Raw genomic sequence first — 57671 nt, 5'->3', positions numbered from 1 at the left:
TCTTCATGCGATCCATGCGTTAATCCTCCCGCTCGCCCTCCAGACGGCGAGACGCAACTTAAGCACCTCGGAGCTGCCGGTCCATGTTCAATCCCGAACAGGATATGTGCAGAAACGTGCCCGCTTGGCTGAGCCAGTTGCCGAAGCATTGCCGCAATCGCTATTCTTGCTCAGGGCTCGAAGTCGCGAAAGCACCTTCGGCCAGATGTCTGGCATGGTCGCGGATATCCTTCGGCCATGGCGCGACCAGATCGGCAAACCGGTCAGCCTGCCCTGCATAGAGCGCTCGAGCCGCCTCTTCGTAGCCCGGCTGATCGCCAGCGAGCGCCTGCATGAAGCGATCGGCAGCCTCCTGAGCCTGTCGCTTGCGATTGTCGGGATCACCGGCAGCCCGCGCAGATTCGACCAGTTTCCGCAATGCGACGGATGCACCTCCCGGTTGCCGGTTAAGCCATTCCCAATGCCGCGGCAACAGCGTCACTTCGCGAGCGACGACACCAAGCTTCGGACGCCCCGGCCGCCGTTCCGTCGGCTCAACGGAACTTTCGGCGCCCGTCGGTAGGCGCGCAAGGCACTCCTCCACATCCCCACGCAGGTCGAGATCGACTGGCCGCCCAGTAGCGTCATCGAAGATCAGAACTCCGCTTGTTTCCTCGGCTTTCAATGCCGTGACGACTTCGACCGGCGAGCCGCCGACGATGCGTTTATCGCCCTGAAAGGCGGTCCAACTGAGCTTCACCCCGCTTCTCCTCATTTCGGAAATGATTTATCCGGGTAAAACTGCAGGGTCAATCGGCTTGGATTGCCCGCTGCCTCAGACGAGAGACGCCATCCTCGAGCCGCCGGGCGAATTGGATGATGACCCGCCGAGCGGCCGGTTCCAACCCCCTGGCGATCAGCCATGACAGGAGGAAGAGGACCGCAACCAACGCGACGCCGACTATCCAACGATCATCTTCCGTGCCGAAATGAGCGAAGACGGAGTAGCCGATGTTTTGATGGAGCAGATAAAGGGGGTAGGTCAGTCCGCCCAGGCCCATAGCCAGGCCAGGAGCAATCCGCAGTGACGGCGAGAGCGCGGCAATGGTCATGACCGCAAGCGCTGCCGGACCTATAATGGCCAGGCCGACAACCTGCCGGCTCAGGCCATAGGTCTCGACGAAATCCGATTCGGTGAGGAAAGGCGTAAACATGGCCCAGATAGCGGCTGCGCCGAGGACGCAAAGATTTCCAGCCGAACGATGCCGCTGGGTTTTGTAGAGCACCAAGCCGAAGGCGAAGTAACCGGAATACTCTGTGATCAGCAGTTTTTGCAGGACGCCGCTTCCGATTGCAATTTCATTGCAAGCGGAAATGCTAAGCCACAGCAGGATGAGCATGCGCCAGCCGCGGTCGAAAAAGCCTGTTGCAATCAGCAGAAATATCCAACCGTAGAAGATGATCTCGTACGCAATCGTCCAATAGGCACCATCGAGGAAAGGCTGGCCTAGCGCTCTTGACAGGATGACAGCATGCGCCATCCACTGCTCAAGCGTCGGGGGCTGGAGGGACGGTACCGGCATGGCTGTCAGAACGATGGCGGTAATCGTCGCGCAGACGATAAAAGTCGGCCAGAGCCTGGCCACCCGCCCGACCGCAAATTCGTAAGCCGAACGTCCTTCTGCCGACATCGTGATGACATAGCCGGAAATGGCAAAGAAGATCAGGAGGCCGGTGTCGAACCACATGGCCAGCGGCGCAAGCTCCGGAAAACCGATGCCGCCGCCCTCCCCGGAAATCTGCATGCGGAATCCGTAGTGGAACAGCAGCACCATCAGTGCCGAAATGAGGCGCAGCAGATCCAGGTTAAGGATACGTGGCGTCTTCCCAATCGTCATCGACACCTCTCACAGGACAATTTGCGGCATCTTATGGAATGAGCCTTTGAAAACCGTGAATCCATCGGAAAGAATATGAATAGATCTGACCGGTGAGATCTTCCCGCACGCAACGTCTTCCCTTTCCGCCGTGAATGGCGTTTCCTCTTGTCTTGCGAGCGGATTCGGTCAGGACATCGAGGAGGATTCCCATGACGATCTTTGTTTGCTCCGCCTGCGGCACATCCTTCGATGACGGCGAGCATCCACCAAGAACATGCCGGATCTGCGCCGACGAGCGCCAATATGTGCCGACCTCCGGACAGGTTTGGACGACGCCGGAAAAACTTGCTCTCGCACACCGGAATACGTGGTTTCAACTCGAGCCGGGATTGATGGCCATCCAGACTGTTCCGGCCTTCGCCATCAACCAGCGTGCGCTGCTTCTGCATACGCCGGCCGGAAACGTGCTCTGGGATTGCATTGCTCTGCTTGACGAAGCAACTAAAGCAATTATCCACGCGCTTGGCGGCCTGAGCGCAATTGCCATCTCGCACCCTCACTACTACACGACGATGCAGGACTGGGCCGCCGCATTCGACGCGCCTATTTATCTTCACGCCGCGGATAAAGAATGGATCTGCCGTTCCTCTGATTACATCCGCCTATGGGAAGAGGATGCTCTCGTCCTTTCCTCCGCCGTCACGCTTGTTCATGGCGGAGGACATTTCGCCGGCGGTACCGTATTGCATTGGGCCGGCGAAGATGGGCAGGGCGTGCTGCTTGCTGGAGACATCGTCCAGGTAACTCCGGGAGCAGATCACGTGTCATTCATGTGGAGTTACCCCAACATGCTGCCGCTCAGTGCCGCGGAGGTAGCGGATGTCGCCGAACGATTGGCGCCATGGCCTTTCGAACGAATCTACGGCGCCTTCTCTCACCAGAATGTGCGACAAGGCGGGCAGGATATCGTGGCGCGCTCTGCGCGCCGCTATATCGATCGGATCAAGAACCCCAACCAGTGATAGGCAATCTGTCGGCCGAGAACACTCGTGTCTGCGACATCTGCGATTGATGCCTTGCCCGACTGACGCCATCACGGCGTGATCGCGCGCTCCCCGGATATCTGTTCATTCATCCATTCGGCGCCGGCACGAATACCACCAAGCGGGAAGACATGGATGCGGTCGATCAGGCTTTCCGGATGAGCCGCTTTGTATTCGGCGATCTCCGTCAGAAAATCGGTGGGCTCATATGGCACCAGCAGCTTGCTGAGATCCATCGCACGCCGCTGCAACACGCTTAACGAGGCACCAACACCGCAGGAGACAGCAAACTTGATCAATGTCTGCAGCTTGGTCGGTCCGGCGACGCCGAGATGGATCGGCAACTTGATGCCGGCCGCAGCAATCCGCTCCGCCCAGGCGATCACGGGTTTGGCATCGAAAGCAAACTGGGTGACGATTGCCATCTCCGCATCGGTGCGCTGGGAAAAAGCCTGCTTGAACTGCAGCGCTTCGTCGACGATCTTCGTACCGCCGCCGGTATCTATGTCCTTGTTGCCTTCCGGATGGCCAGCGACATGCAGGCGTTTGAAGCCATAGCGATCGAATAGACCGGATTCGATCAGCTGGATCGAGCTGTCGAAATCGCCTGCCGGCGTCGTCACCCCACCCCCGAGCAACAACGCCTGATCGACACCGGCTTCGTTTCTGTAACGCTTGATCCAATCTTCAAGCGTTGCGACACTTGGAATGATGCGGGATGGGAAGTGCGGCATCACCGCAAAACCGTCCTTGGCCAGACGCTTGGCCGTTAAAACCATATCTTCGATTGGCGTGCCATCGATATGGGCGATATAGACCCGCGTGCCTTTTGGAAGAAGGACCTTGAAGTCTTCTATTTTAGCCGCTGTGCGCGGCATGACTTCGATGGAGTAGTCAGTGATGAGATCCCTGAAGCCAGCCGGCTCGGTGGATTTCTCCTCCTGCTTTCCCTTGAAAAGATTCAAAAGTGCCATAATCGATCCTCCCCCGTCTAATCCGAATGAACCTCCGGCCAAGATGGACGGAGCGGCGTGCGAGACCCATGTTCTCGCACGCCTGAAGATCAGAGGGCTTTCTTTGTGCGCCAGCTTTCGGCGTAATTTTCACGTGCTTCCTGTGCGTAGGGCACTGCAGCGACGCGAACGCGGATCTCGGCCTGGCCGTGGCCTTGCTCAACAGAGGTCTTGGAGGTCCCGCCGTCGGGCTCGCCCCAGACGAGCGTCAGGATATCGTTTTCCTTGATGTCAGCATCAACGACGCCGAGCGACAGCATTGAACGCTCGTTGTAGCTATAGCCGTTGAACATCGACAGGCCGACGACCTTGCCGTCCTTCAGAACCTTGTCGAAGCTCGAGGAGGCGTAGTTGGAGAGTGGGAAGTCGATCCACTTCTTGGCCTGTTCGCCCGGCTGGAAGGCCGAGGCAATTATTTTGACGACGTCGTCGGAATTCCATTCGAAGGTGACCTTGCGGCGCTGCGGGGTTGCCTTCTGCTTTTCGACGGCGGCGCGGCCGACGAAGTCGTGGTCGAACTTGACGTAGACGCCATAACCCAGCTCGTAGGGGTTCAGGTAATAGTCTTCGATATTGTCGGAAACGTAGCTGCCGCCGATCGAGCCGCTGGCTTCATAGCTTTGGGCAGAAAGCCAGTCGCGATATCCTTGCAGTTCATCACCGGTGTAAATCGCCGGAAGCGGCGACGGAATCCAGCCGGATTCCAGGGTGTTTGTGGCGTAGGCGCGGCTGCCGACCGGGCGCAGGTCGACGCCGGCTTCTTCAGCTGCCTTGATGATGGCGGCGCGGACTTCGTCCTTCTCCGCATAGGGACCCCAGATTTCGAGACCCGGAGCGCCGGCCATGCCGTGGCGCAGAGCCTGAACCTTGCGGCCGCCGACATTGATCCAGTCGACGTGGAAGAACTTGATCTCCGGGATCGGCCCGCCGTTCATCTTTTCGAAGACCTTCGGCGCGTCCGGTCCCTGGATCTGGAACCTATAGTGGATGCGGGTGACCTCTTTGCCGTCCGGACGGGAGGGAGATCGCGGATCGTGTGTCAGCTTGACATTATATTTGCCGAGAGAAGCATTGTAGAGCAGCCAATTGGCAGTCGGCGCGCGACCGACGAGAACGAACTTCTCCTCGGTTTCGCGGAAGATGATCATGTCACCTATGACATGACCGGCCGGCGTGACCGGAACGTAGTGTTTGGCGCGGTCGACACCGAAATTGGCGAAGCTGTTGATCGCCAGGCTCTCCAGGAACCTAGCGGCATCGGGGCCTTCGACGACAAGTTCGTCCATGTGATGGGACTGGTCGAAAAGAACAGCCGTTTGCCGCCAAGCAGCTTGTTCGGAGCGCCAGTTGGAGAATTCTGGAGCAACCACAGGGTATACATAGATCCCTGTTTTGGAATTGCGAAGATGCGTGACCGTGTTGCCCGCATCCTTCAAAACTTGGGTGAGATTGGCCTTGGTCATAGAATTCCTCCCTATGGCTTGAAGTTTAATGTATACATGACGCCATCTGGGAGGAAATTCAAGGGAAAATATTCGAGGTCAGCGCAGCCTCCGGCCTGCGCCGTCGGAAGTGCAAACGTGGTGCTGCATCAGGAGTTGAGCAGAACGAGGCCGGGGACGGTCAGCAGCAGCTCGGGATTCTCATAGACTGCGTATTCGAGGTTCTTGCGGGCAATGCGCGCATGTTCCCGCGCGAGAAATTCTGCTCGCGCTCCCTCCCGCCCGACGATCGCAGCAACCAGAGAACGGTGCTGGTCCTGAGCGATATGCAGAGACTGCCGGAACGCCGCAACATGCGTTCGGCTGGAAAGAAATGCCGATGGCGACGCGAAGGGCAAGCGCGTCGCTCGCTCCACTTCCCGCTGGATGACTGGGCTGTTGGAAAGTGCGACCAGAGCCGCATGGAATTTTGCATTCGCCTCGGAATAGGCTTCCAGGTTCACCTCGTCCGGGCCATCCCCGAAACATGTCTCGAGCCGCGCCAGGATTTCATGAAGCTGATCTATTCCCGCCTGCGACGCCCCGCGCTCAGCGGCAAGCCGCGCTGCCGTTCCCTCCAGGACTCCGCGCAGCTCAATGGCGTCCACGGCGTCCGCGTAGGTGAAGCTGCGTACGACGAAGCCACCGTTCGTGAGCCGATCAAGCAATCCCTCCTCGGCAAGACGCGACATAACCTCGCGGACGGGTGTGCGGGAAATTTGCAGCGTCTCCGCCAGCGGAACCTCGAAAAGCCGGGTGCCTCCGGGATAATCGCCGCTCAATATCTTCTTGCGCAACTCCATCAGAGCCCGCATCGTATGAGTGTTTCTCGAAGTTTCTTCCAAATCAGCACCTGTGCTCTGCGGCGAGGTCGGCACAGCCCCACCCCTCGATCCCGAAATCTTAGCCACATCTGATCAATTGGCCAAGCGCCATGTATACAGCCTGGCTGTGCATGCCCAGCACCGGCAGATCAGAGACAGGGGCTGGAGGATGAGTACGCTATCTCGACTGACGGCGGGCAGCCAGAACGCGCGCGACTGTCTGCCTGAGATTTCCCGCAGTTTTTGGGCCGGTTGCTGCCATCTCGTCCTGCACGGCGGCAATTTCCCGGGCAAGCCCGCCGTTGAGGCCCAGGGCATCAAGCGTCACGCCGCTTTCCCTCATTTCAGCTGCACGACGGCGGCCATGGCGCGTGGTTCGTTCAAACTGGTAGTCGGCGAATCTGGACCAATCGAGGCCAGGGAAGCTCCGAGACAAGGATGACAATATCTCTTCGAAACAGCCAGATGCCTCTGCCGCCAGGAGGGCCTCGACCGTGATCGCTTCCAGTCCTTTGACAAACACGGAACGCACCATCTTGATGGCAGTCGCCGCTCCAGGCGCGTCACCAACCAAATCCGCCTCGAAACCGAGACTGCGAAAGTGCCCCAACAATTTTCCTGCCTCTCTGCCGGCAAGAAGTACCGGGGTCGCGTGCCCCTTCGGATGGACCGGGGCCATGACGGCCATGTCGAGATAACCGGCGCCCGTCTCGTTGATAAGCGTGGCAGTCTCCCGTTTGCGGCCGGGCGAGACAGAATTGATGTCGATCAGTAGCGCGCTTTGACCGAGATACGGCGCGATCGACTGGGCAGCCTTGAGGCTCTGGTCGGCGGTCACGGCGCTGAAGATCCACTCGGCATCCGCAAGTCCCGCAGGTGATGCTTCCGGCCGGACCCCACGGCTCCCCATCGCCATCCGCATCTCGCCCGCCCTCTCGGCATCATCGAGCAGGAGGTCATAAGCGCGGAATTCGCCGTTATCGAGCTTCGGCGCAAGACTGTCGTGAAAGGCGCGTGCCGCTTCGCCAAATCCCAGAAATGCGATCCTCATAGCCGTATCCTACTCTCAATCGCCGAAAACCACGCCGTCGAACAGTTTGCGCGCCGTGCGCAGCACCGCCGCACGATGCACCTCGCCATCCCTCATCGTGGCGATGACGCTCATCTCGCCGGTGGGGTGCTCGATCGACAGCAGCTTCTCGTCACCGTCTGGAATGACGGCTAGTTCCGAAGCCGGCCCTTCCGGCAGGAGGCAGGCCGTCGCCACGCTGACCGCGCCGAGCACGCCGATCGCGTCGTGGCACGTATGCGGGATGAAAGTGCGGGTCGAAATCGCTCCGCCGGCGGTTGGCGCCGAAACCATGGTCATCTTCGGCACCGATTTTTTGGTGACATCGCCGAGGTTCATCATCGGCCCGGCCTTCAGCCGGATCGCCTCCAGCCTGGCGCGAAGCTCCTGGTTGGCTTCCAGCTCCTTCGGGTCTTCGTCGCCTTTTATGCCGAGCACGTCGGCACGCATGACGACACAGGGCATGCCGTTGTCGATCAGCGTGCAGGCGACGCCTTCGATCCCATCGACCGCATTCCCGGTCGGCAGCAGCGCGCCGCAGGAGGAACCGGCCGTATCCGCGAACACGATCGGCACCGGCGCGGAGGTTCCCGGCACGCCGTCGATCCGGGCTTCGCCCTTGTAGGTCACCCGGCCGCCGGGCGTCTCGATCGTCGCAATGGCGATCTGCCCGGTATTTTCCATGAAGATCGAAACTTCGGTCTTCTCGCCCTTCACCGGCACCAGCCCGCGCTCGATGGCGAAAGGCCCGATGCCGGCGAGGATATTGCCGCAGTTCTGCGCATCGGTGACGATCGGCTGGTCGACGAAGACCTGCAGGAAGAGATAGTCGACATCGACCCCTTCCCGTTCCGACTTCTGCACCACGGCCACTTTCGAGGTCAGCGGATGAGCGCCGCCCATTCCGTCGATCTGGCGGGAATCGGGCGAGCCCATCGCCCGCAGCAGGAAACTGTCGCGATCGGCCGGCAGGTCTTCGGCCAGAAAGTATCCGCCTTTGGATGTGCCACCCCGCATCCACATGCATCGGACGCCGGTTTCGGTTTTACTCATGACCGCCTCCGCTCTTTTGCAGCGCTCAGATATACTTCAGGCCCTTTTCAGCCAGCCGGCCCCGCATCTCATAAATGTCGAGCCCGAGTTCGCCGGCGGCGAGCCTTTTGCGCTTGTCGTCCTCGGCCGCAACACGGGCTTCCGCCTTCTTTGCAACCACTTCAGCTTCCTCGCGCAGCACGACACAAACGCCATCATCATCGGCAACGATCACATCACCCGGGCGAACATAGGCGCCAGCGCATACAACCGGTACGTTGACCGAGCCGAGTGTTTCCTTGACTGTGCCCTGTGCGAAGATCGCCTTCGACCACACGGGAAACTTCATCTCCGTCAGATCAGCCACATCCCGAACACCCGCATCGATGATCAATCCCTTGCAACCGCGCGCCTGCGCAGACGTGGCGAGGAGATCACCGAAATAGCCGTCCTCGCAAGGGCTGGTCGGGGCGAGCAGCAGAATGTCGCCGGCCTTCAGCTGTTCGATCGCCACATGCAGCATCCAGTTGTCGCCCGGAGGTGCGGAGATAGTGACGGCACTCGCCGCGAGGCGTGCACCCGGAAAGATCGGCCGCATATAGCTGGCGAGCAGGCCCTTGCGGCCCTGCGCTTCATGCACCGTGGCAACGCCGCAGGCGGCCAGCCGGTCGATGACCGACTGATCAGCACGCTCGATGTTCTGAACGACAACCGACATCAGAGTTCATCCACAGTACGGGGGAAGACGGACTGGAAGCCTTCGGCGTGGGTGGACTTGCGCCCGCCGGACTGCCCGCCCGAATTGCGCATGAAATGGTTTCCGCGGTTTTCCGCGACGTTCTTGTAGTAGTGCCACAGGTGCTCCTGGCCCTCCATGCACTGGATAGCCGCCCACTTCTTTTCCCAGACGGGCGAGATGTCGAGGAAAACATCCGGTTTCCATTCCATCTGTTCGGTCTGGTGCGGCTCGAACAGGTAAAGCTGCGGCGCGCCGAGAACCTTTTCCCCGGGATTGTGGCCCCAGGCCTGGGCAATCATGCGGGCGTCAAGTGCCACCTGTGTCGCGTACATGTGGTCGGTATTGTACGGGTCCCATTTCGAATGAGAGAGCATGAATTCCGGCTGAACCTTGCGGATCACGTCGACCAGCTTGAACTTGGCGTCCTGATCGACGACCAGTGGATAGTCGCCGAGATCGAAAAACTGGATGTCGGTAACATCGAGCGCTTTTGCCGCGTTTTCCGCTTCCCTGCGGCGCTCGGTCTTCACCTTTTCGAGCGTCATGCCCGGGTTTTTCCAGAGCTTGGCACTTTCGCCGCGCTCGCCATAGGACAGGCAGACTACCGTAACGTCATAGCCCTTTTCCTCGTGCAGCGCGATCGCGCCGCCGCAACGCCAGACGAAATCCGCCGAATGGGCGCTGATGACCAATGCTGTCTTTGCCATGGGATGCCTCTTGATTTACTTATGCAGAGCCGGCGGCGTGCCGTGCGTGTGGAAGGTTTCGATCGTCTTCATCCCCCAGGCCTGGCCCTTCTTGCGGTCGGCTTCGGTCCAGACGACCGGCTTCCAGTCGGGCCGCAAGATCAGGCGGGCGCCTGCATTGGCGAGTTCAACGCGATTACCGGCCGGCTCCCAGACATAGAGGAAGAACGTGCCCTGGATCGCATGCTTGTGCGGGCCGGACTCGATGTGAACGCCATTTTCCAGGAAGATGTCGGCGGCGCGCAGGATATCTTCGCGCTGGTCGCAGGCATAGGTGACATGGTGGAAGCGACCATGCGAACCGGTTTGATCCTCGGAGCAGGCGAGGTCATAGGTCTTGTTGTTGATGGTGAACCAGCAGCCGCCGAGACGGCCGTTGTCGAGCTGGATCATTTCCGTCACCCGGCTGCCGAGCGCCGTGATCATGAATTCTCGCATGAGGCTGACATCGGCGGCGAGCAGATTGACGTGGTCAAGGCGCCGAGGACACGTTCCGCGGCCATGGTAACGCTGGGCGATGTTTTTTAGTGCCGGCTTTTCCTCCGGCGGCGCCACATATTCCCTGGTGTCCCAGTAGAGTTCGAACAGGTGACCGTCGGGGCTCTTGAACTGGTAGGCGCGGCCATGGCCAAGATCGCCTTCCATCCAGCCGACGCCCCAGCCCTTTTCCTCAATTACTTTGACGCGCCGCTCAAGCGCTTCCACGGACGATGTGCGATAGCCGATATGACCGACACCCGTGGTATGGTGCTTGGTGAGCTTCAGGGTATGGAATTCGTAGTCGTCGAAAGCTCGCAGATAAACGCTATCGCCTTCACGCCCATTTTCCGTGAGCCCGTAGATGCGGGTGAAGAAATCCAGACTTTCATCGAAACGATCAGTGTAGAGTTCCACGTGACCCAGATGGGCGACATCGTAACAGGGTTCGGTCATTGGGTCTGTCCCGAGCGGTTAGCTCATAGGCGCCAGGCGGAAAGACGCCTTCTCCTCCAAACGAAAGCCGCGTCCTCCACCTCAACGCGGCCGGCGACGAACGCCGCATCATGGTAAAGGCATAAAAGCAGATCGTCGGCATGACGAATAGGTTCTGCTGCAGGGCCATAAGTTTTGATTGAGGAGGGGATAGGCTCGCGAGCAGCGAGCAAGAGTACCGGTCGTGCAAAGGCGGCGCGGTGAAGATCTCACCGCGCCGCGAATAATCAGCCGCCGAGATAGGGCATGACTTCCACCGCGCCGCGCCAGATCATTTCGAGCGCCACGTAGAGGATCACGGCAAGACCGACATAAGCGATCCACCGGTGCTTGTTGAGGAGACGCGCGATAAAGCTTGCGGCGACACCCATGAGAGCGATCGACAGAACCAGACCGAAGATCAGGACTTCAGGGTGCTCGTGGGCTGCGCCGGCGACAGCCAGGACGTTGTCGAGCGACATTGAGACGTCTGCGATAACGATCTGCCAGGCAGCCTGCGAGAAGGTTTTGCGCGGCGCGCCACCGGCAATGGTGCCGTCTTTATTGAGATCCACCCCTTCGAGCGCCTCAGCCGCCTCGTCCTCCTGCTGATGCGGTGTACGCAGTTCTCGCCACATTTTCCAGCAAACCCACAGGAGCAATACGCCCCCTGCAAGCAGCAAGCCGACGATCTGCAGCAACTGCGTGGTAGCAAGCGCAAACCCGATACGAAGAACAGTCGCGGCAATGATACCGACGAGGATTGCCTTGGCCCGCTGTTCCTTCGGCAGTCCAGCTGCAGCAAGACCGATGACGATCGCATTATCGCCGGCAAGGACAAGATCGATCATGATAACTTGCAGGAGGGCAGATAACGCCTCTGCGGTGAAGATTTCCATCATTTGGCACCCAATCTCTTATGGCGTGGAATGCCTCATGTCGCGATGGTAGTTCAGCAGGAGCATACGACTGACATTTTGCCTGCCGTAGGTTCACTGCCGTTTTCGTTGGAGACCGCCACGAACACCAGGCACCTAACTTGGACGATTCCAGTCCGACATCACAGTTCAAGACGAACTGCCAGAGGGGCCCGGTCTGGTGGCGTGAGATTTAACGGCCCGACGACAGAAACTCAAGTGTTGAGTTGAGGTCTCTGTTGCCACTCCCATATTCCCACTGACCGGCCTAAAGCCAGACAAGATCATCCAGGAACTTCCACTGTTGTCGGGCAGAATAAGCGCGGAATCGCAGGCGCTATTTAAGACGTGTCTGGAGACTGTCGCGAATGCGCTTGCCCAGAGCTTGATAGTTTTCATCGAAGTGATGACCACCCTCGATCGGTGCGACTTCGACGCCTCGATCCTTCAACATGGGACAGGGATCGTCATCTTCATCCGTGCCATAGACGCATTGGATGAGTTTGGGATCGATCTTCGCAATGTCATCCACGGGATCTCCACCCTTGCCGGATCCCTCGGCTCCCAGCCAACCGGTCACGGAAATTTCGTAATCAACCTGGTGCGACAAGCCCAAAAGGGTGATCTGTTTCACTCGTTCCCGGTCCGAAGGCGCGAGGCGATTGTAGGTGGCCGGCAACACGTCCGCACCGAAGGAATAGCCGACAAGGAGGACGTTCTGAACATTCCATTGGCGACGATAGTGCTCGATGATCCTTGCAAGATCTTCCGCCGTCCCCTGGGGGGACCGCTCCGACCAGAAATAGCGCAAGGAGTCCACCCCGATGGTTGGTATGCCCTGCGATTGCAGATAGCCGCCAACCTCGCTGTCCAAATCGCGCCACCCGCCATCGCCGGAATAAATCACGGCCATCGTGTTTATTGCTGGTTTGGCTTCCAGCACGGTCAGCGGCAGGTCGAGCGGCAGGTCGTTCATACTTGCTGCTGAGAGGCCGACCGCCAGCGCTTGGGAGAGCGCCGCCTCGGGGGGTGAGGCAGAATCATCAAGCTGCACTTCCGGATGTTCCTGCTTCAGTCGTTGGGCATGCGCCTTTCCGGCAATATCGGCCGCTGCGGTCGAAATGATCGTAACCGCCGTCGGCAAGGAGCCGCCGTCGAAGCCGTAGATCGTGCGATCACCGACTTTCTGTTTCGGAGCTGGAGTGCAAAGCTCCTTGGAGAGCGGTATGCCCGCAACCGGGTCGACTGCAATCGCCTCGCCAATCGTAGCATTGGGACTCTGCGAGACCATGGCCAGCGCCAGCGCTCCTCCCTCACCGAGGCCAGCCACGATCGGATGGCGATAATTCGAATTGCCGATCCGCCGCTGAATCTGCTGGGAGAGGTCTTCGACATCGGAAACCATGTAGACGCAGCCGCCGTCGTCCGCCGCGAGCGATTTGATGTAGGACGGGAAATCGATACCGACCACTGCGGCACCGGCATCCACTGCAGCCTGCGCCTGGACATCCTCGCGAGCGCTCCAACCTTCGCCGCCGGATATCAGAAAGACAATACCGTTGAGATCGGCGCTATTGGTCGGCAACAGGATACGAGGCGCCGGGATCATTCCCGTATTGAAGCCTGGCTGCTGACCGGCAGCCCCCGTGATATACAACCATGCGGCAAGCGAGATGACGAGAAAACGTATAGACATCATTTGCCGACCACTCCTCTCAAGCCGCCGCTGATCAGAAGCGTCGCGTCCATCATCACGATGGCAGGGCTCACGCCACCTGCAACGGCCAGGTACCGTGGCTTCCAGATCGGATGGAACTTCGACTTGAAGGCCTTTAATCCCCTGAAATTGTAAAACCGTTCGCCATGTTCAAACACGATGCCGCCGATCCGGTCCCAGACCGGCGCTGCCTCGCGTGCAGCCATACCCGAGAGCGGCGCCATGCCAAGATTGAACTGCGCATAACCGGCGTCGCGGAGATATTCCATGATCTTCGCAAATAGAAAATCCATAGATCCCCTGGGAGCTTCGGGCGCAAAACGCATCAGATCAACGGTTCCTTCCTGCTTCGTATCAGTGACCGACAGCGTTGCGAAAGCAACGATACGATTTTCTTTTCGCAAAACGGCAACGGCCTGAGAGCTCACATAGTCGTCGCGGAAGGAACCGAGCGAGAAGGTCTTTTCACGGGTATTATGCTCCGCAAGCCATGCATCGGAAACCGCTTTAAGATCCTCGATCGAAGCCATGACCTCCGGCTGGTCGATCACCGAAAATTCCAGTCCTTCCCGCGCTCCCTTGTTAACCGCTTGACGAAGGCTCGCGAGGCGACTGCCTTTGAGATCGAAACGCGTGAGGTCGACGATTGCAAGTTCACCCAGCTTGAAAGCCCTCAGCCCCGCATCTGCACAATGGGAAAGAAGATCTGGCGATATCTGGTAGAAGACGGCCCGCCCGCCTCGGGCACGTGCCTCCTCGATGAAACGCCACACCAGATCGGCGGTTTCCTCTCGGGCTCCTACTGGATCGAAAAGTGCAATCCAGGATCGGCCCTGAATCCCATACATGATGAACGCATGTCCGCTTTCGGAAAACATCAGCCGCTTATCGCCCATTCGGACCAGGTTGGCGTCGGCGTTGTCCTGCGACATCGCAATCCGAATGGCCGCCTCAAGGTCGCCGGTCGTTGACGGTGGCGAGCGAAATGCCGCCGGTCGGAGCAGACTGAAAAGAGAGAGCATTCCCGCAAAGATCGTAAGACCGAGCGCAGCACGCAGGCCACGTGGCGCCTCTTCGGCAAATTCAAACTGCCACCACAGCTCGTGGGTGTATTGCACCTCGCGATATACAAAAAGCAGGACAGTAACGGCTGCGGCAACAATGACCAGCATTGCGGTCATCCAGCTCGGTGTCAGAACCTGACCAAACATCGAAGACCGCCGATTGAATTGTTTGGCGCTGAGAGCTAGCCCCGCAAGAAGAATGATCAAGAACACTGCTTCGAAAAGAGCAACCGCACGTACAAAGGCAAAGACAAGAGCGAACGCGGCACAAACCAGCCCTGTCCACCAGGCTCCGTCGAGCCTCTGCCCAATGCCGCGCGCAGCGACGAACAACACAAGTCCGAAAATGCTTGACAGGAAATGCGCGCCTTCCACCAACGGCAGCGGCAGATAGCTGGAAAGCAGGTTAAGATCGGAATCCGGCGTCGGAGTGACGCTGGAAAAGATCAGCATTGCCCCCGCGATCATCGCAAAAGTGGCAAGCAGGGGCGGTGCCAGCCGGAATTCCAGCTTTCGCAAGGTCGACGTAACCGGATGATGGGCTAACTGCCGAATTTCAAGACCGATCACGACGAGTGTCGCGATCAGCAGAGGCAGAACGTGGTAGATGACACGGTAGAGGACGAGGCTGCCAAGAACCTCGTCGACTCTGACCGTGCTGCCAAGAGCCGCGATGATTACGGTTTCGAAGACACCAAGACCTGCCGGCACGTGGCTGAGTACCCCAATTCCCACGGCGGTAGTATAGATTGCCAGGAATGACGGCCAACCGATTTCGGTCTGCGGCAAGAGGACGTAGAGGACCGACGACGAAGCGGCGATATCGAGCACAGTGACCAGAAACTGCTGCGACGATGTACGGGTGTCCGGCAGCCGGATGTTCACGCGGCCTATCGCTATGGTCCGACCGTTCTTCCCCAATACAACCAATGCAAAAAGAACCGCGATGATCAGAACCGCCACGGCTCGCACCCAGCCTTGGTCTATATGGACGATTGCCGCGATCCGCGGGGCCGTAACGAGCGACGCGAAAGCAGTAACCGCCAACAATCCGATACCGAAAGCAAGTGTAACGAAGGCGATGACCCGGCCGATATCATCGGGAGAAAGCCCCAGACGCGAATAGGCCCGGAATCGAATAGCCCCGCCGCTGAGCGCCCCGAAGCCAGCGGTGTTGCCGACCGCATAGGCGCTGAACGCGGTCATTGCGACCGGCACCGGCGGCAATGACCGACCGATATAGGCAAGCGCGTTCATATCGTAGCCGACGAGCGCCGCAAAGCTCAACGCGGTAAAGAAGATCGCCAACCCGATCGAAGACCAACGGGTATGGCCGAGCGCCTCAATCACGTCGTCATAGCTGACCTCGGTCGTGAGATCGTAGATCGCAAAGGTCGTAAAGGCGAAGACCAGCAGCACCGCGAGCGCTATGAGGTAAGAACGATACGTTTCAATGAGGTCTCGAAAGCGGTTGGGCTGACGATCCGTGGATTCCATTTTGGTTGCCGATACTGAGAAAGATTTCGAGCCCGGATTTTGATCAGACGCGCAGCAAAAGCAACGGGATCGCGGCTATAATGTGTCTGATATCGTTAAAGCGCAGTCCCAGTCTTCAATATGCCGTCGGGCGCACTGATCCCACCGGCGAGAGGGGCGCTCGCAAGACGACCATAGCCAGAGCCGTTCACGAATTATAAGCTTGACGGCCAGATCCGAAGCCATATAGTTTAAACTTAAAATAATTAAGTGGTGAACTGTCAGGAGGACTTGGATATGCGCATCGTCTGTATCGGTGGCGGCCCAGCCGGCCTCTACTTCGCGCTCCTGATGAAGAAGTTTCATCCCGAGCATTCGATCTCGGTGGTCGAGCGCAACAAACCTTACGACACGTTCGGCTGGGGCGTGGTGTTCTCTGACGCCACCATGGTGTCGATGAAGGCCTGGGACCCGGAAAGTGCCGCCGAAATCGAGGATGCATTCAATCACTGGGACGATATCGAACTGCTGTTCAAGGGCACGCGCCAGCGCACGTCAGGCCACGGCTTCGTCGGCATCGGCCGCAAGAAGCTCTTGAACATCCTGCAGCGCCGCTGCGAGGCGCTCGGCGTTGAACTGGTTTTCGAGACGGAGGCCAACGGCGATATCGACTATCCGGATGCGGACCTGATCATCGCTTCCGACGGCTTCAACTCGAAGATCCGCAACCGTTATCCGGAAGTTTTTGAGCCGGATCTCGTTGTGCGCCCGAACCGCTATATCTGGCTCGGCACCAACAAGCTGTTTGACGCCTTCACCTTCGATTTCCGCAAGACGGACCACGGCTGGTTCCAGGCGCATATCTACAAGTTCGACGACAAGACCTCGACCTTCATTGTCGAGACCACCGAAGAGGCCTACGAAAAGCACGGCCTTGGCCAGATGGACCAGCAGGGCTCGATCGACTTCTGCCAGGACCTGTTCTCGGAAGTGCTCGAAGGCTCCGAACTGATGACCAATGCGCGGCATCTGCGCGGATCCGCGTGGCTGAACTTCAACCGCCTCATCTGCGGCAAGTGGAGCCATTTCAACGGCAACTCGCATGTCGTGCTGATGGGCGACGCCGCCCACACCGCCCATTTCGCGATCGGTTCCGGCACCAAGCTCGCCATCGACGACGCGATCGAGCTCACCAACCAGTTCAACAAGCTCGGCCATTCCAAGGACAAGATCCCGGCGGTTCTCGATACCTACGAGGAAATCCGCCGCGTCGATGTCGCCCGCATCCAGAATGCGGCCCGCAACGCCATGGAATGGTTCGAAGTGGTCGGCCAGCGTTATGCCGATACACTGGAGCCGGAACAATTCATGTATTCGATGTTGACCCGCTCCCAGCGCATCAGCCACGAAAACCTTCGCCTGCGCGATCCGAAATGGCTGGAAGGTTACGAGCGCTGGTTCGCCGGGAAAAACGGCATCGACGTCAGCGGCAACGGCCGCACCCTGCCGCCGATGTTCACGCCCTATTCGCTGCGCGAAACACATCTGCCGAACCGCATCGTCATGTCGCCGATGGCGATGTATTCCGCCAAGGACGGCATGCTGGACGATTTCCATCTGGTCCATCTCGGCTCCCGTGCGCTTGGCGGCGCCGGCCTCGTGTTTGGGGAAATGACCTGCGTCTCGCCGGATGCCCGCATCACCCACGGCTGCCTCGGCCTTTGGAACGATGAACAGGCGGCGGCCTGGAAGCGTTTCGTTTCCTTCGTTCATGAGAATTCCGCCGCCAAGGTCGGCATCCAGCTTGGCCATGCGGGCCGCAAGGGCTCGACCAAGGTCGCCTGGGAAGGCATCGACCAGCCGATCGAAGAGGGTGGCTGGCCATTGATCTCGGCTTCGGCACTCCCCTACCTCAAAAGCAGCCAGACCCCGAAAGCGATGGACCGAGACGATATGGATCGCGTCAGGGCGGATTTTGTACGGGCGGCTGGATATGCGGCCGAAGCCGGCGCCGACTGGCTGGAACTGCACTGCGCACACGGTTATCTGCTCTCGAGCTTCCTCTCGCCGCTCACCAACATCCGCACCGACGAATACGGCGGCAGCCACGAAAACCGCGCTCGCTATCCGCTCGAAGTCTTCCGCGCCATCCGAGAAGTCTGGCCAGACGACAAGCCGATTTCCGTCCGACTTTCCTGCCACGACTGGTTCGAGGGTGGAAACACACCCGAAGACGCCGCCATCTTCGCAAAAATGTTCAAGGGAGTGGGAGCCGACCTGATCGACTGCTCCTCCGGTCAGGTCTGGAAGGAAGAAAAGCCGGTCTATGGCCGCCTCTTCCAGACGCCCTTTTCCGACAAGATCCGCAACGAGATCGGCATCCCGACCATCGCCGTCGGCGCGATTTCCGAGGCCGACCACGCCAACTCGATCATCGCCGCCGGCCGTGCCGATCTTTGCGCCGTCGCCCGCCCGCATCTCGCCGACCCCGCCTGGGTTCTGCACGAGGCAGCCAAGATCGGCCTGACCAGCATTCCCTGGCCGAAGCAGTATTATTCCGGCAAGGCGCAATACGAGACCAACCTCGCGCGCGCTGCGGCAGCGGCTGCCCCTCCGGCCGCCGGCCCGACGGCTGCAGCGAAATAAGGATCACGTCATGACCGAAGCGGCCCCGGCCAGGCTTGCCAACCGCCACGCCCTCGTCACCGGCGCGGGTTCGGGCATCGGCGCGGCGATCGCGACGGCGCTGGTGGAAGCCGGCGCGCGGGTGACGCTGGCGGGCCGGCGGACCGAACCACTGGAGGCGCTGGCCGAAAAGCTCGGTAAGAATAAGGTCTGCGTCGCCGACGGTTTCGACGTAACCGACGAAATCGCCATCGACAACGGCCTCAAGACAGCCCGCGCTGCCTTCGGCCCGGTCGATATCCTCGTCAACAATGCGGGAGAAGGCCCGAGCGCGCCCTTCGAAAAGACCTCGCTGGAGATGTGGAACCGGGTGATGACGGTCGACCTCACCGGCGTATTCCTCATGACACAGGCCGTGCTGCCGGATCTCAAGGCTTTTGGGTCAGGCGCCCGCATCATCAACATCGCCTCGACCGCCGGGCTCACCGGTTATGCCTACGTCTCTGCCTACGTGGCCGCCAAACATGGCGTCGTCGGCCTCACCCGTTCCCTGGCGCTGGAGCTTGCCAGGACCGGCATCACCGTCAACGCCGTCTGCCCCGGCTTTACCGACACACCTCTGATCGCCCGTTCGATCGAAACAATCGTCGCCAAGACCGGACGGACGGAGGAGCAGGCGTTGAAGGAATTTACCAAAAGCAATCCGCAGGGGCGGCTGGTGAAGCCGGAGGAGGTCGCGGACACGGTTCTGTGGCTGGCATCGCCCGGAGCTGCATCAATCAACGGACAGGCAATCGCGGTTGCCGGTGGGGAGGTATTGGCAGGATGAGCGAACAGGCTTCGATGGCGGGACATCTCCGCCCCTTCAAGGACTACCAGCCGAAGCACTTTCTCTGGGAAGTGAGCGAAAATGACCGCGTCGCGACCATCCGCCTGAACCGGGCCCAGCGCAAGAACCCGCTGACCTTCGAAAGTTATGCGGAATTGCGCGATCTTTTTCGCGATCTCGTCTACGCCTCCGATATCCGCTCGATAGTCCTGACCGGTGCCGGCGGCAATTTCTCCTCCGGTGGCGACGTCTTCGAGATCATCGAGCCGCTGACCCATATGGCGATGCCGGATCTGCTGGCCTTCACCCGCATGACCGGCGACCTCGTCAAGGCGATGAAGAAGTGCCCGCAGCCGATCGTCGCCGCCGTCGACGGCATCTGCATGGGCGCCGGGGCGATCCTTGCCATGGCCTCCGACATCCGGGTGGCGACGCCGGAAGCCAAGACCGCCTTCCTCTTCACCCGCGTCGGCCTTGCCGGGGCGGACATGGGCGCCTGCGGGATCCTGCCGCGCATCATCGGCCAGGGCCGCGCCGCCGAGCTTCTGTTCACCGGCCGCACGATGAATGCCCGCGAAGGCGAGGCCTGGGGCTTTTTCAACACGATCCATCCGGCCGATGTCTTGGAAGCCGAAGCCGTGAAGCTCGCCCATTCGCTGGCCGACGGCCCGTGGTTCGCCCACACGATGACCAAAACCATGCTGAACCAAGAATGGGCGATGGGCATCGACGAGATGATCGAATCGGAAGCCCAGGCCCAGGCGATCTGCATGGCCACCAAGGATTTTCGCCGCGCCTTCGAGGCCTTCGCCGAAAAGCGCAAGCCGGTCTTCGAGGGCAACTGATGACCGCGCCAACGACGCTCAAAGGGCCGGCACGCGATTTCCTCGACTGGCCGTTCTTCGACGAGAGCCACAAGGTGCTTGCTGAAAAGCTCGACGCCTTTGCGGCGTCAGGCGCGCTGAGCCATATCGACCATTCGAATACCGACGGCGCCTGCCGGGCGATCGTCAAGGCGCTCGGCCAGGCAGGCCTTCTGGATGCCGCGACCGGTGCCGGCGGCAGCCGGCCGATCGACAGCCGCGCCGCCTGCCTGACGCGCGAGACGCTCGCCTGGCACGACGGGCTTGCCGACTTCGCCTTCGCCATGCAGGGCCTCGGCACCGGCGCGATCGGCCTCTCCGGCTCCGAGGAGCTGCGCCGCACGGTTCTGCCGAAAGCACAATCCGGCGAATGGATCTCCGCCTTCGCGCTCTCCGAAAAGGAAGCCGGCTCGGACGTCGCCGCCATGGCCTGCGCGGCCCGCAAGGACGGCGACCATTATATTCTCGACGGCGAAAAGACCTGGATCTCCAACGGCGGCATCGCCGATGTCTACACCGTCTTCGTCCGCACCGGCGAGGCCCCCGGCACGCGCGGCATTTCCGCCTTCGTGGTCTTTGACGACGATCCCGGCTTCTCGATCGCCGAGCGCATCGACGTCATCGCCCCGCATCCGCTGGCAACAATCCGTTTCGAGAACTGCCGCATTCCGGCTTCGCGCCTGCTCGGGGCGCCCGGCGAAGGTTTCAAGATCGCCATGCGGACGCTCGACATCTTTCGCGCCTCCGTCTCTGCCGCGGCGCTCGGTTTTGCCAAGCGGGCGCTCGACGAAGCCGTTGCTTATGCGAAGAACCGACCGATGTTCGGCAACCACCTTTCCGACCTGCAGCTCACTCAGGCCGCTTTCGGCGACATGGCGGCTGAGATCGATGCCGGAGCACTCTTGACCTACCGCGCCGCCTGGCGCCGCGACGTACAGGGCCTGCCGACCACCAAGGAGGCCGCGATGGCCAAGATGGTGGCGACCGAGAATGCACAAAGCGTCATCGACCGCGCCGTGCAGATCTTTGGCGGTCGCGGCGTAAAAAGCGGCGAGATCACCGAAAGCCTCTACCGGGAAATCCGGGCGCTGCGCATCTACGAAGGCGCGACCGAGGTCCAGAAGCTCATCATTGCCCGCGAACTTCTGAAGGCGTGAGGAACGATCATGGCTTACACGACCTCCCGCCGCCTGAACTTCGGAGATTGCGACCCCTCCGGCATCGCCTATTTCCCCTCCTACCTGAACATCCTGGTCGGGGTTTGCGAGGAGTTTTTCGGCTCGCTCGGCGCGCCATGGCCTGACATGATCACCGACCGCAAGATCGGCGTGCCGACCGTAACTCTGGACGTCGCGTTCAGGAGCCCCGGTTACCACGGCGATATGATGGATTTCACCGTTAAGGTCATCCGGATCGGCAACAGCTCCGCCGATCTCGAATACGAAGTACGGGTCGGCGATCGGCTGCTCTGGACGGCGAAGCAGCGGCTCGTCGCCACCTCGCACGAAACCCATAAGGCCCTTCCTTGGCCGCACGATATGCGCGCAGCGCTGACACAGCATTTGGAGAACGATGATGCACACGATTCTGCAGCCTGAAGGCTGGGCAAAACCGATCGGTTACGCCAACGGCGTGGCCGCCAGCGGCCGCCAGATCTTCGTCGGCGGGCAGATCGGCTGGAATGGCCAATGCCAGTTCGAGACCGACGATTTCGTCGGGCAGGTGAAGCAGACGCTGCAGAATGTGGTCGCCGTGCTGGCCGAAGCCGGCGCAGGACCCGAGCACATCACCACCATGACTTGGTATTTTACCGACAAGGCCGAATACCTCGGCAACCTCAAGGGTATCGGCCAGGCCTATCGCGAAATCATCGGCAAGCATTTCCCCGCCATGGCCGCCATGCAGGTCGTGGCGCTGGTGGAAGACCGCGCCAAGATCGAAATCCAGGCGACCGCCGTCATTCCGGCCTGAGGCAATCATGAACGAGACGATCGAATTTTCCGCCACGGTTTCCGCGACGACCCGCAACGGAGTTCTGGTCGTCACGATCGACAACCCGCCGGTCAACGCGACCTCCGTCGATGTCCGCAGCGGGCTTGCGAAAGCACTCGCCCACGCAGAAGCGGTCGCCGAGGTGACCAGCGTCGTGATTACCGGTGCTGGAAAGACATTTGTCGGCGGCGCCGACATCAGGGAATTCGGCACGCCGGTCATGGAGCCGACCCTGCCGGCGGTCATCGAAAAGATCGAGAACCTGTCGAAACCGGTCGTGGCTGCCCTGAATGGCGCAGCACTCGGCGGCGGTCTCGAAGTCGCACTTGCCTGCCACTACCGCGTCGCCGCACCGGCCGCGCAGGTCGGCCTGCCCGAAGTCAAACTCGGCATCGTCCCCGGCGCCGGCGGCACGCAACGCCTGCCGCGCCTGATCGGCATCCCCGCGGCGCTCGACCTGATCACCTCGGGACGCTCGGTGAAGGCCGAGGAGGCCCTGAAACTCGAGATCATCGACGTGGTAGCCGCAGAGGATCTCGTTGAAGCCGCAATATCCGCTGCTTCGGCATTGGGCAGCAAACCACTCCGCCGCACCGGCGAGTTGACCTTAGCCGCCGCCGATCCCGCCGAGATCGAAAAGGTCTCTGCCAAAATTCTCGCCAGGGCACGCGGCCAGAAGGCGCCGGCCGAAGCGGTCCGGCTTGTCACCTCGTCCAATCGTCCCCTTACCGAAGGCCTGGCGGATGAACGCGCCACGTTCCTCGCACTCCGCGACAGCAGCGAGGCAGCCGCCCTTCGTTATGTCTTCTTCGCCGAACGGGAGTCCTCCAAGGTCGAAGATCTGGAAGGCGTCCAACCTCGCCCGGTGAACACAATCGGCATCTGCGGCCTTGGCCTGATGGGCAGCGGCATTGCCGTTGCCGCCCTTGGTGCCGGTTATTCGGTGATCGGCCTCGACCAGACCGCCGAAGCCGCCGAAAAGGGCAAAGAGCGCATCATCGGCCTGCTGGAACGCAACGTCGCCTCGGGCCGCCTCGATCAGACCGGCTTCGAAGCCCAGAAGGCACGGCTTTCCGTGACTGCGACGGACCCCGAGCTTGCTCCCTGCGATCTCGTCGTCGAAGCAGTGTTCGACGATCTCGCCGTCAAGACCGACCTTTTCCGGCGCCTCGACAAGGTCATCCATCCGGATGCGGTGCTGGCAACCAATACCAGCTACCTGAACCCGGACGAGATTGCCGCCGCGACCGCCCATCCGCAGCGGGTGCTCGGCCTGCATTTCTTCTCGCCCGTCCATGTGATGCGGCTCCTGGAGGTCGTTCGCTGCGCCGAAACGGCGCCGAATGTGCTGGCAACGGGGCTGGCGGTTGCCAAGAAACTGCGAAAGCTGCCGGTCGTCACAGGCGTCGCCGAAGGCTTCATCGGCAACCGCATCTTCTCTGCCTATCGCCGCGAAGCCGAATTCTTGCTGGAAGACGGCGCCCTGCCGCACGAGATCGACGCCGCGCTGGAAGACTACGGCTTCCCGATGGGCCTTTTCGCAGTCTACGACATGGCCGGCCTCGAAATCGCCTGGGCCCGCCGCAAGCGGCAGGCGGCGACCCGCGATCCTTCCGCGCGTTATGTCGAAATCGCCGACACGCTCTGCGAAGCGGGCCGCCTGGGCCAGAAGGCCGGCCGTGGCTGGTACGCCTATCCGGATGGCAAGCGCACAATCGATCCGGAGGTCACCGCAATCATAGAAGCCGCTCGGACCAAAAAAGGCATCACACCCCGTACCTTCCCGAGAGAAGAAATCCTTGGTCGCTTGTTGAGCGCTATGGCTGCGGAAGGAAAGGCCCTGCTGGCTGAGGGCATTGCGAACCGTGCCAGCGATATCGATCTCGTAATGATCAACGGCTATGGCTTTCCTGCCCACAGGGGTGGACCAATGTTCCTCAACGGCTGAGGAGTCCAAGGTCACATCTGCCAGAGCGCCTTTTCGCCGCAGAAGGCCGCCGAACCTCATGCATGTTTCGTTGTCACCTCGGCTTCGATCTGTCACATATTTCGACAACAGCATCGCCCGAGTGGGCCACAACGACCTGACAATCCAGGAATTTCATGATGAGGATACCCCCTTCCCGTCAAGCGACCATCGACAAGGCCGTCAGCTATGTGGACGACGGTTCCTTTGAAGCCACGCTGCGTGAGCGGGTCATGATACCCTCGGCAAGTCGCGTTGCCGCCAATCGGCCGGACCTATGGCATTACGTGACAAAGGACATGCAGCCCTTCTTTCAGCGCCTCGGTTTCACCACCAAAATCTATGAAAACGAGATGGCCCCAGGGCCGTTCCTACTCGCTGAACGCATGGAGAATCCGAGCTACACGACGGTCCTGCAGTACGGCCATGGCGACGTGGTCGCCGGACTTGCGGGCCAGTGGGACAATGGCCTCTCGCCCTTCGAGATGACCGAGAGAAATGGTGCCTGGTATGGCCGTGGCACCGCAGACAACAAGGGCCAACATACGGTAAACCTGGCTGCAATCGAGGCGGTGTTGGCAATCAAAGGTGCCCTCGGCTTCAACCTGAAATACCTGATCGAGATGGGCGAAGAGTCCGGCTCGCCCGGCCTGGGGGAGATATGCGCCGCGCATGCCGAGGAGTTGAAGGCTGATGTGTTCATCGCATCCGATGGACCCCGGCTCTCATTTGACCGGCCGACGATATTCCTTGGCGCCCGAGGCGGCATCTCCTTTCATCTGGAAATCAACACGAGAGAGACGTTTCAGCACTCGGGCAATTGGGGCGGTCTTCTTTCCGACCCGGCTATCGAACTTTGCCATGCGATCACAACGCTCGTGGATCGGGCCGGCCGCATCCAGGTGCCCGAGATGACACCGGGAATGATCCCCGAAAACGTCCGGGTAGCCTTAAAGGACTGCCACATCGCACCCGCCGACGGCGACCCGCCAGTCGAACCTTGGTGGGGAGAGCCGGGCCTGACGCCGGAGGAAAAGGTCTTTGCCTGGAGTTCCTTCGATGTCATGGAGATGGAATGCGGCAATCTCGCTCAACCGCTCAATGCCATACCGCCCAGGGCAAGGGCGCGGGTCCAGCTACGTTTTCCGGTAGGCGTTGATCCGGATGCGGTCATCCCCGCCGTCCGCAAGACATTGAAGGCGGCCGGCTATGACCGGGTGGTCGTCAAAGACCCGACAGATGCTACCTTCCGCGCAAGCCGCCTGGACCCGGATCACCCTTGGGTAAAGCGGGTCGCGGCATCCATTGAGAAGACGCTGGGTGCACCACCCGCGATCCTTCCCAACCTGGGAGGCTCGCTGCCCAACAACGTCTTCTCGGACCTGCTCAGACTGCCGACGATCTGGATTCCACATTCTTATCCAGGTTGCTTGCAGCATGCGGCCAATGAGCATCTGCCGATATCCATCGTCAGGGAAGGGTTGGCGATCATGGCGGGACTTTACTGGGATATCGGTTCAGACGCCGTCTGAGCATATAGTTGGATGTATTCCTTCGTTACTTGAAGTAAGTCGCCGACGCTCGTGCAGACCGATGAGTACGGCCGAGCGTGCAACCAAGGGGAATGCACCGCTCCCCATGATCATGGCTGGTCTGGCGGGATGATTTACGCGATAGTCCCGCAGGGCATCAAATGGGCGGAGAGGAATTCAAGTGTCATCCGTACGGTCGAATGGGGGTACCGGCAATCCGGTATCGATTCTGATCGTCGAAGACGACGCGCCGACCCGTTGGCGCATCAGCGATGCACTGTCGCGCGAGAGCGAATTCAGCGTTGCAGAGGCGGCAACCCTCGGCGAGGCCCGTCAGATCGTCAACGCTTCCGTGCCGGACGTATTGCTGACCGATCTCCAGCTTCCTGATGGGAACGGGATGGAGCTGATCCGTGAGGTGAAGCAACGCAACGGCACCACCGAGATTATGGTGATCTCCATACTCGGCGATGAGGAGAGCGTCATTTCCGCAATTCTGGTGGGCGCAAACGGCTATCTGCTGAAGGATGCATTTCCGACGGACATCGCCGATACGGTGCGAAACCTGTTGCGGGGTCATTCGCCGATATCGGCGTCGATCGCCCGCTTCATCGTGAGGCGCACGCAAGGAGGGCCGGGCACCAACTCTCGTGTCTCCGACCTCAACACCGCGAAACTCACCCGCCGCGAGATCGATATCCTCTGGGGCATCGCCAAAGGCTTCAGCTATGCGGACATAGCCGATCATCTTGGGATATCGCGGCAAACCGTTCCGGGTTATATCAAGAACATTTATCGCAAGCTCGAAGTCAACACCCGCGGCGAGGCAGTATTCGAGGCTCTTCAGCAAGGGCTGATCAAATTGTAGAAACAATTTTTAATGACCGATACTTTAACCATTGCTCGCCCGCGGGATCTGAGGCTGCCGACCTATCTCGGTCTGCAGCTCATTATTATGGCTGCGTGTATCTTCCTCCTACAGTTGGATCCACCCAGACCGCCGGCACAATACCAAGTGTTGAGCGCCGAACTTCGCCAGGACGAAGCGGTTTGGCTGGCAATCGCCCTGCCTCACCGGCACCAGCGGACAAGGACCGACGCGCCGCCTTTCATCTACAGAATGAGCTTTGAACGCGCACCCACGGAAGCATCGCAACCTTGGGCGATTTTCCTCCCCAGATTTACCAGTGGGGTGGAGGTGGCGGTCAATGGGGCCACAATCCTGGATAGCCGCCTCAATCCGACCGCTGGACGCGTGGATCGCAACATTCCAGCCATAGCCCCTATTCCATCCGCACTCCTGCGGGACGGGCCGAACGAAATTACACTGCGGCTCTTCGTCTGGGGGCCACTCACGGGATACCTGGACACTATCTATGTCGGCCCGGATACAGAACTGAGGTCTTCGTACGATAAGCGGATGCTCCTGTTCCAGACAATCCCGCTCATCCTGGCTGCCTGGCAGGGAACTGTCGGTGCGATCCTCGGTTTTATATGGCTCAGCAGGCGCCATGAACACGCCTATGGTTGGCTTGCGGCGGCTATGGCGGTGGGGGTTATCCAACAATTCATCCCTTTCCCCACCCATCAGATATTGCATGGCTTTCTCGGCGCATCGGTCCCGCTGGAAAGCGCTCTCGTGCTCCATTTCGCAGCGCGTTTCACTGGCCTTAAGGTCTCGTCGCGGCTGGGATGGTTCGTCTTCCTTCCAAGCCTGATCATCTTGGCAGCCAGCGCGATTGGCGATCCCGAAGTCGTCAGAACAACCTATATGTTGCTGGGACCCGCAAGCATCGGCGTGTTCGTTGTACTGACGGCTGTCATTCTTGGCTGGTCTGCGTTGTTCCGAAGCGAACGAAGCAGCTTTTTCCTCGGATCGACGCTCACTGCAGTCCTGGTTTTCTGGGTCCACGATGCGCTGACCGTGCTCGATGCACTGCCGGGCGAGCGTATATTTCTCGGTCGTCTCTCCTACTCGGTAGTGCTGATTGCAATCGGTATCGGCCTCACCCTGCGCGTGGTCCAGGCCTTGAACCAAGCTGACGATTTTGCGGGCCGCCTGTTCAGGCAGGTCCGGGACGCGGAGGAGAAGCTGCGCGCCAGTTTCGCGCGCGAGGAGGAACGATCCCGCAAGGAAGCATTGGCTGCGGAGCGAACACGCCTGATGCGCGATCTGCACGACGGTTTAGGGGGGCAGCTCGTCAGCATCGTCGCGCTCGCGGAACAGCAACATGGCGGCAGCGCAACAGTGATAGGAGACGCGGCGCGTGCCGCACTGAAAGACCTACGCCTCGTCATCGATGCCATGGAGGAAATCGACGGCGACTTGATGCTGGTACTCGGCTCATGGCGCGAACGCATTTCGGCACAGCTACGCGCACACAGCATTCAACTCGAATGGCAGGTGCTGACGCCGGGTGGTCTGCCTATTTTTCCGGGGTTACGGCCGTGGCACGTGATCCAGGTGATCCGCCTGCTCGATGAAGCGGTCACCAATGCCGTGAAGCACTCAGGGGCCAAGAAGCTCCGGGTTATCATCGAGACCATTCATGATGTCCCTGAGGAGGCAAGCGGGCGGATCAGCGTCGAAGATGATGGCAGCGGGTTCGACCTCTGCATACCGCGCGTCGCTGCCTCACCGGCTCATCCGCGGACAGGGCGGGGACTTCTGAACATGAAGAGGCGCGCCGAGCTGTGCGGCGCACTTCTTACCATATCCTCCGGACAGCAAGGTACGAGGGTAAGCCTGATCCTGCCCAGTCACTTCGGTACGACGCCTTCTGCCGATGACAGGGATGGCGCTGCAGGCGAGCGGCACTGACCGGCATAGGACCTGCCGTCCAAGACGGACAGGTCATACGCCGTCCTATCGTCTGCCTACCCGGTTAACTGGGCCGCCCCGATTCATCGGTGTTCCGACGACGCCCACGCCCGGAGCCCCAACGCGGGGAGCGACAGCAACGGGATGGGGCCGACATCCAACCGGCACGCCGGGTGCAGTGCAATAGATCGCGGTCGCCGTCCTCGGACGAACCACGCAGCCCACGGGAACGCCGGGCGCGGTGCAATAGATCACCGCCGCAGCCGGCGGTCGGACCACGCAACCCTTGGGGATACCTACCGCTTTGCAATAGACCACGGCCGATGCCGGTGCCGGCACCAATCCGGCGATCGACAACGTCGCTAGATAGACGAACGCCAATCCGGCGCGCACGGGACCCGTTTTGCGACCCATCATCTTCCTCCTGTCGAGACCTTCAGAGCCCAAGCCATCCTGAGCGTGAACCTCACCATGCGGAAAACCGTGACGTCGGGACATGCCATGTTCATGGGGTGGCTCGGAAAGTGTTCTCAGGATATTCCGCTCCGGTTCAAACTCGATCACCGCGCATTGGAGAACCTGAAATCGCCGCGGCTGGTTGGAGGAGTCGGGGGTGATATGCAATCGACTGGAGTATCGAGAGGGGGATCGCTCCCGTGAGCGCACCGCCTCAACTGGTGGCGTCAGAATTCGGCTCTCCGCTGCAATTGATTCAAGCCTTTGCCGATCGGCTGGAAGCTGAACTCGTTGCGGCCATACTGGCGTTTCCCCGCCTGCCCGAAGACATTCTCCGGACATTCCAGTCGAACGCCGGGCATGTTTCCGCTCATCTAACCGCAACGGCGACAATCAGTTGTGCGGCGATATTGGCCTTTGCAACGGTTGCCCATCTGCTTCGCGACAGAAGACAGGCTGCGGCACGCGAACGGCTGCCCTTCATCGGCATGCTCAAGCTCATGGGATGGGATCTGCTGCCGCTGATTGCCGCTATCGTCGTCGCACGCCTCTTGCTCGTGCGCTGGTTTGGCTTTGCCCCGGGCGAAGCGACGTTTCCCGTGGATCTTGCCGGGGGAATGATCAGATGGTTGGCAACCCTGACGTTGATGGGCGTGATATTTCGGCCGAATATCTCGTCGCTCAGGCTCATAGCGCTCGATGACGAGGGCGCCCAGAAGGCCGTCTGGTATGGCAGCGCCATCCTCGCCGTCGGGCATCTGCATGCCGTTGTGCTCGAGGCCGCCGGCCGCAACGGATTGCCTCTTGATTCCGTCAAGCTCCTGACCTTCACGATTTCTTCCGCAATGCTGGCCGGCACTTTCCGGCTGTTCCATGTCCTGCGACAGCATGGGCTTCGGCCGGAACTCTATCTGTTCGGCATTTGGCTTGCCCTCCTCACCCTCCTGTTGTGGACATGGGGCTGGATTGCCGACGACTTCGATCTCTATCGAGGCATCAAGGGCACAATTGCCGCCACCTTTGTTACGCTTGTTTTTGATCGAACGCTGGCGCTCAGCATTGCGTTGTCGCGCCGCCCCGCAACCATGCGCCTGCTATTTGTCCTGCGCGTAGCGATCGACAGCATCGCCATCGCGGTAATGTTGCGCGTCATCGCAGAATATTGGCTCGTAGGGACCTTCGGCTTCGTCGCACCAGCAGACTGGCCGCATTTTTCGCGACGCCTGACATTCGCTTCCGTCGTGCTGGTGGTCGCTGCCTGGCTTGGGGCTGCCACGCATGTCTGGATCGAAGCACAGATGACGCCACCAGAAGCCCTAGAAGCCGCAGCGGCGAGGGAAACACGACAGGCGCGGCTTTCGACAGTTCTGCCTGTGGTTCGGTTCACGGTCCTCGCATTGATTGCATGCGTATTCTCTTTGATCGCACTCTCCGCCCTTGGCATCGATATCACGCCGGTTATGGCTGGCGCGGGCATCCTCGGGCTTGCGATCAGCCTTGGCTCGCAGGCCCTGGTCAAGGATATCATCAACGGCATTTTCTGCATGCTGGATGACGTATTCCGGCTCGGAGAGATGATCGAAATCGGCGATGTCCGAGGCAGAGTTGAGCAGATCAAGCTCCGGAGCCTCCGGCTGCGCGATGACGATGACCGGTTGCATACGATACCGTTCGGAGAAATTGCGACGGTGGCCAGCTACAGCCGCCGCCTGTCGAGCGTCACCGCGACCGTTCCGGTCGCGAGGCTCCCGAACAGAGCGGACCAGGAGCGATTTTCCCGGCTCGCTGCGGCAACAATCCGTAGCGAACCGGTCATTCAAGCCGCGCTAATCGGCAAGATCAGCACCACCGCGATGAATGATGAACAGGAGCCTGGCGGGCGGCTCCTGTTGTCCTTCCACATGTCCCGCCCTGTTGCGCTGCATTCGGAAGCGTTGATCGCCAGCCTCGTCGAAGAGGCGATCGGCGACGCGGGCTTGGATAAGCTGCTGACCGGGAAGGTGAATGTCTTTGTTTCCGATGTGCGGGAGGCAAATGGCTCAGTCCCCGTCCCCTCGCCACGAGCGTCTACACCATGAACATGGGATAGCCTGAGCGGCAAGCCTTGATAAACCTTCAGCCGCCTGAAGTTCCGTATTCGCGGACGTTCGGCCACTGAATATGGGGGAAGCCAACATGCTGAAGAGGGCCCGTCTTGCGACGGCAGGGCGACGGGGCGCCATAGCGGATCGCCTTTTGAAGAGACCCGACCCAAGGCTCTCGGCTCGGGCGATCAACGGCAGACGCCGGCGCCAGCATGGAGCCGCCGCCATCGTGCCAATGCTTGTCATTGCAGCGATGAGCAGTTGCAGCACGCCGGACGCCGGCGTGCTGATTCCGCTGAAGAGTGGGGCTGATGTAAGTTGGACAAAAACGATTTTGGCGGTCACGACGCGCCGGGCTGCAGAAAAAAGCTCACCCGGTTTCCTCTTCAGCGGAGAGCGCGACAATCGCGTCCATTTCCTGAGCCTGACCATCTCAATGCCACCCCAGCGGGAACCAGGCACCCTGCCTGTGGCTGATGATCACCCGGATCCGAAAAAGGACATCGCTCTCGTCTCCTCAGAAGAGCTGAGCTATTCCGATTTTATCGCGCAAGCGAAAGCGTGGCCCTCCGCTGATCCAGTAGCCAAGCCCCGAGCTCTCGTCTTCACACACGGATACAGTACCCGCTTCGATTCCTCGGTCGTGCGCTTTGCCCAGATCGTCGAGGATACCGGCTTCCAGGGCGTCCCCATCCTCTTCAGCTGGCCTTCACGCGGGCTGACCGCCGCTTACGGATATGACAAAGATTCCGTCAACTTCAGCCGCGACACCATGCAGCAGCTTCTCGAGACGCTGACGTATGAGCCCGCACTGGGTGGCGTGGATATGGTCGCCCATTCAATGGGCGGCTGGCTCACGATGGAAACGCTCCGCCAGATCGCCTTATCGAAAGGGGCGAAGACCCTGGACCGGATCGGAACCGTCGTCCTCGCCGCGCCCGACGTAGACATGGATGTTTTCAGGACACAGGTCAGCCAGCTTGGACCGCTTCGTTCCCGCATTCAGATCTACGTATCCCAGGACGACCGTGCGCTCAGGATCTCCAGACGCCTGTTTGGCGGCAAGATCCGTGCCGGTGAGAATACCGATATCGTGCAGTTTGAAGAGCTCGGCATAACGGCCCACGACATTTCCGGCGTGAAGGGTGGCATCGGCAAGAACCACGGCAAGGCATTCGGTGACGATGCCACCATTGCCGGCATCGGACGAACGCTCGCCGATGGAACCCGCAGCAGCCCGCTTCTCAATGGCTTGGAAACGATCGTGCTCTCCGTTCCCAGACTCGACAATGCCCTGCTCTCCGCTTCCGCGGCGGCGGGACACCGCTGAACGCCGCCCAATCTCGGGTGACGAACGATCAACCGCAAACGACACCAGGAGAAATGCAATGTCTGTAATCAGAACTCTTTCGCCGGCTTTTGCCCTTGCCGCTGCTCTTGTTACCGCACTTCCGGCGGCCGCTCAGGAGCAGGCTTTCCTTACCGCAGATAAAAGCGGTGACGGCTCGCTTACGCAGACCGAATTCAAAACGTTCGTGGATACGATCGCCCAATCAGGAAAGCCGATTGCAGCCAAAATCAAGGCCTCCGGCCGCTATGGGCTCGCCTTCGGCCGCATTGACAAGAACAAGGATGGCCTCGTCTCGGTGGACGAACTCTCATCGCTCAAGTGATCGGCTGACGTAACTGCATCGGGAATCGAAACCATGTGCCGGTCGACAACTGTATTTGCGATCCTGCCTCTCCTTTGCATGCTCAACGGCATCGCCGCCGCACAGGAGGTTCAGAGGAAAGTCGTCGCGCAATCGCCGACGCGCCAACAGGTGACGCGATATCTTCATTCGACCGGCACATTGAAGGCGGTCAACGCCGTCGATCTTGTCGCCAGGGTGTCGGGAACGCTTGAAAAAATCAACTTCGAGGATGGCGCACGCGTGCGCAAGAACGACATCGTCTTCGTGGTCGAACAGGAGCCTTACCGGATCGGTCTGGCGTCAGCCGAAGCGGAACTTGCCCAAGCGCAAGCCAATCTGCAGCAGTCGGATGCCAATCTGATCCGGCAGGAGGCGTTGTCCAAACAGCAGGTGACCGCCCAGGCGGCGCGCGAATCTGCTGTCGCGCAGAATGAGATTGCCAAAGCCCAGGTAGCCGCTGCCGAAGCGAAGGTCCGCAGCGCACAGCTCAACCTCAGCTACACCGAGATCCAGGCCCCGTTTGACGGAATTCTTGCAGCTCGCGCAACCGACATCGGAGCGTATGTCAACGCGGCATCGGCTCCGAAACTAGCTGCCCTCGTCCAGCCCGATCCAATGCATGTGCTTTTCTCTGCCAACGAACGGCAGGTCATCGAAATTCGCAAGGCGCTGGCAGAACGGAATATGACGATCGGCGATCTTAGCAAGATCAGAGTGGAATTTGGCCTCCAGGCCGAGGAAGGATACCCCCACTCCGGCAAGCTCGACTACATCTCTCCCGAGATAGACCCCGCTTCGGGAACTATGACCGTGAGGGGCATCATCGATAATCGTGACTACCTTTTTTCCTCGGGCATGTTCGCAAAGGTTCGCATTCCGCTTGCGACCCATACGGCGTCTGTCGTCCCGGAAACCGCCGTCGGTAATTCGCAGCAGGGGCGGACCGTTCTTGTCGTGAATGCGGATAATCGGGTTGAACTGCGCAAAGTGGTCGTCGGCGAAAATGCAGGAGCCGGTTCCCGGGAGATTGTGGAAGGGCTCTCCGACAAAGACCGCGTTATCGTCCAGGGAGCTGCAGGTGTGCGGCCCGGCGAGACGGTCACGGTGGTCGAGAAACTCCAGTAATTCCACCCTACAGGCTTGCTATGATCGCCAAGTTCTTCATCGATCGACCGATTCTTGCCAACGTCATCGCCATTCTGACGATGATTCTCGGCATCGTGGCGCTAACGCGGCTGCCTGTATCCCAGTATCCCGATGTGGTGCCGCCATCGGTCCAGGTCACCGCTCGTTATCCCGGCGCCAATGCCGAGACCATTGTTCGCGACGTGGCCCTGCCCATCGAACAAAAAGTCAATGGTGTCGAAGGCATGCTCTATATGCAGTCAACCGCGACGAGCGATGGGTCCTATACGCTCACCGTCACCTTCGCGATCGGCACCGATCCGGACCAAGCGCAGATCCTGGTGCAGAACCGGGTGGCAGGGGCCGTTCCCTCGCTACCCGACGCAGTGCAGGCTCAAGGAGTGCAGACCGCCAAACGTTCGACGGCAATCCTTGCGATTGTCGCCCTCTCGTCCTCCGATCCAAGCCATGACAGTCTGTTCATGGCAAACTACGCGACGATCAACGTTATCGACCAGATTTCGCGCATCCCGGGCATTGGCAACGTGGTTGTCTTCGGCGCCGGACAATACGCGGTCCGCATCTGGATGGATCCGGAACTTCTCGCCGCCCGAAGCCTCGTTCCGGCCGACATCATCAACGCGATCAACAGGCAGAGCCGCTCCACGTCGGCGGGACAACTCGGTCTTCCGCCGGTGCCGCAGGGTCAGAGTTTTCAATATACCCTCAGGCTCGATTCCAGGCTGACCGATGTACCCGCGTTCGAAGACATCATCGTCCGCGTGTCGGATGGCGGGCAAGTGATAAGGCTGCGCGATGTGGCGCGTGTGGAGCTGGGTGCCCAGCAATACAACCAGGACTTCTCGATGGACGGCCGGCCGGCCGCAGGGCTCGCGCTCTTCCTGTTGCCGGAAGCTAACGCCCTTGACGTCATGGAGCGCGTCAACATGAAGATGGCGGAACTGTCTGGCGATTTTCCGCAAGGCATGACCCATTCCATTCCCTTCGATACCACCCGTTTCGTCTCCGCCGCGATCGACGATGTCTATCATACGCTGGCGGAAGCGGCGGTATTGGTGCTCGTGGTCATCCTGATTTTTCTTCAAGACTGGCGAGCGACCTTGGTACCGGCAACAACCGTCCCGGTCACCATTATCGGTGCCTTCGCTGCGCTCGCGATATTCGGCTTCACCGTCAATCTCTCCACCCTCTTCGCGATTATTCTTGCCATCGGCATTGTGGTCGATGACGCCATTGTGGTTGTCGAAGCGGCGGCGAAGCACATCCGAGAGGGTCATTCCCCGCGCGACGCAGCCGTTCTCGCGATGCGGGAGCTGACAGGCCCCATTCTCGGCATCACGCTTGTTCTGCTGGCCGTATTTCTGCCAGCTTCCTTTCTGCCCGGCCTCAGCGGCGAAATGTACAAGCAATTCTCGCTTGTGATAGCGGCAACAGCGCTCATTAGCGCGGTCAACGCGATGTCGCTGAAACCTGCCCAATGCGCCCTCTGGCTGAAGGCACGCCCACCCGGATACCGCAAGAACATCCTCTCTCGTGGCTTCAACAGGGTCTACGACGCGAGCGAACGCCTCTATGCCGCTATGGTGGCGCGGATGATCCGTGTCAGCACAGCGCTGACACTCGTCACCGCCCTACTGGTAGCCTTTTCAGTCTATCTTCTGTCCCGCGTGCCGACGGCTTTCCTGCCCGTCGAGGACCAGGGTTATTTTCTGGTATCGGTGCAGCTTCCGGAAGGAGCCTCTTTGGAACGGACCCGCGCCGCGCTCGAAACCGTCCGCAAGCGGATCGAGACCGCGGAAGCCGTTGAGACGGTCATCGCCATCAGTGGACTATCCGCCCTCAACAACAATGCAGGCCTCGCCAACGCCGGAATCCTCTATGTCATTCTCACGGACTGGAGCGCTCGGAAAGACGGAGAAGATCTGCTTTCTCTCTACACGAAACTCCACCAGTTGACCGCCGATCTGCCGGATGGTCAGGCGCTGGTCCTTCCGCCGCCTCCGATCCAGGGCATAGGCAACGCGGCCGGCTTTTCACTGCAGATCGAAGCGCGCGACGGCAATTTCAACTACGCGGCTCTGCAGGAGGTCGCCGCTTCGATTACCGAAGCGGCGCGGATCAACCCGGTCTTTCGCCAGGCATTCAGTCCCTTTAGGGCCGATGCCCCCCAATTCGCCGTATCCATCGACCGAACCAAGGCCGAAACGGCGGGCGTCGACATCGGCAACGCCTATGACACGGTCAGTCAGTTCATCGGCTCTTCCTACGCCGGCCAAGTCAATCTTTTCGGGCGGGTTTTCCAGGTCTACGTTCAGGCAGAGGCGGGCAAGCGGATCGAACTTGCCGACCTCCAGCAATTGAGGCTCCGGAGCGCGACCGGCCAAATGGTGCCTCTCGGCTCATTGGCGGAGGTAAAAGCCGTAAGCGGACCTTCACTGATCAGCCTTTACAATCTTTATCCCTCTGCACAAATCATCGGCACGCAGGCCCAGGGCTACAGCACGGGTCAAGCGCTGGATGAACTGGAAAGGATGACCAGCGATCTACTGCCTGGTGACTTCTCGACCGAATGGACTGCCGTCTCCTATCAGGAGCGCGAACTCGGCGGGCAGATTTACCTGGTCTACGCCCTCAGCCTCATCCTCGTCTATTTCGTGCTGGCCGGCCAATACGAGAGCTGGTACGCACCCGTTTCGGTGATCGCCACGGTCCCTCTTGCGCTGATCGGCACAGCGGCCACGCTTCTGGCCGCCAACGCTGCCGTCAATCTCTATACCCAAATTGGTCTCGTGTTGCTGATCGCACTTTCTGCGAAAAACGCGATTCTCATCGTCGAAACGGCGCGGCATATAAGGCTGACTAGAGGCAGAACGATCCTCGAGGCCGCAGTGGATGCCGCTCGCAGCCGCTTCCGTCCGATCCTGATGACGTCAATTGCCTTCATTCTCGGGGTGGTGCCCTTGGTGCTTCAGACCGGCGCAGGTGCCAGTGCCCAGAAGTCCATCGGCATCGCCGTGCTGACCGGCATGCTTGGTTCCACATGCTTGACGGTTGTCTTCGTACCGTCCTTGTTTGTGGTGATGCAGCGCCTGGAAGAAAAATTCAGTCGAAAGCGCCATTTCCTTGCAAACGACTCTGACACCGGGGGCAGCCGACCAATCGCCGGCAAAGTCTCGACGCAACATGAAAACTGCGTCGAAACTCGCAAAGGCGGTATCTAGTTTCTTTCCGGCTGGTAGCCGAGCCCGGTGGAGGCAGCAAGCCCCGCCGCGCGCAAGAGCTCGACATATTCGGATTTCCGGCTTTCATCGAACCGGAACATCGGAAAGGAAATCGACATCGCCGCGACCGGTTTTCCCAAGTAGTTGAAGATCGGCGCCGCCATGCACCGCACGCCCGCCTCGCTCTCTTCCACCTCCTCGGCAAAGCCGCGGCTGCGGGTTATATGCAGTTGTTCAAATAGTTCCTGCGGATCGGTGATGGTGCGCGGCGCGAGCTTCGTCAGTTCCATCTTGTTGATCCGCTCACGGATCTCCTCGTCGTCCCGCCAGGCAAGAAGGGCTTTTCCCAGAGAGGTGCTGTGCAACGGGTTGCGTAGCCCCAGTGTCGATTTCATCGAGAGACTGTAGGCGGAATCGTATTTGTGAATATAAACCACCTTTTGATCGCGGTCGTCGAGAATGCCGAGATTGATGGATTCGCCGGTTGCTCGGGAAAGTTTTCCCATCGCCGGGTCCGCCACACGCAGCAGGTCGGTCTGCTCGGTCAGCGAACGGGCCCCGAGGCTGAAGAGTTTCAGCGTTAAGCCGTATTTTTCCGTCTCCGCATCCTGCTCCACATAGCCGAGATCGACCATGGTCTGCAGCAGGCGATGCGCCGTGGTTTTCGAGGTCATGGCTCGTTGGGCGAGATCCGCAAGGCTCACCTTTTTCCCCTCGACCAAGGCCTCCATCACGGCAAAGACCTTAAGGACGGCAGCGACATTTTCGGTTTTCGAGTGCAGCTCTGACATCGCTTGTTCTATTTTTTTCGAAATCTCATTCTGGAATTTAGAGAAACCGATGTCAAGATAGACAGGCGGCACCCGGAGGCTCCGTCAGGAAGCAGACTGCAGCAGAAAAACATGGTTGAAAAGCCAGCAGGAGTGTGATTTCCTAAAATCCGGAATAACGTTCCGAATATTTTAAAGGAGGCTTCCGGATGCATCCGCTGCTGCGGCAGAAGCAACACCTGATCCAGCGCAGTGATGTGTGCAGCCTTATCGATCGGCTAATTGACAACCTTGTCCATATCGAGGATCGCACCGGCGAATTTCTCCTGCGTCTCGATGACGGCCGCGTTATCGACACCAAGGGCTGGGCGGGTTGGGAATGGACCCATGGCGTCGCCCTTTTTGGACTTCTCAAATATTGGCAGCTGACCGGCAACCAGAAAGTGATGGATATCATCGTCGATTGGTTTGAAGCTCGGCTTGCTGAAGGAACGCCCACGAAGAACATTAATACCGTCGCACCGTTCCTGACGCTTGCCTATCTCTACGAGATGACGGGGGATTCCCGGTGGCGGCCATACCTGGAAACCTGGGCCGAATGGGTGATGTACGAGATGCCGCGTACCCGCGAAGGCGGGCTGCAGCATATCGTCTATAACAGCGTCAACGATCAGCAGATGTGGGATGACACGCTGATGATGAGCGTGCTGCCGCTTGCCAAGATCGGCCTTGTGCTCAAGCGGCCGGAATTCGTGGAAGAGGCAAAATACCAGTTCCTGGTCCACGCCCAATATCTCTCCGATACGGAGACCGGCCTCTGGTTCCACGGCTGGACGTTCGACGGCAATCATAATTTCGCCCGGGCTCGCTGGGCACGCGGCAATAGCTGGATCACGATCGCCATTCCGGAATTCATCGAGCTCCTGGATCTTTCCGAAAACGACCCCGTCCGCCGTCACCTGGTGTCCTTGCTCGGCCGGCAGGCAGCCGCGCTGAAACTGCACCAGCATCCATCGGGCCTGTGGCACACGCTGATCGATGATCCGTCGAGCTATCTGGAAGCCTCGGCGACTGCCGGCTTCGCCTATGGCCTGATGAAGGGCGTGCGCAAGCGGTATTTGGGCATCGAATATCTGGAGACCGCCGAGCAGGCAATGAAGGGCGTGATCGATAACATCAGCCCCGACGGAGAACTTCAGCAGGTATCTTTCGGTACGGCGATGGGCGGCGATCTCGATTTCTATCGGCAGATCAAGCTGACATCCATGCCCTACGGTCAAGCGATGGCCATGCTCTGCCTGACCGAACTTTTGCGCAGCTTCATCTAGCAAGCTGTGCGGACAAGAATGAAGCGTATCCGGCAGGAGGAGCCGTCACGCAAACATGAACGACCGCAACGAATCCGGTGCCGAAAAGGCGCTCCGGATTAGAAGGAGGAGGATGAAATGACCAAACTGACAAGACGTGCCGTGCTGAGCACCATCGGAGCGGCGGCCGCTGCTTCTGCACTTCCAGCCACGCCGCTTTTTGCTGCCGATCGCACGATCCGGCACTATTGGTGGGGCAATCCGGAGCGAGACAAGCGCACCTTTGCAGTCATCGACACGTTCCAGAAGAAGAACGCCGGAATAAAGGTTTCGGGCGAAACGATCGGCTGGGGCGACTATTGGACCAAGATGGCGACTCAGACCGCAGGCCGGAACATGGCCGACCTCGTGCAGATGGACTATCGGTTCCTGTTCGAATACGTCCATCGCGGTGCGCTGAAGCCTCTCGATGAATTCGTCGGCAAGAGCCTGATGATCGCCGATTTCGACAAAGGCCCGCTTGACGGCGGCAAGGTCGATGGAAAGCTCTACGCCCTCAACATCGGGTCGAACAGCCAGGTGATGGTCCATAATACACGCGCCTTCAAGGAGGCCGGTATCGATGCCGACCTGATCAACTGGACCTGGGACGACTTCGGCAAGGTTTGCGAAAAGATCACCGCCAAGTCCGGAGGCAAGATGAAGGGGTCGGACGATCTGTCCCTGATGATCGAGACCTTCGAATCCTGGGTTCGCCAGAATGGCCGGGAATTTTATGGCCCGGAGGGCAAGGTCACGGCGACGGCTGAGGACGTGGCCGGTTGGTGGCAGATGTGGGCCGACCTGCGCAAGGCCGGGGTCGTCCGCGACAAGAACAAGACCGTCATTCTCGACCCGCCGATTGCGGAGTCCGGCATTGCCGTTGGCGACACTGCCATGTCCCACTACTGGTCCAACCAGATGGTCGGCATCCAGGCTGTCGCAAAGGACAAGATCGGCGCCGCCATGGTGCCCCACAAGGCTGGCGGCAAGCCTGGGCAGTTCATCAAGCCCTCGATGTTCCTGTCGCTCAGCCGCGACGCAAAGGACACGGAAGCCGCAATCGCCTACATGAATGCCTGGGTTAACGATCCCGAGATCACCGGTATTCTCGGCCTGGAACGCGGAATCCCTTGTTCGCCCAAGGTCCGCGCAGCGCTGACCCCGAAGCTGACCGAGGTGGAGAAGCTCTCCGTCGACTACTTCACCGCGATTCAGAGCAAGGTAGGCCCGCTGCCGCTGCCCGCCCCCAAGGGAGCCGGAGAGGTACGAGACGCCTTCATGCGTATCGGCACTGATGTCGTGCTGGGCAAGGCGGAAGTTGCGGAAGCCGCGGGCATGTTCATCGAGGACGCCCAGGCAATCGTCGAGCGCGCCCAGTAAGAGGCGCCGGGATATCAAGGCCCCGGTCATTCCTGCCGCCGGGGCCTCTCTTCCGACAACAAGGTCGTTTCGATGAAACGTTTTTTTGCCCGCAATGCACCGGCCTATGTGTTTCTTCTTCCATGGTTGATCGGATTTTTCCTGCTCGCTTTGGGGCCGATCCTGGCATCGCTTTATCTTTCCTTCACCCGCTATGACATGGTGAGCGCGCCCCGATGGATCGGTTGGGGCAATTACGAATATATGTTCACGCGCGACCGGCGGTTCTGGAAAGCGCTGGAGGTGACGTTTACCTACGTTGCGCTGGCTGTGCCCGCTCGCCTGATCATGGCGCTGGGTGTCGCCATGCTGCTCGACAAGGGTCTGCGGACGATCGGCCTTTACCGAGCCATATTCTACCTGCCGTCGCTGCTCGGCGCTTCCATTGCCATCGCCATCCTATGGCGCCAACTTTTCGCTGCCGATGGTGTGGTCAATCAGGTTCTGGCGATGGTGGGAATTCAGGGAGCGTCGTGGATCACCGATCCCGACACCTCGCTTTATACGCTGGTGGTGCTCGCTATGTGGCAATTCGGCTCGCCGATGCTGATCTTTCTGGCGGGCCTGCGCGGCATACCGCGCGATCTTTACGAGGCGGCGGAAATCGATGGCACACCTCGCTGGCGGCAATTCACCCGCATCACTCTGCCGCTTCTTGCCCCGGTGATCTTCTTCAATCTGGTGCTGCAGACCATCGATTCCTTCAAGACCTTTTCGAGCGCCTTCATCATCTCCAACGGCACCGGCGCTCCCGCAGACAGCCTCCTGTTTTATACGGTCTACCTGTTCAACGAGGCCTTCAAGTTCTTCCGCATGGGCTACGCATCGGCGCTAGCCTGGTTCCTGCTGGTCATCATCGCGACCTTCACCGCGATTGCGTTTTTCACGTCTAAATATTGGGTGCACTATGAAAACGAGCGCGACTGATCTGGAACTCGCCATCCAGATGGATGAGGCCGCGCGGGTGGCTCACGAGCTGCGGCTGAAACGCGACCGGCAAGAACGCAACGGTCGGATCCTGAAGCATATCTTCCTGATCATCGTCTCATGTGTCATGCTCTACCCGCTGTTCTGGCTGCTCGCTTCCTCCTTCAAGCCGGAGAACGAGATCTTCGGCAGCCTGACGCTTTGGCCTTCCGAGTTTCAGTTCGAGAATTACACCAAGGGCTGGTATGCCCTGCCCATGTCATTCACGGTCTTCTACGTGAACTCGGCAATCGTCACCGGCCTGTCGGTGATCGGCAATCTGGTCTCATGTTCGTTCGCGGCCTATGCCTTCGCTCGGCTGAACTTCACCGGGCGCAGCTTCTTCTTCGCACTGATGATGATGACCCTGATGATCCCCTATCACGTGGTTCTCATCCCCCAATATGTTCAGTTCCTGAATCTTGGCTGGGTCGATACCTATCTGCCTCTGGTCGTGCCGCGCTTCCTCGCCTCCGATGCCTTCTTCATCTTCCTGATGGTGCAGTTCTTTCGCCAACTGCCGCGGGAGCTGGACGAAGCTGCGATGATCGACGGCTGTTCGCCCTTCAAGATCTATTGGGCGATCATATTGCCGCTTTCGCTGCCGGCCATGGGTACCGCGGCGATCTTTTCTCTGATCTGGGTTTGGGAGGATTTCCTGGCCCCGCTCATCTACCTCAACGACATCAAGAGCTACACAGTGCCCTTGGCGCTTCGACTGTTCCTCGATCAGGAAGGACAGTCCGCCTATGGCCAGATGTTTGCGATGTCGGTCCTTTCACTGGTCCCGGTCGTCATCTTCTTCGTCCTGTTCCAGAAACTCATCGTGCGCGGCATCGCCACCTCCGGAATGAAATAGGGAACAAGACGCATGGCAGGATTGACGCTTCGAAACGTCGGCAAGCGCTATGGAGCGCTGTCCATCATCCAGGGGCTGAACCTGGGCATCCACGATGGTGAGTTTCTTGTTCTCGTCGGTCCATCGGGCTGCGGAAAGTCGACGCTCCTGCGCATGATCGCGGGCCTCGAAGACATCAGCGAGGGAACGATCTCGATCGGTGGAAAGGTCGTTAACGACTTGCCCGCCTCGAAGCGTGAGCTCTCCATGGTCTTTCAAAGCTACGCCCTCTATCCGCATATGAGCGTGCGAAAAAACCTGGCTTTTGGCCTTCAGAATTTCAAAGTGTCGCGCAGCGAGGTGGAACGCCGGGTGGCGGAGGCGGCCCGTATCTTGCAAATCGAGCAGCTTATGGACCGCAAGCCGCGCCAGCTTTCTGGCGGACAGAAGCAGCGTGTGGCGATCGGCAGGTCGATCGTGCGCGAGCCGCAGCTTTTCCTGTTCGACGAGCCGCTTTCCAATCTGGACGCGGAACTGCGCGTCCAGATGCGGGCGGAACTTGCCTCGCTCTACGCACGCCTTGGCACTACCATGATCTACGTGACCCATGACCAGGTGGAAGCGATGACCATGGCGAGCCGGATCGTTGTTTTGCGCGGTGGCAAGATCGAGCAGCTAGGGACGCCCCAGGATCTCTATACCCGACCGCAGAACCTCTTTGTCGCGGGCTTCATCGGCTCTCCGAAGATCAATATGCTGCAGGCGAAAGCGACACGCGAAGCGGGCAGGACCGTGGTGTCAGTGGCCGGCATGCCTGATTTTGCGATTGCCGAGCTTCCAACCGGTGATCAGGCGCTGACTTTATGCGTGCGGCCTTCGTCTCTGCGCGTCGGCAGCGGCGATGTCACGGGCGAAGGCACGATTCGGCTGGTGGAATATCTGGGCAGCGAGACCCTGCTGCATATCGCCCTGTCTTCAGGCCAGGTGCTGCTGGTCAGCGACAATGGGCGCACGTCCTACCGAATGGGTGATCCGGTCACGATCGGATTCGACCTCCCCGACCTCCACTATTTCGATAGCACAGGCCAACGCATCGAACCCATCCAGAAAGAAAGCCAAGCCCAGTGAAGATCGCCATTGTTGGATGCGGCTCGCGGCATCAGATGTTCCGCAATTCCGTTGTTGAAGATTATGCTGACAAACATGAGATCGTCGCGCTCTGCGACAGCAATGCTCATCGTCTTGGAGAGGCAGCGCAGGCGGCCTCGAAGCCCGGGACGAACGGTGTCGCGACTTACCTCGCCGCCGATTTCGACCGGCTGATCGCGGAGCAGAGGCCGGATACGGTTGTCGTCGCCACGCCGGATTTCCTGCACGCCGATTACATTGTTCGTGCCTTCGAAGCCGGCTGCGACGTCATTTGTGAAAAGCCGCTGACGATCGATCTCAGCCGTCTGAAGCAGATCGTCGACGCTCAGGCGCGCACGGGCCGAAAGGTCACCGTGACCTTCAACTACCGCTATTCGCCGGCACGCACCCAGATCAAGGAACTGATTTCATCGGGAGCGATCGGCACCGTCACGGCGGTGGATTTCCGTTGGCACCTCGACCGGGTTCACGGCGCTGATTACTTCCGTCGCTGGCACCGCCAGAAGGAGAATTCCGGCGGGCTGCTGGTTCACAAATCCACCCACCATTTTGATCTTCTCAATTGGTGGCTGGGGACCGTGCCGACGGAAGTCCTGGCTTCCGGGCGCCGCGTTTTTTATCGTCCGGAAATGGCGACGGAACTTTGTCTCGCAGGCCGTGGACCACGCTGCAGCGACTGTCCCGTCGCCTATAAATGCGATTTCCGGCTCGACCTTGCAGCCGACGAAAACCTGCGCAACCTCTATGCCGAGGCTGAGCACGAAGACGGCTATTTCCGCGATCTTTGCGTGTTCGACGAAGAGATTGGCATCGAAGATACGATGCAGGCGCATATCCGCTACGCCTCGGGCGTCACCGCCAATTACACTCTGACGGCCTATTCGCCCTGGGAAGGGTTGGAGATCAAGTTCCAGGGCACCAAAGGCGACATCACCCATCGCCATGTCGAGGTCCATGGGGTGTTCGGTGGCAAACGCGCCCATGCGGATGAAGATGCGATCACCACGGAACTTCACTTGGCCGGCGAGCCTCCGCGCCAGCTTGCCGTCCCGAAGGCTGCGGGGGATCACGGCGGCGCGGATCCGGTCATGCTGGGTTATATCTTTGATCCGGAAAGCATGCAGCCCGACCTCTACGGCCGCGCCTCCGATCATGTCGCCGGCGCCTGGTCCATCCTCACCGGCATCGCCGCCAATGCTTCCATAGAGACGGGTTCGTTGGTCAATATCCAAACCATGCTCCGCGCGCGCGGCATTCAGCTGAACAGGTAAGCTCCATGGCCTTCAACCTTCGCATCGGCGTCATCGGCATAGACCATGGACATATCTACGGCATGATCAACGGCATGCTGGATGCCGGGGCCACGCTCGTTGCGTGGACGACGGGCGAGGAGACCCCGGAGGCGGCTCGCAAGACATTCCAGGAAACCTATCCGGATCTGCCGGCCCGTCCGATGCAGGCCATCCTCGAGGATAAGAGTATAACCCTTGTGCTTTCGGCCGGGATTAACAGCGAACGCGCCGAAATCGCGGTGGCGGCGATGTCGCACGGCAAGGACGTTCTGGTCGACAAACCCGGCTGCACCAGCCTGGATCAGCTGGCAGACATCCAGCGCGCCGTCGGAGAGACCGGTCGGCGCTGGGTCGTATCCTTTTCCGAACGCATCTCCGTCGAGAGCGCTACCCTGGCGGATCAGCTGATTGCCGAGGGCCGCATCGGCAAGGTGGTTCAAACGGTTGGCCTCGGGCCGCACCGCTTGAATGCGCATCTCCGGCCGGACTGGTTCTGGGACAGAGCCCGCTGCGGCGGGATTCTCGCTGATATCTGCGCCCATCAGTTCGACCAGTTCCTGCATTTCACCGGATCGACAGAGGCACGTGTGGTTTCTGCCCATGTGACCAATGTCGCAAATCCGGATCGGCCAACATTTCAGGATTTCGGCGAGGTGCTGCTCGAAGGCAATGGCGGGCGCGGCTATGCCCGGGTGGATTGGCTGACGCCGGACGGTCTTCCAGTCTGGGGCGACGGCAGGATGACCATTCTGGGAGCGGAAGGTTATATCGAGCTTCGTAAATACATTGATATCGCCGGCCATGACGGCCAGGACCACGTTTTCCTTGTCGATAAGTCGGGCGTGCTGCGGTTCGAGGCGAGAGGCGCCGGAAAACCATTCTTCGCCCATTTGGTTGCCGACGTGGAAAGGCGAACCGAGACCGCCATGGCACAGTCTCACGCGTTTCTGGCCACCCGACTGGCATTGGAGGCGCAACTTATCGCGGAAGAGAAAGCAATTCGATGACAGAGCGTATCCGTGTCGCCGTCATCGGCGCGGGAATTGGCAAGGCTCATATCGCCGCTTACGCCGAATTGGCCGATCTGTTCGATGTCCGGTACGTCTGCGACCTTAACCTTCCCCGCGCCGAGGAAGCAGCGCAACAAGCTCCGGGCAGCCGGGCAGTTCCCGATATCAGCGAGGTCTTCGCCGACCCCAAAGTGGATCTGGTCGACATCTGCCTGCCGCCTCAATTGCATGCGCCAATGACGCTCACCGCGCTTGAAGCAGGCAAGCATGTCGTCTGCGAAAAACCCCTTGCCGGTTCAATAACCGAAGTGCGCCGGATCGCCGAGCTTTCCACACGAACGGGACGCCAGGTCTTTCCGGTATTTCAGTATCGTTATGGCGCCGGCTACCGCGCCGCGCATGAACTGAAGGTCCGCGGTCTCCTGGGCCGGCCTTACGTGGTAGCGCTGGAGACGCATTGGCAACGCGGATCTGATTATTACGCGGAACGCTGGCGGGGCACCTGGAAAGGCGAACTCGGCGGCGTGCTCGTCAGCCATGCCTGTCATATCCACAATCTGACGACTCATCTCGTAGGAGATGTGGTGGAGGTTGCCGCCTTCCTTGATACCCGCGTCAATCCGATCGAGACGGAAGATTGCGCTGTGCTTTCGATGCGCACTGCAACAGGTGCGCTGATCACGTCCTCAGTCACTTTGGGTGCGGCTGGAAACAGCTCGCGGCTGCGGATGTGTTTCGAGCATGTCACAGTTACCTCGGGCACCGAGCCTTATCAGATCGGGGCCGGGCCGTGGACGTTCGAAGCCACCGATTCTTCGCGGCAGGCGGAGATCGACGCGGCAACTCGTCAAGTACCCGAGGTCCGTCCACGATTTCCCGGACTATTCGCGGATGTCCATGCAAGACTGACCGGAGAACCGGACCTATATCTGCCATCGATTCAGGAAAGTTATCACTCGATCGAGCTTGTGACAGCAATCTATGCGTCGGCCAGAGAGCGCCAGATCGTGCGCCTGCCGCTTTCCGTGGATCACGCGTTGGCAGCAGGCTGGCTGCCAAAATAAGCAAGGCAATGCCTGCATCGGTTTCCCGCCGATGATCCTTCCAAGACCGAACTATTGTTTCAAGCCGAATTGAAGGTTGCGGCATTTTGTAAGATTGTGCCCCGCCAAAGAAAGTGCGTCGCGTTGCTCAAGCGGGATTTCCGCATCGCCAAGCACGCAATTCTCCGATTTCGGATTGAGAATCCATACCTCTGGGGAAACGGCAATTATGTCCTGCGCCACATAGGGATAGACGTGCCGCTTGCCCACCACGGCATGGTCCGCCTTGCCGAACAACCCGAGGCTTGCGGCTCCGAAGCCATCCAGCTTCTCCCTGAGGCGCAACATGCCATCCCGCACGGGCGGCTGGATCTCAAGTGCGCTGACCCTTCCCGTACCGTCGCCCAGGTAACGCAGAACAGCCCAGAATTCAGAGGGGCCATTGGTCATGATGATGGCATCCTCTGCCGACCGGGCTTCCCAGGCTACGACGACCTCGCGGTACCCCCGTTTTTCGAAGGTCATCGTGTAGTTGACGCCGCCGAAAAGCATCAGGAGGACGATGACCGAAGCCGCCACACGATGAGCAACTATCCTCTCCTTGAAAGCGGTATCCGCATAAAGCGCAAGCGAGATCGCTAAAAACGGGAGGAAGAGGCCAAGCGTCCGGTAGATGAAGACCGGTTTCGCCAACAGAGATATAGCAAGCAACACGCCGATCGGAACGACAACCAGGAAGATTCCGATCCAGCGGTCGCGGGTTTTGGTCAAAGGCAATAGAACCATCAGCGGCAGAGCGAGCAGTCCCGCGATCGTCGGCCATGGAAACTCCAGTCCCAGCAAGGTCAGCGTCAGATGGATGCCAATCGCTGGAAGATCAAATCCTGAAACGCCTTCGGTCTGCCGGACGGCACCAATCGCCAGAGGATAAAGGGCAGCCAGGGCAACGACCACATAGGTGGCTAGCAAGAGACGGAAGTCTCGTGCCGGCGTGGCTTTGAAGAGGCGTAAACCGGCATGAAGGAACAGGAAGAATGTAACAAAGAAGCCGAGGCCATGCGTAAAGGTCACAGCAAGACCGAGGCACAGCGCCACGAACAACTGCCGCATCGTCGCCCGCTTTTCCACAATCATCTGCTGAAGCACATACCAAAGCCCGATCTGCAGCAGGGCAAGCATCGGATACATCCGTACGTTTTCCGCAAAGAAGAGCTGTAGCGGCATCAATGCGAAGATCGCAGCGGCCCAAAGGCCGACAGTCCAGCCATAGATCCGCCGGCACGTCTCGAAAAGCGCTATGATGGCTATGATGCTGAACAGCGTCGAGTTGAGAATATACCAGCGATCACTGTCATCCAGCGCCGCCCACAGGTGCAACTGAACATAATAGAGAGGTGGATGCGTGTCGAAACGTAGCGCCGCCAGAAGCAGATCGGTTACCGGACTTTCGGCCATAGCCACCGAAAATATCTCGTCTTCCCAAAGCGACGCTTCGAAAAGCAGGTTGATGACCCTCAGCGTTATGCCCATAACCACGAGGGCGATGAGGGTGATCGGAAGAACATGTCCCCACGCCAACTCGCGGAAGTTCGGCGACACGGGAACAGCGCGCCAGGAACTTTGGCTCGCAGGCAGCTGATCAGTTGGGGGAAAGCTCACCGCGATGCCCTCCGCTAAATTCGATTTTCATACGGATCTGGTGGACCGGCGGCGGCGCGTGCGCTGGCCTATCGAAACAAGATTGTCTTGCGGCTGTGGGCTGATTTCCCGCCGGACGATATAAATCGGCCGCTGTTTGATCTCGGCGTAAACGCGGCCTAGATATTGACCAAGAATACCGATCCCAATCAGTTGAACGCCGCCAAGAAACAGCATGCTCACCAGCAGCGAAGCATAACCAGGCACTTCCACGCCGAAGTAGAGTGTCTTTATGATCGTCAGGAGCCCGTAGCCGAACGAGAGGGCAGAGATCGATGCTCCGACATAGGTCCAGATTTCAAGAGGCACGCTGGAGAACGAGGTGATCCCTTCGAGCGCCAGATTCCACAGGCGCCAACCGGAAAACTTCGATTGTCCCGCCACACGCGGCTCACGCGCATATTCGACAACAGCCGTCCGGAAGCCCACCCAGGCAAATAGCCCTTTCATGAAACGGCGCCGTTCGGGAAGCTGCCGCAGCGCATCGATCACCTGACGATCCATCAACCGGAAATCACCCACGTCCGGCGGTATCTCCTGGGAAGCGATCAGGTTGTGCAGGCGGTAGAACATCGAAGCGGTGCTGCGCTTGAGAAAGCTGTCGCTCGACCGGTCTGAGCGTTTGGCCACGACCACTTCGTAGCCCTCACGCCATTTGTCCAGCAGCAGCGGGATGACATTGGGAGGATCCTGCAGATCGACATCGATAGGAATGGCGGCATCGCTTCGGCAGGCATCAAGCCCGGCCGTCATCGCGGCCTCCTTGCCGAAATTGCGAGACAGATCGATGATCCGGATGCGAGGCTCGGAGCGCTGAGCCTCGATCAGGCGATCGGCGGTCCTGTCCCGGCTACCATCGTTGATAAAGATGAACTCGAACTCGATGCCTTCGGCATGTAAGGGATCGAGTTCCGCCCTGGTCGCATCCAGGAATGGGCCGATTGCCGCCTCCTCGTTATGGACGGGAATGATCAGGCTAATGACGGAGGTCGATCTGCCGTTGATAGGATTTGTGGACATCGGGGTTCTCGCGGTTCCAGCTCGATATCCTAGGCTGCTGCGCCGAACCTTGCCCACTTATGCTTTGGATGGAGGTGCCGCAGCACCTCGGCCGCTTCTCCCCCAAAAGGGGTAGGAATACAATTGCACCTCTTGGACAGGGTGAAGAGGCGCTTGGCTCCAGTATATGCTGCCACCAGCCACACGTCCCGGCTCTCCTTCTTCCGGCAATTTACGCAAGTCTATGCAATGGAGCGGACGAAGCATGGCAGCCGGGTGGACTAAACCCTGAAACCTTAGGAAAGGCGAAAGCTGGTGATTGCTCCCAAGAAGCCTCTATTTGCCGTTGCCTCTGCCCTTGCATTGCTGCTGGCAATCGACGCGCGACCGCAGGATGGAGGATCACTCGCGGACCGGCGGGATTCCGCCCAGATTTTCTTTACCGGTCACAGCCTCATCGACAATCCGTTGCCGGACTGGGTCGAACTGATCGCGAAGAGCAAAGGCAACAAGATCGCCTGGGAACAGCAGAATATCCCCGGCGCTCCTCTGCGGCTTCGCACCTGGGGCGGCGAGAACGATAAGCCCTGGGCCGGCTACGGCTATGGGAAAAACCGCGACGGCGAAGGCTTGAATGTCGCTGACGAATTGCGTCACGCACGCCATATCAAGACGGGACGACCTTATGACACGCTGGTCATTGCGGAGAATCACGGCGTTCTCGGCAATGTCATTTGGGAAAACGCGATCGGATATCTCCGCCATATCCACGACCGCCTGATGGAAGGCAATCCTCAAGGAAGAACACTCTATGTCCATACATGGCTCGCCGTTGATGAGAACAAGCTGCCGATATGGCTCGAACATGAGAAGAACGTATCCGTCGCGTGGCAATGTGTCGCCGAGAAGGTGAGGCTGACGTTACGGTCGGAAAACCGACCGGCCAATCTATCGGTCGTGCCGGGCGGTACCGCCCTGATTGAGCTCGTGGATCAGGCGCTTCAGGGAAAAATCCCCGGTATACAGGGAAACACCAAGGAAGTCCTCGGCCAGATCTTTCGGGATGACGTGCATCTGACTGATGCAGGCATCTACTTCATGGCAGCTGTTCATTATGCCGCGATCTATCACCAGTCGCCGGAAGGAGCAAAGGCGCCTGCGACAGTTTCGCCTGCCCTGGTGGCCGACTTGCAGAGGATCGCGTGGGAATCGGTGCAGGACTTCCTCAAACGGGAACAGAGACATTCACCAAGCATGGAAGAATGTCGCCAGGTGATCGTCGAAAAAGTATGCCACACCTATTGGACTCTTGCTCGAGAGCCCGATGAGGTCGGCCGCTGCCGGAGCTATTTCGCCGAGACCCGGCCACAAGCGGACGGCAATCCCTTCATCTGGCCGGACCCAAACTGGAAACCTCTCCCGAAACCCTCGCTTTGATTTTGATCCCGCAACGATATCGGCCCGAAAATCGGAATGGATTTTCGGGCCGATGCCGTAGATTCTGTTGAGATAGAGCATCCTTTGTACGTCCGCCTGGACGCACAAAGGACACTCTAAGCGGATTGCTGTGCAATGGCAGCCAATCCTTTCCCCGAACAATTGCCGGCCCCACATGAGCCCGGCGGAGACTTCGATACCACAACTGCGAACCCGCCGTTCGCAGCTGGAATATTCAAGGATAAGCCCAACGGGCAGCGGCTAGTTTACCTGTCCGTACGGAAACATATCATTGAGTTTATAGGCGACTTCCGTTCGGTTTGTAGCCTTCAACTTCTTCATGATGTTCCGGATATGAACCTTGACTGTGCTTTCGCGCAGATTGAGTTCATAGGCGATAATCTTGTTAGCCTTGCCCTTGCGAAGCGCCTCGACCACCGCTTCCTGACGCGTCGTGAACATCCCCGAAAGAGATCGCTGTTCGCTTGTCGGCGAAGTGTTCACCAAATGCCGCATGGATAGGATGCTGCTGGCAGGAATGAAGACACCGCCGGCAACAGCCAAGCTGATGGCTTCAACACAGACACCGATACCGACGCAGGACGGGATGAAACCGCGGATGCCGTATTCCAGCATTTTCACGATTTGCCCGAGATCATCGGAGTCCGAAAGGACGATGATCGGCGGAGATCTAAACTCTGCCATCAATTTGGAAATGTCGTTTGCAAGTGCGGGATCGTCTGCCTTCCGGCTGCCAATGTTGAACAAGACGGCCTGAACCGGAGGATAAAGATCCTTTTCCCTTCTCCATTCTTCGATGGAGCCGACGGCGCAGACCTCCATCTGCAGACCCCGCCCGACAAGCGCTTTTGCGAGGCATTCACGATCAAGAGCTCTCGCATCGATGATGACGAGCGACTCGTTATGACTGAGATCGGCCTTGCTTGCGTTCTCTTTTTCCGCAAGCTTCGGCATTTCACTCATAATTCGAAAGGTTTCAGACACGGCAGGAGAGCGGCCATAGCCGCTTGTCGTTGAACTCATGCTACCCCCTCCCCAGGCAAGGGCGCACCCCCCTGGGAACTGCAGTTACAACTACCCCAAACAGACTGCCATTTTTTTCTTCGACTATTTATGGAGCTTAATATACGACTAAAACGTACTTTAGTCTATATTCAATTACCATTTCCTTTACCAAGAGATCAAAATAAAGTTCTGATAAAGTATTGGTTTCGCTTTACGTAGGGTCATCTACATCCAGAGTTGGCTTGGGAGCACTCTCCACAACCCATTTGTAGATCTGCAACATTTCATTCGCCTTTACATCCCAAGTGTATCGTTGTCGTACACGCAGCGCCGCGCCGTTGCTCAAAAGAGCGACGAGCTCTGGGCTGGCTTCTATCCTCTGGAATGCAGCCAGGAAGCCGGTGGTCAACGTCTGTCGGTCGCTGAAATCTATCGATATTCCAGACTGTTCATCAAGCAACTCCGGCGGCCCGCCGTAGTTGGCAACGATCGGAACGAGCCCCATCGACATTGCTTCCAGGACGACGCCGCCTCCGAATTCGCGGACACTTGGCAGTGCCAGAACGTGAGATTCCGACAGCACCGCAGCCAAATCCTTGTGATGAACCCAGCCTGCAAAACGAACCCTGTCGCCAAGCCCCTTCCGCCGAACGGCGTCCTCCAATTCGCTCCTTTGAGGACCATCACCGATTATCAGCACATCGATCTTCAGGCCGCCGGGATAGGCGGCGACTGCCTCGATCAGGATGTCGGCCCCCTTATACGGAACCAGCCGGCCAACAAAGGCGACAGTCAGCCTGTCGCCAGAAAGCTGACGCAACCGGAACGGAAACAGTTCCGGATTGACCGCGTTTTCAGGAATCAGAAAGGCTCGTTTCTTGCAGCTTTCCGGAAGCTCACTGAACGTGTGACGGGATCCGGCAACAAGCGCTGCGGCGTGCATCCTGGTCGCCCGATAGAAAGGCATTAGCCGATAGAGCCTCCTGAATAGCGACAACCATTCGCGTTCACGGCTGCGCACCTCTGTAAAACCCTTCGGCCAGGGCAAGCCTCCATTGAGAGGCCCTAAAATGAAGGGTATTTTGTGTTTGCTCAGTCGGATAGCAATTGGGCTTTGGCTGGTCGGGCTAAGCGGCGTAATCCTATGTACGAGATCGAACTCGCCCGCTTTCAGTCGGCTGCCGAGCAACCGCCAGACCTCTCGCTCAAAGCTGTAGTAGGAGAAGGAAGAAAGCGCCGTGACGACCGTCCAACCTTTGTTCTCCCCTCCTCTCAGATATTTACTGAGCCAATGGAGAAGACGAGCAACCCCTTCGTTGTCGATGGTCAGGAAATCGCGGCCTTCAACGAGACCGGCCCGGAGGAAAGCCTCACGATTTCTGATCTGAGTCACTATAAGGCCGTTGGTCCTTTCCATGATCGACCTTGCGAGGTTCCAGCCGACCAAGGGCACGCTCGTCCATTCCGGGTTGGCTGCCTCTGCAATCAACAGAGGCCGAAGCATCCTGGCGGATGATCTCGAAATGTTATCAGGAAAGCCGCCGTCACAGTCATCGCGGGTAGGGCCACCTATGTCCGGCTCCCGCGATCCGCTTGCCCAAACCCTTTCCACATGCCCCCCTTCCGCGGTCATCTCATGACAGTCCTATCGGTGAGCACGATTGGGCACTGGAACGCTTTCGCTTCTCAGGCACGAATAGCCGGGAGGACATATGCTTCATGCAAGGAGCCTCGATTTGAAAGACGAGCTTGTTCGAATGCGGATAGATAAGCTTGTTCGGCGGCGCTATTGTTACGAGAATAATATTTTCCCTTTATCCGCCAGCAATATACAGGAATGAGAAGTACACTACGTCTTTGGCGGTAGAATTTTACTATCCCTCTCCGCACTCACTAAAAGCTGATCCCGATCATCTCGACCGCCGTCACCGCCAAATGTCCGGCAAGATATCCGACGGGCCAAACAAACAGCACGCTGATCTCATAAAGAGGATTGTTAAGCCGATTGCGTCTGTTGAAGTAAAAGACGAAGGGCAGGATCGGCAGGCTGTGAAGAGCGATTGCCCACAGAGCTCCTTCGAATCCAAATCCATAATAAGCGACAGGCAGGCACACGAAAATCGAGATCGCACGGACAAGATTGAGGACGCTTTGGTTTCGGGGTTCGTTGACGGCTTGGTAGACTGCCGACAACATAAGAAACCGCCCAGCAATTAGACTGAAAGAGAGGATTTCGATAATCAGAGCGGCATCGACATAACGATCGTCATACAGGAACTCGATGAGCATTCGTCCGCCCGAATAGACCGCGCCAGCACTGCCTATAAAAACGAGATCGAAAGGCAGGCGCATTTTCAGGAAGACGGCAGGCAAATCTTCCGGCCGCTCCCTGGCAATTTTGCTCAAGGCAGGCATAGCCACGCTGGAAAAAAGGCGCCCTCCGGCCCCCTCGAGCATCGCAATAAGATTGAGGGCGAGGATATAGAGCCCCAGCATCGTGGGACTGGTCCAACCTGCTAGCAGAATGCGGTCACCATTGGCAGCTATGACCGTTAATATCGACGATAGCAGGATCCAGCGGCCGAAGCGGAGCAGATCGCTCAAAGCTTCCCGCTGCACACGGAAACGGTTCGAAACTCCAGGCAGCCAGACATGACTTAGGATGGTCGTAACCAAGGATGAGACCAGGGCAGAGATCACAAAAGACCAGATTGAGCCGGTGTAGAATGCCAGCAAGACGGCGGTAGCCAGGCTTATGATTTGAGCCACAATCTCGATGACGGTCAGGCGTCCGAGATTGAGATTCCGGTAGGCCGTGATGATCTTTGTGGATTGCAGGCCCATGATGATGGTGCCGAATGATGCGGCGATGATGACTGTCGGAAGTTCGGGCGCAGTATAGACCGATCCTTCAGGAAACCATTCGTATCGGGCTCCATATCCCACGATGATGGCGACCAGGATGCAGGCAAACCAGATCAGGCACCCATGCAGGAACTGGAGCACCCAAGCCGTATCGAGATAGGATTGCTCGTCCCCCATCCTACTCTGGATCGCAGCCGGCCTCAGCCCCAGATCCGACAGCATGGCTATCGAGACCTGCACCATGATGGCGACGCCCATTATTCCGAACATTTCCGGGACCAGCAGACGGGTGAGGATCAGGCTGCTTGCAATCCTGAGAAATTGCGGAAGGACATACCCAATCACCGTCCATCCCGCGGCACGCATGATGAGATTGCGAAAGCCGCGAGACCCCGGATCCGATACCGTCGGAACCGGCTGAATTCCGGATCCCTGATCGTCTCCGGGTCCGGAAGGCTCCGGTTGCCAGTCACGGGAAGTCACTGCTTCGGCCAAAGGAATCTCCTCGCTCCTTGCACCTGCGGATGCAAAATAGGAGCACTATGCAAGTTCGATGACCTGTTGCGGTTCGACCCGTTCTCCATCGCGGGCGTGTGAGGCATCCGTTCTTATCCCAGAGTTTGCCGCAGCGTCGGCCACGACCGCACGCATCCGCTCCGCGAGGACGCGGACATAGGGATCCAGGACCATGCTGTCGTGATCGCCCGGCACCTCCGAAACCCTCAAGGCGCCGACATGCTCGCTCCAGCCGTTGTCCGGCAGCAGAATGGCGCGGTTCTCCCTGAGACAACGTCCTCCGCTGAGGCGATAGAAGACGGCCGGCTTGGGACGGAAGAGCGTGACAGAACCCGCATACGGCTTTACCTGATACTGGAAGGCAGCTCGTCGGAACGCCATCTCGATCTTCTCGTTGTTGAAATGCTCCGTTGTGCCGACCTGCCGTTCGGCCTCTTGCCTGGCAAGGTTTTCAGCCCGGGAGCGCCGGCGGTCGCGGAGATATTTTCCGAGATAATTCCTCTTGTGGCGGCGGATATCCTGCATTTTCATCACCACCCGGTCTAGGAAGGCCAGTTCCGGCTCCCTCGGCTGGGGCGTATCCAGCATGACCACATGCGCAACCTGTTCGCCCGCCTCCACCAGCTGACGGGCAATCTCATAGGCGGCTATGCCGCCGCCCGAATATCCGGCGAGCAGATACGGCCCATGCGGCTGTACCGTTTTAATCTCGGCGATGTAGTCGGCGGCCATTTCCTCGAAAGTGAGATGCGGCTCGTTGTCCCCGTAGAGCCCGCGTGCCTGGAGTCCGTAGACAGGCCTGTCCGCGCCCATGCACATCGCCAGATGGCGCAGGTTCAAGATGTTGCCGAACATGCCCGCGCAGATGAACAAGGGAGCCGCTTCGGCATTGCGGCCAGGATTCATCAAGACCAGGTGAAGTGGTTTACTCCTCGAAACTTCTGCTGCCTTCGTTTCTGGCCGGACTGTCTCGTTTCCTTGCGGTCGCTCGGCAGCAATGCGTTCGGCACATTGGGCAATGGTAGGCGCTTCGAACAACATCGAGATCGGCAGGTCCAACCCGTATTCCTTCTTGATCATGCGGAAGAGTCGAACTGCGATCAGCGAGTGCCCTCCCACATCGAAGAAGCCGTCGTGAATGCCGATCCTGGCAATGCCGAGAAGTTCGCGCCAATATCCGGCCAGTGTCTCCTCGATCGGATTGCGCGGCGCTACAAATTCACTGTCGAGGTCAGGTCTTTCGAAATTGTCGCCGGTCGGCGCTGCCGGCTCGGCGGTTGCAGCAACCCAGTTCCGCAACAATTCAAGATCGATCGAACTGATGATCGGCTGCGGTTCTGACGTCCCCAGCGCACGCAGAAGTGCTGTGAAGCCCTCTTCGGGGAGGATGCCGTTTCTGACCTGTGTGCCGAGCTTCAACAGAGCCGGGGACGGCGTTGCATGTTTTTTATGAGAAGCCGTTGGCACCTCTGGATGAGATATTCCAAGCGCAACATCGCTTTCCAGCCGACGCATGACGAATCGCTCAGCTTCGAAGACAAGATTGCCCAGCCGATCCATGATCATCACATCGAAGGCGGCATATCCCTCGCCGAGATCGCTGCTGTCGGAGAGGCGGACATGGCTGATGATTTCAGTCGGAAGCCGCTTGTGGAGCACTATTCGTCCATAGGCGGCAGGTGCCCAGAGGCCAGCTGCGGCGGCATAGCCCGCCGCGAGTTCCAACGCGAAACCGGTTGCGATATCCAGGAGCGCCGGATGCAGGACCATGCCTTTCGTTAGATCTTCCGCGAAGCAGGAATCCAAACGCAATTCGGCAAGGGCTTCGCGCTTGTGGATCGCCACCGAGTGAAGAACTGCCCAACGGGGACCAAACCGGATGTGGTTCTCCTGCACGGCCCGCAACGTCTCGTCGCCAACCGCCACGCGCCTTTCCCCAAATGAAAGAGCCAACGCCGGAACATCGACAACGCGAGATTCTTGCACTTCTCGGGGCGTGAGCGTTGCTTCGGCATGCTTGACGAAAAGAGCCGTTTCGCCGCCTTCTGCCGGCCCGGCGACAATGGCGACACGAAAACGCTCCCCGACCGATTCAAGCCGAACCCGCAGGGTCTTGGTGTCTCCGTCGGCGAAG

The 57671-nt window shown here is 59.2% G+C and carries 47 protein-coding genes (2 of these 47 cut by a window edge); 25 read left to right on the top strand and 22 right to left on the bottom strand.

Going from position 1 to position 57671, the window contains the following annotated elements; all coding sequences use genetic code 11:
* The 3 genes from EDE05_RS16425 to EDE05_RS16415 all read right to left on the bottom strand — a co-directional run.
* On the bottom strand, positions 1 to 16 hold the beginning of the coding sequence (locus EDE05_RS16425) for an SDR family NAD(P)-dependent oxidoreductase (protein WP_132411312.1). 788 nt of this gene lie to the left of the window's left edge; the window shows 16 of its 804 coding nt (coding positions 1-16); it begins with the start codon at positions 14 to 16; its stop codon lies beyond the left edge, outside the window.
* 144 nt (positions 17 to 160) lie between these two features.
* Positions 161 to 739, bottom strand: coding sequence for a DUF2239 family protein (locus EDE05_RS16420; protein WP_245505147.1), 579 nt, complete (start codon positions 737 to 739; stop codon positions 161 to 163).
* A 49-nt stretch (positions 740 to 788) separates the two neighbouring features.
* On the bottom strand, positions 789 to 1877 hold the full coding sequence (locus EDE05_RS16415; protein ID WP_132411308.1) for an acyltransferase: 1089 nt from the start codon (positions 1875 to 1877) through the stop codon (positions 789 to 791).
* A 191-nt stretch (positions 1878 to 2068) separates the two neighbouring features.
* Here EDE05_RS16415 and EDE05_RS16410 point away from each other — a divergent pair, with 191 nt between their 5' ends.
* Complete coding sequence (locus tag EDE05_RS16410; protein WP_105373097.1) at positions 2069 to 2881, top strand: MBL fold metallo-hydrolase; 813 nt, start codon at positions 2069 to 2071, stop codon at positions 2879 to 2881.
* A gap of 71 nt (positions 2882 to 2952) precedes the next feature.
* Here the strand turns inward: EDE05_RS16410 and EDE05_RS16405 are convergent, their stop codons facing one another.
* From EDE05_RS16405 to mprF, 11 genes are all read right to left on the bottom strand, one after another.
* The gene (locus tag EDE05_RS16405; RefSeq protein WP_132411306.1) at positions 2953 to 3876 is read right to left on the bottom strand and encodes a methylenetetrahydrofolate reductase; all 924 of its coding nucleotides are present in this window, start codon (positions 3874 to 3876) and stop codon (positions 2953 to 2955) included.
* A gap of 89 nt (positions 3877 to 3965) precedes the next feature.
* Complete coding sequence (locus EDE05_RS16400) at positions 3966 to 5378, bottom strand: aminomethyltransferase family protein (protein WP_105373099.1); 1413 nt, start codon at positions 5376 to 5378, stop codon at positions 3966 to 3968.
* Between the two features lie 128 nt (positions 5379 to 5506).
* Positions 5507 to 6211, bottom strand: a complete 705-nt coding sequence (locus tag EDE05_RS16395; RefSeq protein WP_112800583.1) for a GntR family transcriptional regulator — start codon at positions 6209 to 6211, stop codon at positions 5507 to 5509.
* Positions 6212 to 6398: 187 nt separating this feature from the next.
* On the bottom strand, positions 6399 to 7271 hold the full coding sequence (locus EDE05_RS16390; protein WP_132411304.1) for an NAD(P)-dependent oxidoreductase: 873 nt from the start codon (positions 7269 to 7271) through the stop codon (positions 6399 to 6401).
* Positions 7272 to 7286: 15 nt separating this feature from the next.
* Positions 7287 to 8342, bottom strand: a complete 1056-nt coding sequence (locus EDE05_RS16385) for a 4-oxalomesaconate tautomerase (protein ID WP_132411302.1) — start codon at positions 8340 to 8342, stop codon at positions 7287 to 7289.
* 25 nt (positions 8343 to 8367) lie between these two features.
* On the bottom strand, positions 8368 to 9039 hold the full coding sequence (locus EDE05_RS16380; protein WP_207914848.1) for a 4-carboxy-4-hydroxy-2-oxoadipate aldolase/oxaloacetate decarboxylase: 672 nt from the start codon (positions 9037 to 9039) through the stop codon (positions 8368 to 8370).
* Entirely contained in the window at positions 9039 to 9767 is a 729-nt protein-coding gene (locus EDE05_RS16375; protein ID WP_105373104.1) for a PIG-L deacetylase family protein, read from the bottom strand. Before EDE05_RS16375 ends, EDE05_RS16380 begins: the two co-directional genes overlap by 1 nt.
* Before the next feature lie 15 nt (positions 9768 to 9782).
* Complete coding sequence (locus EDE05_RS16370) at positions 9783 to 10739, bottom strand: VOC family protein (RefSeq protein WP_132411298.1); 957 nt, start codon at positions 10737 to 10739, stop codon at positions 9783 to 9785.
* 266 nt (positions 10740 to 11005) lie between these two features.
* Entirely contained in the window at positions 11006 to 11659 is a 654-nt protein-coding gene (locus tag EDE05_RS16365) for a TerC family protein (RefSeq protein ID WP_105373106.1), read from the bottom strand.
* Positions 11660 to 12011: 352 nt separating this feature from the next.
* A complete protein-coding gene (locus EDE05_RS16360; protein WP_132411296.1) occupies positions 12012 to 13373 on the bottom strand; it encodes an AcvB/VirJ family lysyl-phosphatidylglycerol hydrolase in 1362 nt (453 codons plus the stop codon).
* Positions 13370 to 15952, bottom strand: coding sequence for a bifunctional lysylphosphatidylglycerol flippase/synthetase MprF (mprF, locus tag EDE05_RS16355; protein WP_132411294.1), 2583 nt, complete (start codon positions 15950 to 15952; stop codon positions 13370 to 13372). Before mprF ends, EDE05_RS16360 begins: the two co-directional genes overlap by 4 nt.
* Positions 15953 to 16228: 276 nt before the next feature.
* Here mprF and EDE05_RS16350 point away from each other — a divergent pair, with 276 nt between their 5' ends.
* The 10 genes from EDE05_RS16350 (at position 16229) to EDE05_RS16305 (ending at position 28559) form a co-directional block, all read left to right on the top strand.
* On the top strand, positions 16229 to 18577 hold the full coding sequence (locus EDE05_RS16350) for a bifunctional salicylyl-CoA 5-hydroxylase/oxidoreductase (protein WP_112800600.1): 2349 nt from the start codon (positions 16229 to 16231) through the stop codon (positions 18575 to 18577).
* 10 nt (positions 18578 to 18587) lie between these two features.
* A complete protein-coding gene (locus EDE05_RS16345) occupies positions 18588 to 19385 on the top strand; it encodes an SDR family NAD(P)-dependent oxidoreductase (RefSeq protein WP_132411292.1) in 798 nt (265 codons plus the stop codon).
* Positions 19382 to 20230 carry an enoyl-CoA hydratase family protein gene (locus EDE05_RS16340; protein ID WP_112800605.1) on the top strand — a complete coding sequence of 283 codons (849 nt, stop codon included), beginning with the start codon at positions 19382 to 19384 and terminating at the stop codon, positions 20228 to 20230. The genes EDE05_RS16345 and EDE05_RS16340 overlap by 4 nt, the downstream gene beginning before the upstream one ends.
* Positions 20230 to 21405, top strand: a complete 1176-nt coding sequence (locus EDE05_RS16335; RefSeq protein ID WP_112800607.1) for an acyl-CoA dehydrogenase family protein — start codon at positions 20230 to 20232, stop codon at positions 21403 to 21405. The genes EDE05_RS16340 and EDE05_RS16335 overlap by 1 nt, the downstream gene beginning before the upstream one ends.
* Positions 21406 to 21414: 9 nt before the next feature.
* Positions 21415 to 21846 carry a thioesterase family protein gene (locus tag EDE05_RS16330; protein ID WP_132411290.1) on the top strand — a complete coding sequence of 144 codons (432 nt, stop codon included), beginning with the start codon at positions 21415 to 21417 and terminating at the stop codon, positions 21844 to 21846.
* Entirely contained in the window at positions 21824 to 22219 is a 396-nt protein-coding gene (locus EDE05_RS16325; RefSeq protein WP_112740622.1) for a RidA family protein, read from the top strand. The genes EDE05_RS16330 and EDE05_RS16325 overlap by 23 nt, the downstream gene beginning before the upstream one ends.
* 7 nt (positions 22220 to 22226) lie before the next feature.
* Positions 22227 to 24188 carry a 3-hydroxyacyl-CoA dehydrogenase NAD-binding domain-containing protein gene (locus EDE05_RS16320; RefSeq protein WP_134101951.1) on the top strand — a complete coding sequence of 654 codons (1962 nt, stop codon included), beginning with the start codon at positions 22227 to 22229 and terminating at the stop codon, positions 24186 to 24188.
* A gap of 155 nt (positions 24189 to 24343) precedes the next feature.
* Positions 24344 to 25738, top strand: coding sequence for a M20 family metallopeptidase (locus EDE05_RS16315; protein WP_132411286.1), 1395 nt, complete (start codon positions 24344 to 24346; stop codon positions 25736 to 25738).
* 181 nt (positions 25739 to 25919) lie between these two features.
* Complete coding sequence (locus EDE05_RS16310; protein ID WP_105373116.1) at positions 25920 to 26606, top strand: response regulator transcription factor; 687 nt, start codon at positions 25920 to 25922, stop codon at positions 26604 to 26606.
* 552 nt (positions 26607 to 27158) lie between these two features.
* Positions 27159 to 28559, top strand: coding sequence for an ATP-binding protein (locus EDE05_RS16305; protein ID WP_245519924.1), 1401 nt, complete (start codon positions 27159 to 27161; stop codon positions 28557 to 28559).
* Between the two features lie 45 nt (positions 28560 to 28604).
* On the opposite strand, the gene EDE05_RS16300 is transcribed toward EDE05_RS16305, so the two are convergent.
* Positions 28605 to 28973, bottom strand: a complete 369-nt coding sequence (locus EDE05_RS16300) for a hypothetical protein (RefSeq protein ID WP_105373118.1) — start codon at positions 28971 to 28973, stop codon at positions 28605 to 28607.
* A 242-nt stretch (positions 28974 to 29215) separates the two neighbouring features.
* Here EDE05_RS16300 and EDE05_RS16295 point away from each other — a divergent pair, with 242 nt between their 5' ends.
* The 5 genes from EDE05_RS16295 (at position 29216) to EDE05_RS16275 (ending at position 37160) form a co-directional block, all read left to right on the top strand.
* A complete protein-coding gene (locus EDE05_RS16295) occupies positions 29216 to 31093 on the top strand; it encodes a mechanosensitive ion channel domain-containing protein (RefSeq protein ID WP_134101949.1) in 1878 nt (625 codons plus the stop codon).
* 241 nt (positions 31094 to 31334) lie between these two features.
* A complete protein-coding gene (locus tag EDE05_RS16290) occupies positions 31335 to 32429 on the top strand; it encodes an alpha/beta fold hydrolase (RefSeq protein WP_166675473.1) in 1095 nt (364 codons plus the stop codon).
* Between the two features lie 58 nt (positions 32430 to 32487).
* Positions 32488 to 32772: an EF-hand domain-containing protein gene (locus EDE05_RS26885; RefSeq protein WP_157949063.1), complete on the top strand. Its 285-nt coding sequence runs from the start codon at positions 32488 to 32490 to the stop codon at positions 32770 to 32772.
* Between the two features lie 33 nt (positions 32773 to 32805).
* Positions 32806 to 33918 carry an efflux RND transporter periplasmic adaptor subunit gene (locus tag EDE05_RS16280; RefSeq protein WP_132411278.1) on the top strand — a complete coding sequence of 371 codons (1113 nt, stop codon included), beginning with the start codon at positions 32806 to 32808 and terminating at the stop codon, positions 33916 to 33918.
* 20 nt (positions 33919 to 33938) lie between these two features.
* Entirely contained in the window at positions 33939 to 37160 is a 3222-nt protein-coding gene (locus tag EDE05_RS16275; protein ID WP_105373123.1) for an efflux RND transporter permease subunit, read from the top strand.
* Here the strand turns inward: EDE05_RS16275 and kdgR are convergent.
* On the bottom strand, positions 37157 to 37951 hold the full coding sequence (gene kdgR, locus EDE05_RS16270; protein WP_105373183.1) for a DNA-binding transcriptional regulator KdgR: 795 nt from the start codon (positions 37949 to 37951) through the stop codon (positions 37157 to 37159). The two genes, EDE05_RS16275 and kdgR, sit on opposite strands and share 4 nt — an antisense overlap.
* Positions 37952 to 38139: 188 nt before the next feature.
* Here kdgR and EDE05_RS16265 point away from each other — a divergent pair, with 188 nt between their 5' ends.
* The 8 genes from EDE05_RS16265 (at position 38140) to EDE05_RS16230 (ending at position 47017) form a co-directional block, all read left to right on the top strand.
* A complete protein-coding gene (locus tag EDE05_RS16265; RefSeq protein ID WP_105373124.1) occupies positions 38140 to 39258 on the top strand; it encodes a glycoside hydrolase family 88 protein in 1119 nt (372 codons plus the stop codon).
* 117 nt (positions 39259 to 39375) lie between these two features.
* Positions 39376 to 40659 (top strand): extracellular solute-binding protein, encoded by a 1284-nt coding sequence (locus EDE05_RS16260; RefSeq protein WP_105373125.1) that lies wholly within the window; start codon positions 39376 to 39378, stop codon positions 40657 to 40659.
* 72 nt (positions 40660 to 40731) lie between these two features.
* On the top strand, positions 40732 to 41625 hold the full coding sequence (locus EDE05_RS16255) for a sugar ABC transporter permease (protein ID WP_105373126.1): 894 nt from the start codon (positions 40732 to 40734) through the stop codon (positions 41623 to 41625).
* A 127-nt stretch (positions 41626 to 41752) separates the two neighbouring features.
* Positions 41753 to 42523 (top strand): carbohydrate ABC transporter permease, encoded by a 771-nt coding sequence (locus tag EDE05_RS16250; RefSeq protein WP_245422947.1) that lies wholly within the window; start codon positions 41753 to 41755, stop codon positions 42521 to 42523.
* Positions 42524 to 42535: 12 nt separating this feature from the next.
* Positions 42536 to 43630: a sn-glycerol-3-phosphate ABC transporter ATP-binding protein UgpC gene (gene ugpC, locus EDE05_RS16245; protein WP_105373128.1), complete on the top strand. Its 1095-nt coding sequence runs from the start codon at positions 42536 to 42538 to the stop codon at positions 43628 to 43630.
* Entirely contained in the window at positions 43627 to 44922 is a 1296-nt protein-coding gene (locus tag EDE05_RS16240; protein WP_134101946.1) for a Gfo/Idh/MocA family oxidoreductase, read from the top strand. The genes ugpC and EDE05_RS16240 overlap by 4 nt, the downstream gene beginning before the upstream one ends.
* Before the next feature lie 5 nt (positions 44923 to 44927).
* Positions 44928 to 45950, top strand: coding sequence for a Gfo/Idh/MocA family oxidoreductase (locus EDE05_RS16235; protein WP_105373130.1), 1023 nt, complete (start codon positions 44928 to 44930; stop codon positions 45948 to 45950).
* Entirely contained in the window at positions 45947 to 47017 is a 1071-nt protein-coding gene (locus tag EDE05_RS16230; RefSeq protein WP_132411274.1) for a Gfo/Idh/MocA family oxidoreductase, read from the top strand. The genes EDE05_RS16235 and EDE05_RS16230 overlap by 4 nt, the downstream gene beginning before the upstream one ends.
* A 51-nt stretch (positions 47018 to 47068) precedes the next feature.
* On the opposite strand, the gene EDE05_RS16225 is transcribed toward EDE05_RS16230, so the two are convergent.
* Positions 47069 to 48655: a glycosyltransferase family 39 protein gene (locus EDE05_RS16225; protein ID WP_105373132.1), complete on the bottom strand. Its 1587-nt coding sequence runs from the start codon at positions 48653 to 48655 to the stop codon at positions 47069 to 47071.
* A 27-nt stretch (positions 48656 to 48682) separates the two neighbouring features.
* On the bottom strand, positions 48683 to 49714 hold the full coding sequence (locus tag EDE05_RS16220; protein WP_105373133.1) for a glycosyltransferase family 2 protein: 1032 nt from the start codon (positions 49712 to 49714) through the stop codon (positions 48683 to 48685).
* 294 nt (positions 49715 to 50008) lie between these two features.
* Here EDE05_RS16220 and EDE05_RS16215 point away from each other — a divergent pair, with 294 nt between their 5' ends.
* Entirely contained in the window at positions 50009 to 51130 is a 1122-nt protein-coding gene (locus EDE05_RS16215; RefSeq protein WP_245422938.1) for a hypothetical protein, read from the top strand.
* 261 nt (positions 51131 to 51391) lie between these two features.
* On the opposite strand, the gene EDE05_RS16210 is transcribed toward EDE05_RS16215, so the two are convergent.
* The 4 genes from EDE05_RS16210 to EDE05_RS16195 form a co-directional block, all read right to left on the bottom strand.
* Entirely contained in the window at positions 51392 to 52105 is a 714-nt protein-coding gene (locus EDE05_RS16210; protein WP_245422948.1) for a response regulator transcription factor, read from the bottom strand.
* Positions 52106 to 52367: 262 nt separating this feature from the next.
* A complete protein-coding gene (locus EDE05_RS16205) occupies positions 52368 to 53645 on the bottom strand; it encodes a glycosyltransferase family 4 protein (protein ID WP_157949064.1) in 1278 nt (425 codons plus the stop codon).
* A 404-nt stretch (positions 53646 to 54049) separates the two neighbouring features.
* Positions 54050 to 55387 (bottom strand): oligosaccharide flippase family protein, encoded by a 1338-nt coding sequence (locus EDE05_RS16200; RefSeq protein WP_245422939.1) that lies wholly within the window; start codon positions 55385 to 55387, stop codon positions 54050 to 54052.
* 174 nt (positions 55388 to 55561) lie between these two features.
* A protein-coding gene (locus EDE05_RS16195; protein WP_132411268.1) for a type I polyketide synthase crosses the window boundary here: on the bottom strand, positions 55562 to 57671 show its final stretch. The gene runs 4436 nt beyond the window's last position; the window shows 2110 of its 6546 coding nt (coding positions 4437-6546); the start codon falls outside the window, past its right edge; it ends in the stop codon at positions 55562 to 55564.

Origin of the sequence: Neorhizobium sp. R1-B (genome assembly GCF_004368875.1) — a bacterium.
Classification (GTDB): Bacteria; Pseudomonadota; Alphaproteobacteria; order Rhizobiales; family Rhizobiaceae; genus Neorhizobium; species Neorhizobium huautlense.
This window is presented reverse-complemented; position numbering and strand designations above follow the sequence as displayed.

Bases quoted from the DNA above. Each gene is read 5' to 3' on its own strand.
- EDE05_RS16375 (WP_105373104.1), bottom strand. From the start codon at position 9,767: ATGGCAAAGACAGCATTGGTCATCAGCGCCCATTCGGCGGATTTCGTC.
- EDE05_RS16340 (WP_112800605.1), top strand. From the start codon at position 19,382: ATGAGCGAACAGGCTTCGATGGCGGGACATCTCCGCCCCTTCAAGGAC.
- EDE05_RS16255 (WP_105373126.1), top strand. From the start codon at position 40,732: ATGAAACGTTTTTTTGCCCGCAATGCACCGGCCTATGTGTTTCTTCTT.
- EDE05_RS16315 (WP_132411286.1), top strand. From the start codon at position 24,344: ATGATGAGGATACCCCCTTCCCGTCAAGCGACCATCGACAAGGCCGTC.
- kdgR (WP_105373183.1), bottom strand. From the start codon at position 37,951: ATGTCAGAGCTGCACTCGAAAACCGAAAATGTCGCTGCCGTCCTTAAG.
- EDE05_RS16210 (WP_245422948.1), bottom strand. From the start codon at position 52,105: ATGCCGAAGCTTGCGGAAAAAGAGAACGCAAGCAAGGCCGATCTCAGT.
- EDE05_RS16385 (WP_132411302.1), bottom strand. From the start codon at position 8,342: ATGAGTAAAACCGAAACCGGCGTCCGATGCATGTGGATGCGGGGTGGC.
- EDE05_RS16400 (WP_105373099.1), bottom strand. From the start codon at position 5,378: ATGACCAAGGCCAATCTCACCCAAGTTTTGAAGGATGCGGGCAACACG.
- EDE05_RS16365 (WP_105373106.1), bottom strand. From the start codon at position 11,659: ATGATGGAAATCTTCACCGCAGAGGCGTTATCTGCCCTCCTGCAAGTT.
- EDE05_RS16290 (WP_166675473.1), top strand. From the start codon at position 31,335: ATGCTTGTCATTGCAGCGATGAGCAGTTGCAGCACGCCGGACGCCGGC.
- EDE05_RS16335 (WP_112800607.1), top strand. From the start codon at position 20,230: ATGACCGCGCCAACGACGCTCAAAGGGCCGGCACGCGATTTCCTCGAC.
- EDE05_RS16305 (WP_245519924.1), top strand. From the start codon at position 27,159: ATGCTCCTGTTCCAGACAATCCCGCTCATCCTGGCTGCCTGGCAGGGA.
- EDE05_RS16250 (WP_245422947.1), top strand. From the start codon at position 41,753: ATGCTCTACCCGCTGTTCTGGCTGCTCGCTTCCTCCTTCAAGCCGGAG.
- EDE05_RS16325 (WP_112740622.1), top strand. From the start codon at position 21,824: ATGCACACGATTCTGCAGCCTGAAGGCTGGGCAAAACCGATCGGTTAC.
- EDE05_RS16235 (WP_105373130.1), top strand. From the start codon at position 44,928: ATGGCCTTCAACCTTCGCATCGGCGTCATCGGCATAGACCATGGACAT.
- EDE05_RS16265 (WP_105373124.1), top strand. From the start codon at position 38,140: ATGCATCCGCTGCTGCGGCAGAAGCAACACCTGATCCAGCGCAGTGAT.
- EDE05_RS16220 (WP_105373133.1), bottom strand. From the start codon at position 49,714: ATGTCCACAAATCCTATCAACGGCAGATCGACCTCCGTCATTAGCCTG.
- EDE05_RS16275 (WP_105373123.1), top strand. From the start codon at position 33,939: ATGATCGCCAAGTTCTTCATCGATCGACCGATTCTTGCCAACGTCATC.
- EDE05_RS16200 (WP_245422939.1), bottom strand. From the start codon at position 55,387: ATGCGTGCCGCGGGATGGACGGTGATTGGGTATGTCCTTCCGCAATTT.
- EDE05_RS26885 (WP_157949063.1), top strand. From the start codon at position 32,488: ATGTCTGTAATCAGAACTCTTTCGCCGGCTTTTGCCCTTGCCGCTGCT.
- EDE05_RS16330 (WP_132411290.1), top strand. From the start codon at position 21,415: ATGGCTTACACGACCTCCCGCCGCCTGAACTTCGGAGATTGCGACCCC.
- mprF (WP_132411294.1), bottom strand. From the start codon at position 15,952: ATGGAATCCACGGATCGTCAGCCCAACCGCTTTCGAGACCTCATTGAA.
- ugpC (WP_105373128.1), top strand. From the start codon at position 42,536: ATGGCAGGATTGACGCTTCGAAACGTCGGCAAGCGCTATGGAGCGCTG.
- EDE05_RS16350 (WP_112800600.1), top strand. From the start codon at position 16,229: ATGCGCATCGTCTGTATCGGTGGCGGCCCAGCCGGCCTCTACTTCGCG.
- EDE05_RS16260 (WP_105373125.1), top strand. From the start codon at position 39,376: ATGACCAAACTGACAAGACGTGCCGTGCTGAGCACCATCGGAGCGGCG.
- EDE05_RS16360 (WP_132411296.1), bottom strand. From the start codon at position 13,373: ATGATGTCTATACGTTTTCTCGTCATCTCGCTTGCCGCATGGTTGTAT.
- EDE05_RS16230 (WP_132411274.1), top strand. From the start codon at position 45,947: ATGACAGAGCGTATCCGTGTCGCCGTCATCGGCGCGGGAATTGGCAAG.
- EDE05_RS16370 (WP_132411298.1), bottom strand. From the start codon at position 10,739: ATGACCGAACCCTGTTACGATGTCGCCCATCTGGGTCACGTGGAACTC.
- EDE05_RS16395 (WP_112800583.1), bottom strand. From the start codon at position 6,211: ATGCGGGCTCTGATGGAGTTGCGCAAGAAGATATTGAGCGGCGATTAT.
- EDE05_RS16300 (WP_105373118.1), bottom strand. From the start codon at position 28,973: ATGGGTCGCAAAACGGGTCCCGTGCGCGCCGGATTGGCGTTCGTCTAT.
- EDE05_RS16410 (WP_105373097.1), top strand. From the start codon at position 2,069: ATGACGATCTTTGTTTGCTCCGCCTGCGGCACATCCTTCGATGACGGC.
- EDE05_RS16380 (WP_207914848.1), bottom strand. From the start codon at position 9,039: ATGTCGGTTGTCGTTCAGAACATCGAGCGTGCTGATCAGTCGGTCATC.
- EDE05_RS16405 (WP_132411306.1), bottom strand. From the start codon at position 3,876: ATGGCACTTTTGAATCTTTTCAAGGGAAAGCAGGAGGAGAAATCCACC.
- EDE05_RS16415 (WP_132411308.1), bottom strand. From the start codon at position 1,877: ATGACGATTGGGAAGACGCCACGTATCCTTAACCTGGATCTGCTGCGC.
- EDE05_RS16280 (WP_132411278.1), top strand. From the start codon at position 32,806: ATGTGCCGGTCGACAACTGTATTTGCGATCCTGCCTCTCCTTTGCATG.
- EDE05_RS16345 (WP_132411292.1), top strand. From the start codon at position 18,588: ATGACCGAAGCGGCCCCGGCCAGGCTTGCCAACCGCCACGCCCTCGTC.
- EDE05_RS16390 (WP_132411304.1), bottom strand. From the start codon at position 7,271: ATGAGGATCGCATTTCTGGGATTTGGCGAAGCGGCACGCGCCTTTCAC.
- EDE05_RS16320 (WP_134101951.1), top strand. From the start codon at position 22,227: ATGAACGAGACGATCGAATTTTCCGCCACGGTTTCCGCGACGACCCGC.